Source organism: Streptomyces sp. NBC_00536, assembly GCF_036346295.1.
Taxonomy (GTDB): domain Bacteria; phylum Actinomycetota; class Actinomycetes; order Streptomycetales; family Streptomycetaceae; genus Streptomyces.
In genome coordinates this window covers 3440078-3497748 of sequence record NZ_CP107819.1, presented here as the reverse complement: position 1 = coordinate 3497748, position 57671 = coordinate 3440078, and the positions used below count along the sequence as shown (strand labels likewise).

The window sequence follows — 57671 nt, the reverse complement described above, 5'->3', positions numbered from 1 at the left end:
TGGTGCGCGGTGACATGAGCCTGGTCGGACCCCGGCCGGAACGGCCCTTCTTCGTCGCCAAGTTCGCCAGCATCCACCCCGGCTACGAGGCCCGCCACCGGATGCCCGTCGGCATCACCGGGCTGGCCCAGATCAACGGCCTGCGCGGCGACACCTCCATCGAGGACCGGGCCCGCTTCGACAACCACTACATCGACACCTGGTCGCTCTGGCAGGACCTGTGGATCCTGGCCCGCACCGCGGCCTCCTTCTTCCGCTTCCGGCTGGGAGGCAGCTGAGCATGAGCACCGCCCACGCCACACCCCCGATCCGCTTCGACCTCCCGGGCGCGCTGCGCAGGCACTGGCCGCTGCTGCCGCTCGCCGCGACCGTCCTGCTGCTGTGCGCCCCGCTGCCCGCGGGGGACGCGACCGCCTCCGGCAAGGTCACCCCGGCCGACGCGGCCTCCCTGCTGCTGGTGTTCTGCTGCGGGGTCCAGGCGCTGCGCGGGCAGACCCGCGCGCTGAGCCCGCTGGGCGCGTTCCTGCTCGGGCTGCCCGCCGCCGGGCTGGCCGTCGCCACCGTGACCGCCGCCGATCCGTACGCCGCGCTGCCCGGCTTCGTGCGCTACCTCCAGGTGTTCGTGCTGGTCCCGGCCGCGGTGGTGCTGCTGGTGCGCGGCGCGCGGGAGTTCCGGCTGGCCGGGGCGTGCTTCGTGGCCCTGGCGCTGGTCCAGGGGGCGGTGGGCGTCGTCCAGTTCGCCACCCACACCGGAGCCTCCTACCAGGGCTCGGACATCCGGGCCGTGGGCACCTTCGGCCCCGGCGACGTCATGGGCATGGCCACCGTGGTCGCCTACGGGCTGATCATCGCCACCGCCGCCGCGCTGACCCCCACGCTGTCGCACCGGGTCCGGCGCGCGGCCACCGTCTGCGCGCTCGCGCTGCTCGTCCCGCTCGGGCTGTCCTTCAGCCGGGGCGCGTGGATCGCCACCGTCGGCGCGGGGCTCGTCGTGATGCTGATGGCCGGGGTGCGGCGGGCGCTGAAGGTGCTCGTCGCGCTCGGCGCGGCCGGGGTGGTCCTGGTGGGCGGCTTCGGCTTCGGCTCCGAGATGATCGCCGAGCGGATCGGCTCCATCACGCAGGTCTCCAGCGCGCCCGACCAGTCGGTGACCGACCGCTACACGATGTGGGCCGCCGCCGAGTCGATGTGGCGCGAGCGGCCGGCCGCCGGGGTCGGCCTCAAGGGATTCCCCGCCAACCGCGACAGCCACTCCGGGCTGGGGCTGTCCTCGGGGAGCGACACGGCGGGCGCGGGCCAGGCCTTCATCCGCCAGCCGCTGCTGTCCCCGCACAACATGTACCTGCTGGTCCTCAGCGAGCAGGGGCTGATCGGGCTGACCGCGCTCGCGGGCGGCTGGGCGGCGCTGCTGGTCGCCGGGGTGCGGCGGGTCCTGGCCCCGGATCCGGCCGCTCGCCGGATCCGGGACTGCGGGCTGGTCGCGGCCGGGCTGTTCGTCTGGCAGCTGACCGACTTCCTGTACGCCGACATCGGCGGCCCCTCCACCGTCCTCACCGGAGTGATCATCGGCCTGGCCGCGTGGTGGGCGCTCCCGTCCCCGACCGGTGACGGCGCCGTGGACCGCGCGGCCGCCGCGTGAGCGATACGACGCCCGTGACGGGCGCCCGGAGGCCCGCCCCCGCCCCTGTGGCCGGGGCGGGCCCCACCCACGTTCCGCCCGCCTCCGCGACCCCGGCCCCCGGGGCCGGTGCGGATGCCGGTGCCGGCGGCCGTGCGGATGCCGGTGCCGATGCGGCGGAGCCGCCCCTTCCGGCCCCGCCCTCCGGACCGGCCCGCGGGCACATCCTCGGTACGGGCCCCAACACGGGCCTGACGGGCCCGCGCCCGGCGCCGCCCGGCCACGCCCCCGGCGCGGCACCGCCCACCGGCTTCGCCGGGACGGGCGTGCCCGCCGCACCGATGGCGCGGCGCGCGGGCGTTCGGGGCGCCGAGGGTCCCGGCTCCGGCTTTGCCGGGTCGGGCAGGTCCCTGGCGCCGAAGGCGCGGCGCGCCGGTGTTCTCGCGACCGGCGTGCGGGCGCGCGGGGTTGCCGGGGACGGGGTTCGGCGTGCGGGTGTGCGGGAGGCGGAAGCCGGGGCCACGGGCGGCGGCTTCGGCCGGGCCGAGGGCGGGTGCGCCACTGCGGCCGGGCGGCGGCGCGGGGTGCGGGGCGGGGGCTCCGGGCCCGGCGACCCCAGTCCGGCCGCTGCCGGGGAGGCCGGTGGCGGCAGCGCTCCGCTCGGCCGGTTCCTGGCCAAGGCCGCGGCCGTCACGGCCGGACTGACCGCCGCCGGGGCCGCCTTCGGGCTGTTCCGGGACCAGACCATCGCGCACCTCTTCGGCGCCGGGCACGACAGCGACGCCTTCCTGATCGCCTGGACCGTGCCCGAGATGGCCTCGACCCTGCTGATCGAGGACGCCATGGCGCTGCTGATGGTGCCCGCCTTCAGCCACGCCCTGGCCCGGCGGGCGGCCGGGCGGGCCGGGCTGACCCGTAAGCAGGCCCGCGCCCAGGACCCCGTACGGCTGCTGGTCGGGGCGACGCTGCCGCGCCTGGCCGTGCTGCTGGCCGCGGTGGCCTCCGTACTCGTCGTCGCCGCGCCGCTCGTCGTCGCCGTGCTCGCGCCGGGGCTGCCGGATCCCGCACTCGCCATCGAGTGCACCCGGCTGACCGCGCTCACGGTCCTCAGCTTCGGCATCGCGGGCTACTTCAGCGCCGCCCTGCGCGCCCACCGCTCCTTCGTGCCCCCGGCCGCGATCTACGTCGCCTACAACGTGGGGATCATCGGCGGGATGCTGGCCCTGCACGCCGTGTGGGGGGTGCGGGCCGCCGCCTTCGGCGTCGCCGTCGGCGGGCTGCTCATGATCCTCGTCCAGCTGCCCGCCTTCCTGCGGCACGTCGGCTTCGGCCCGCCCCGCGCCAGGGGCGCCAGCCGCCGCCAGCAGGGCCGCGACCGGCCGACCCTCATCGCCTTCGGCGTGATCGCCCCGGTCATCTTCTTCGCGGTGTTCCGCCAGTCCCAGGTGCTCGTCGAGCGGTTCCTGGCCGCGTCCCTGCCGCCCGGCGCCATCTCGCACCTGAACTACGCGCAGAAGGTCGCGCAGATGCCGATGGTGCTCTCCCTGATGATCTGTACGGTCACCTTCCCTGTGGTCGCGCAGGCCATGGCGGGCGGAGAGCGGGAGAAGGCCCGGCGGCGGGTCGAACAGGACCTCGCGCTCGCCTCCCTCGCCGTCCTCATGGGCACCGCGCTCGTCATCGGGTATGCGCCCCAGATCATCCAGGTCCTCTTCGAACGCGGTGCCTTCACCCACCAGGACACCGTGGCCACCGCCTCCGTCATGCGGGTCTACGGCATCGGGCTGCTCGGCCACTGCCTCGTCGGGGCGCTGAGCCGGCCCTTCTTCTCGACCGCCCGGCCCACCTGGTTCCCGGCGCTCGCGATGGGCGCCGGACTCCTCGTCAACATCGTCGCCGGGGCCTTCGCGGTCGGCTGGTGGGGGACCTACGGGATCGCCGCCGCCAACGCCGCGGGCATCACCGCCACCGCGGCCCTGCTCCTCACCGGCCTCGGCTCGCGGATCGTCCCCATCCAGCTCCGCCGGGTCGCCACCAGCATCGGCCGGCTCGCCGTGGCCGCCGCCGCGGCCTGCGCGACCGGCTGGATCGCCGGTCCGATGATCCCCGACCCCCTGCTCAGCGCAGCGCTCGGCGCGCTGCTGGTCCCGGCCATGTTCGGAGCCTCCGGCATGGCCATACGGGCGCTGGAAATCACCGCCCTGCCCGCCCTGATCACCCAGAGGTTCCGTCATGTCCGCTGACACCGACACGGCGCCCGCCGCCGCGGCGGCTCCCGCCCGCAAGGCCTCTTCCGGCTCCCCGTGGGTCCTCATGTACCACTCGGTGACCGAGTTCACCGATCCCGCCGAGGACCCGTACGGCATCACCGTCACCCCCGACACCCTGGAAGCCCAGCTGCGCTGGATGCGCTCGCGCGGTCTGCGCGGGGTCTCGGTCGGCGAACTGCTGCGGGCCCGCGCGGACGGCCGGGCCGCCGGGCTCGTCGGCCTGACCTTCGACGACGGCTACACCGACTACCTCGACCACGCGCTGCCGCTGCTCCAGCGGCAGGGGTGGACCTCGACCCTGTTCGTACTGCCCGGGCGGCTCGGCGTGGACAACGTGTGGGACCCGCTGGGCCCGCGCAAGCCCCTGCTGAGCGCGGAGGGGATCCGCGCGGTGGCCGAGGCGGGCCAGGAGATCGGCTCGCACGGCCTGCTCCACCAGCACCTGACCGCCGTCCCCGACGACGTCCTCCAGCAGGAGCTGTGCGGCAGCCGCGAACTCCTGCGGGAGCTGACCGGGACCCTGCCCGAGGGCTTCTGCTACCCGTACGGATCCATCGACCGGCGGGTCGTCGAGGCGACCCGGGCCGCCGGGTACCGGTACGCGTGCGCGATCGCCCCCGGGGCGCTCGCGGGCCCGTACGCCCTGCCCCGCACCCACATCAGCCAGGCCGACGGCGCGGCCCGGCTGCGGATCAAGCGGCTGCGCCACCGGGTCGCCGGGCTGCGGCGGGCGGTGCGCGGGTGAAGACGCTCAAGGCGCTCCACATCATCACCGGGCTCGGTGTCGGCGGGGCGGAACAACAACTGCGCCTGCTGCTGCGCCACTTGCCGGTGCAGTGTGACGTGCTGACGCTGACCAACCCCGGGCCGGTCGCGGAGGGGCTGCGGGCCGACGGGGTCCGCGTGGTCCACCTCGGGATGCGCGGCAACCGCGACCTGGGGGCGCTGCCCCGGCTGGTGAAGTTCATCCGGCGCGGCGAATACGACCTGGTGCACACCCACCTCTACCGGGCCTGCGTGTACGGGCGCCTCGCGGCCAGGATCGCGGGCGTCGGCGCGACCGTGGCCACCGAACACTCCCTCGGCGCGGGCGAGATCGAGGGCCGCCCGCTCTCAAGCGGGGTACGGGCGCTGTACCTGGCGAGCGAGAAGCTCGGCGCGGCGACGGTCGCGGTGTCGGACACGGTCGCGGCGCGGCTGGAGGGCTGGGGAGTGCCCGCGGCCCGCGTCCACGTCGTACCCAACGGGATCGAGGCGGTCCGCTTCCGCTTCGACGAATCGGTGCGCCGGACCACCCGCGCCCGCACCGGCCTGCCGGAACGGGCGTTCGTGGTCGGCGGGGTCGGCCGGCTCGTGCCCGGCAAACGCTTCGACGTCCTGGTGCGCGCGGTGGCGGCGCTGCCCGGCGCCCACCTGCTGCTCGCCGGGGACGGGCCCGAGCGGCCCGCGCTGCGGCTGCTCGCCGCCGAACTGGGCGCGCAGCACCGCATCCACCTGCTGGGCGAACGCGACCCGCTCGGTGACACCGCCGACGGCCGCACCCCCGGGATCCCGGCGCTGCTCGCCGCCATGGACGTCTTCGTCTCGCCGTCGCGCGAGGAGGCCTTCGGGCTGGCGGTGGTCGAGGCGCTGGCCGCCGGGCTGCCCGTGCTGCACGTCACCTGCCCGGCGATCGACGACCTGCCCGCCGCGCAGGCCCCGGGCGCGCGCCGGATCGGGCCCGGGCAGGAGGAGCTGACCGCGGCCCTGCGCGGCCACATGGAGGCCGGGGCCCGGCGGCTGCCGCCACCGCCGGTGGTCCGCCGCTACGACATCGTCCGCAGCGCGGAACAGCTCCTGCACGTCTACGAGCGCGCCCTCGCCCCCGCCTCCGCCTCCGCCCGCCGCCCCGCGCCCCTGCCCGCGCCCGCCACCCGGGCCGGCGACCCGGCCGACACGAACCACCGGACCCGCACACCGCGGGGCCCGGAAACCGAACTCCCCTCCACGAGGAAGTGAGCACGCACATGGCCGAGACCCCCGACCACAAGAAGTCCGACCGCACGCCGGACAAGGACCCGGCGCCCCACGGGCGGCGGGGGCGCCGCATCGGGGGGCGGCTGCGCCCGCTGCCCGTGTGGTGGCCGCTGCCCGCCTGCGCCCTGCTGGGCCTGGCCGCGGGCGGGGCGTACGGGGTGCTGAAGGCCCCCGAGTACGCCGCCACCAGCTATGTCGTCGCCGTCCCGGACGACACCACCCAGCCGGCCACCGCCCTCGGCTTCGCCCAGGCGTACGCCCGCATCGCCACCAGCAGCTCCACCCTCGCCTACGCCCAGCCCCGGGCGGGCATCGGCGCCGAGCAGCTGCGCAAGCAGGTCCGCGCGGAGACCTCCCCCGAGTCCCCGATGATCGCGATCACCGGCACCTCCCGGACCGCCACCGGCGCCGCCGACATCGCCAACGCGGTCGCCGACGCGCTGTCCCTGAGCAGCAATCAGGCCGCCAAGAACACCGGCGTGCAGCTGCTGCTGTTCAACCAGGCCGTCGCCCCGGCCGACCCCGCCTCGCCGTCCGCGCCGCTCAGCGGAGCCGTCGGCCTGTGCGCGGGCGGGCTGATCGGCGGCCTGTGGCTGCTGGCCAGGCCCGGCCGCAGGCGCCGTACGGACGGGGCTGAGGCGGCCGCGACCGGCGCCGGACACGCCGAGTCCGGCTACGTGACCTCGCTGCCCGCCCAGGGCGAGGCCGCCGCCTCCGCCTCCGCGAAGGAGAAGGAGCCGGTGCGATGAGCGCGGGCTCCACCGGGGCCCTGTCGGTGACGCTGTGCCGCGACCCCCGGCAGTTCGCCGCGCTGGAGGAGCCGTGGAACCGGCTCGTGCGCAGCTGCCCCACCGCCACCCCGTTCCAGAGCCACGCGTGGCTGCACTCCTGGTGGCTGTCCTACGGCCGGGACGGGCGGCTGCGCGTCGTCCTGGTCCGGCGCGGGGGCGAGCTGGTCGGCGCGGCCGCGCTGATGCTCGTCCACCGGCCGCTGCCACTGCTCGTCCCGCTCGGCGGGGGCATCACCGACTACTTCGACGTCCTGCTCGACGCGGAGTACGCCGAGCAGGTCGTCCCCGCGCTCGCGCACGGCCTGCACCGGGCCGCCCGCGGCGCGGTGATCGACCTGCGCGAGGTGCGGCCCGGGGCCGCCGCCGAGCGGTTGTACGGGCAGTGGCCCGGCGCCCGTACCCGGCTGGCGGACTCCACCTGCATGGAGCTGCCCGCGCTGCCCTTCGACGAACTGGTCAAGCGGATGCCGAAGGCGGGCGCCCAGCGGGTGCGCGCCAAGCTCCGCAAGACCGACGCGGCGGGCATCGAGGAGCGCGACGTCACCGAACAGGAAGTGCCGCGCGCGGTACGGACCCTGCTACGGCTGCACGAGAAGCAGTGGCGGGGCCGCGGGGTGACCCCCGAGCACCTGCGGCCCCGCTTCGCCGAGCACCTGACCCGGGCCACCCGGCGGATGGTGCGCTGCGGGGAGGGCCGGCTGACCGAGTTCCGGCTGGAGGGCAAGGTGGTGGCCGCGAACGTCACGCTGCTGTCGGCGGGGCTGAGCGGCGGCTATCTGTACGGGGCCGACCCGGGGCTGCGGGACAAGAAGGTGGACGTGGCGACGCTGCTGCTGCGCCACGAGGCGGGGCGGGCGCTCGCGGAGGGCCGGCCGGTGGTCAGCTTCCTGCGCGGGTCCGAACCGTACAAGAACCACTGGCGCCCCGAAGTCGTGGTCAACCAGCGGTTCCTGCTGGCCACGGCGCCGCTCGCGCCCCTGCTGCGACTGCACGAGTCGCAGCTGTCGGGGCGCGAGCGGGCGGTGGAGGCGCTGCGCGAGTCCCTGCCGGCCGCCAGGGACTGGCGGGCCCGGCTGAACGAACTGCGCGTCCGGTGACATCGGTGCCGTTGCCGAAGCCCTGCCTAGAACGGCCACCAGGTGCTGTCGTCGCCCAGGTCGATCTTGACGCAGACCGACTGCTTGCCGACCAGCTTGGAGAGCCACTCCCCGAAGTTGACCGGGACGCACCACTCCCGCTGCGGGGTGGCGGGGGCGGGCGGCTTCGGAGCCACCGGAGGCTTGACCGGCGTGGGCAGCGGCGCGGGCACCGGAGCCGCGGACGGCGGCTCCGGCACCGGGAGCACCACCGGGGCCTCGGGGCTGGGCGCGACCGGGCTCGGCACGACAGGGCTCGGGACGACCGGGGCCTCGGGGATCGGCGCGACCGGGCTCGGGGCCACGGGAGTGGGCACGAGCGGCGGCGGCACCGGGACGGGGCTCGCCTCCGGCAACGGCACGACGGGCGACGGAACGAGCGGCGACGGGACGACCGGCGACGGGACGACGGGCGGCAGGGCCGGGACCTCGGGCGAGGGAACGGCCGGGGACGGGACCTGTGGAGTCGGGACCTCGGGCGTGGGGACCTGTGGGGTCGGGACCGGAGGAGTCGGAACGTGCGGGGTGGGGACGGCGGGCGTCGGGAGGTCCGGGGTCGGCACCACCGGGGTGGGGATCACGGGCGTCGGGACGACCGGCGTCGGGACCACGGGCGTCGGGACCACGGGCGTCGGCAGCGGGTCCGGCTTCGCGGCCAGCGCGTCCCGGAACGCCCGGGAGGAGCGCGGGTTCTGCTTGCACTGCCACACGCCGTGCGGGCAGTAGTCCGTGATGGTGTGGTAGATCGGCCGGTGCTGCTCGATCCACTGCAGCATGCGCCGCACGTACTCCGGATTGTCCCCGTGCCGGAACAGTCCCCACTCCGGGTACGAGATCTCCTTGCCGTGTGCTTTCGCGAAGTCGACGTGCTGCTGGAGCCCGTACGGCTGGCTCACCTGGTCGTCGAAGGTGCGGCCGGGGCCCTGGTCGTAGGAGTCCATCCCGATGATGTCGACGACGTCGTCACCGGGGTAGCAGGCGGTCCAGCCGATGGCGTCCGCGCCCCGGTTCGGCGCGAAGTCGAACTTGAACTGCTGGCCGGGCACCGAGCGCATCGCGGTCACGATGCGCTTCCAGTACGCCTTCCAGTGCTCCGGGTCGGGCCCGCAGCGGTGGGTGTAGGTGGTGCCGTTCATCTCCCAGCCGAGCACGACGACCGTGTCCGGCACACCGAGGGACACGAGGCGTTCGGCGAGCTTCCTGAAGTGCGCGTCGTTCTCGCCGGCCGCGCCCGCGCGGATCAGCCGGGCCACCTGGCGGTCGGGGACCCGGCCCTCGTTGCGTTCCTGCATGGGCACGTTGAGGACGAACATCCGGTCCTTGGCGCCCCGGCGCCAGGTGGCCCAGTCCTCCAGGAAGTCGGTGCCCTCGATGTTCGACCACCGGTCGCCGGGCAGGTAGGTGTGCCCGACCCGGATCTCCTTGCCGCCAAGCCAGCGCGACAGGTACGGGATCCGCGCCACGCCCCGCGGGCCGTAGTCGAGATAGGCACCCATCGCGATGTCGGAGCCGGCGGCCTTGTCCTCCTCGGGCGCCGCGAGCGCGGCGCCGGTGGCGAGCAGTCCGGCCGTGACCGTACCGATGCAGGTGCTCACCAATCTGCGGTGTGGTCTGGACATGGCGTCTCCCGAGCTTCCCCGAATCGGTGTGCTTACCAAAGACGTTAGGCATCACATCTGACGAATGGCCTGTCCGGTGGCCGCAGCGTAGGCCATTCGCAGCTGCGCACCCTCTCCGCTTGGTCCGACTAGGTGAAAGACACCGTTTCCATGCACGCGTTCGCCAACCATGTGCCCGCTGTTCTGCTCAGACTCGATCGGAATCCGTTCCACCACGGAACCCTCGGCGCCGTCAGATCCCTTGGGCGCAAGGGCGTGGAGGTCCATGCCGTCGTCGAGACCGGGGGAGGTCCCATGGGTCGGTCGCGCTACCTGCGCGCGGTGCACCCCGGCCCGTCCGGCGGGGTCGACCCCGAACGCCCCGAGGAGCTGCTGGAATGCCTGGCCGGTGTCGCGGAGCGGATCGGCCGCCCCGCGGTGCTCGTCGCCATGGACGACCTGAGCGCCATCGCGGTGTCGCGGATCGCGCCGGTGCTCCAGGACCGGTTCCGGATCCCCCATCAGCCCGACGGCCTGCCCGCCCGGGTGGCCGACAAGGCGGAGCTGTCGCGGCTCTGCGCGCGCTGGGAGATCCCGCACCCGGAGACGGTGATTCCCGAGAGCCCCGCCGAAGCGGCCGAGGCCGCCTGGCGACTCGGGCTGCCGGTGGTCGCCAAGTGGAGCCGCCCGTGGCTGCTGCCCGCGGGCGCCGGGCTGCGCAGCACCACGCTCGTGCACACCGCCGCCGAGGCGCGGCGGCTGTACGAGCGGTCCGCGCAGGCCGGGAGCCCGCTGCTGCTCCAGCGGTTCCTGCCCGCGGGGCCCGACACCGACTGGTTCTTCCACGGCTGCTTCACCCGGGGCGGGCACCCGCTGCTCGTCGGTTCGGGGCGCAAGGAGCTGTCGTGGCCGGTGCGTACGGGGCTGACGGCGATGGGGCGTTGGCTGCCCGACCCGGCGGTGGAGGAGGCGGGGCTGCGGCTCGCGGAGCGGCTCGGCTACCAGGGGATCCTGGACCTGGACTTCCGCCGGGACGAGCGGGGCTGCTTCCGGCTGGTGGACTTCAACCCCCGGCCCGGCGCGCAGTTCCGGCTGTTCACCGACGGGGCCGGGCTGGACGTCGTACAGGCGCTCTACCTGGATCTGACGGGGCAACGGGTGCCGGAGCCGGTGGGCGGGCCCGGACGGGTGTTCGTCGCGGAGAACTACGCGCTGCTGGCGGCGCTGCGCGGTCCGCTGCCGGGGCCGCTGGCGCGGCGGGGCCCGGGTGTGGTGCCCGGCGGCGCGGTGCGGTCGGCCGCGGCGGGCGCCCCCGGCCCGGCGGCGGGCGCCGCGCCCGTGGGCGGGCCGGGCCCCGAGGCCGTTACGGGCGGCCCGATCCCGGCGCAGGAAGCGGCCGGTGCGTGTGCCGCGGGCGGGCCGGGCCCGGTGCGGGAAGCGGTGACCGGGGCGGCCGGGGGCGGGACCGGGGCGCGGGTCGCGGGGCCGCGTGCCGACGGCCCGCGCGCCGACGTGCCGCGCGCCGACGTGCCGCGTGTCGCCGGGCGGCGGGTGCCGTCCGGCGGGGCCGGGGCGCCCGGGCCGGTGCGGGCCGTGCCGCCCGCCGAGCGCGGGCGGGTGGAGCTGGCCTGGTTCGCCGCGGACGACGTACTGCCCTTCCTCGCGATGGTCGCGGCCTTCCTGGGGCGCGGTGCGGGCAAGGGGGCGCGCGGGGCGTGGAACACGCTGAGCGGTGTCCCCGCGCGCGGGCGGCGCACGGCGCGTGCCGTGGCCCGCGCGCCCCGGCAGCGCGGCGGGCCCGAACTCCCGTCCCCGCCCGGCGCGCCGGGCCCGCCCGCACCCCCGGGCGCCGCCGAACCGGCGGAGCCGGACGGGCTGGTGACGCGGTGACCGGGTGACCCGGTCACCAGGTGAACCAGGTGAACCAGGTCCGGGCCCGGCCAGGCCCGGACCCCGCTGTATCCGGCCCCCGCCCCTGCGGGGGCCGGTCGCCCGTGAGACCGGTGTGAGCCGGTATGAGACTGGATGGAGGAACAGCCGTGACGCGCATGGAGGATCTCGTGGTGGTCGGCGCGGGCCCGTACGGGCTGTCGGTCGCCGCCCACGCGGCGGCGGCCGGGCTCGGCGTGAGGGTGCTCGGCCGCCCGATGGCCTCCTGGCGGGACCACATGCCCGACGGCATGTACCTCAAGTCGGAGCCCTGGTCGTCGAACCTGTCCGCGCCGGACGGGCGCCACACCCTGGCCGACTACTGCGCAACCCGCGGAATCCCCGCGGAGCACGGCACTCCGCTGCCGATCGGGACGTTCTCCGCGTACGGGCTCTGGTTCGCCCGGCAGGCCGCGCCCCCCGTGGAGGAGGTCACGGTCACCGATGTCACCCCGCAGGGCAGCGGGTTCCGGATCACCACGGCGGAGGGCGAGCCGCTGCTGGCCCGGACGGTCGCCCTCGCGGTCGGGGTGATGCCCTTCGTGAACCATCCGCCCGCGCTGCGCGAGCTGCCTCCGACCCACTACTCGCACAGCAGCGGCCACCGCGACCTGACCCGGTTCGCGGGCCAGGAGGTCGCGGTGCTCGGCGCGGGCCAGGCCGCGCTGGAGACCGCCGCCCTGCTCGCCGAGGCCGGGGCCCGGCCCTGCCTGGTGGCCCGGCGGTCCCGGCTGCGCTGGAACACCCTCCCGCAGCCGCTGGAGCGCCCGCTGACCCGCGCGCTGCGCGACCCGCACAGCGGGCTCGGCACGGGCTGGCGCAGCTGGGCCTGGTCGGAGCTGCCCTGGGCGGTGCGCAGGCTGCCCGCCGCGACCCGGGAGCGGATCGCGGCCACCGAACTGGGCCCGGCCGGGGCCTGGTGGCTGCGGGACCGCTTCGAACGGCAGGTCCCGGCGCTGATGGGGCACGCCCTGCACCGGGCGGTGCCCGCCGGTGACCGGACCCGGCTGGGGCTGACCAGCCCCGCCGGTGAGTCGGTGGTCCTGGACGTCGCCCATGTGATCGCGGCGACCGGCTTCAGCCCGGGGCTGGGGCGGCTGGGGCTGCTGGACGCGGGGCTGCGTACGGCGGTGGACACGGTCGGGGAGGCGGGCACGCCCGAGCTGAGCCCGTACTTCGAGTCCTCGTGGCCGGGACTGTTCTTCGCGGGGCTGCTCACGGCTCCCTCTTTCGGCCCTTCCATGCGATTCGTGCACGGTGCGGGCTTCACGGCGGGGAGACTGGTGAGAGGAGTCCGCAGGCGCCTGCGCGCCCAGGGCCCGCTGCCGGGCTCCACCGGTGCCGGCAGCGCCCTGCGGGGCCCGGGCGCCGGGCGGCAGAAGACCTATCCGGTGTGAACCTGTCCGGAGTGAACCTGTCCGGAGTGAGAGGGGTCCGCGATGAGCCCGGAAAGAGCACAGGGCCGGGGCTGGGTACGCATTCCCGCGAGCCGCGCGGAGCAGTCGGCCGCGCCCCGCCGCGCCGGGGCGCCGCAGCCGCCGTACGGAGATCAGCCGACCATCTACCTTTCTCTCGTCAAGCGCTGGCGGGAGGCCGGACGCACCCTTCCGGGGCATCCTGACGAGGAGTGGGAGAGGCTGATCTCCCAGCCGTGCTGGCCCGGCCGATAGGTGGTGTGACGCGTGGCAGCGGCGGAGCACGACGCACCGGAACCGGGCGTGATCAGCGCCTCGGACCGGCTCGCCCTGAACGGCATGGGCAGCTTCGAGTGGGACCTGGGCGCCGGGACCCTGAACCTCGACCCGGCCGCGATGGGGGTCTTCGACCTGGAGCCGGCGGAGTTCGACCACACCCCGGAGGGCCTGGGGCTGCGGATCCCCGCGGATGACAGGGCCCGGCTGGGGGACGCGGTCCTGGCGGCTCTGGACGGCGGCGGGGAGACGTACGGCTCGTACTTCACGGTGCAGCGGCGCGACGGCCGTGACCAGTGGACCCACACCCAGGGCCGGATCCTGCGCGATCCCGACGGGCGCCCCCTGCGGATCGCGGGGATCGTCCGGGACGCGACCGCCGAGCTGGCCCACGCCACGCTGCTGCGCAAGCTGGAGTCGGCTCGCGCCCAGCAGACCACGATCGTCCAGCGGACCACGGAGGCGCTGTCGCGGGCGGTGACCGTCGACGACGTCACGGCGACCCTGACCGGCGCGGGCGCGCTGGAGCGGCTCGGCGCGGACGGCCTGGCGCTGGGGCTGGTCGAGAACGGCGCCATGAAGATCATCGCGCTGAGCGGGGAGTCGCTGGAGATCCTCAGCGAGCGCAAGTTCACCCGGTTGGACGGCTCGCTGCCGCTCTCGCAGACGGTCCTCACCCGCAAGGCGCGCTTCGTCACGGACCTGGGCGAGCTGGCGGCCGAGTTCCCGCTGTTCGCGCCCTACCTCGGGCGGATCAAGTTCAACGCGGCCGCCTACCTGCCGCTGATCGCGCAGGCCAAGGCGATCGGCGGGCTGGTGCTCTTCTACCGGCGGCGCAGCGACTTCAGCCCCGAGGAGCAGAACCTGTCCCTGGGCCTGGCGGGCATCGTCGCCCAGTCGCTCCAGCGGGCGCTCCTGTTCGACCAGGAGCGCGAGTTCGCGACCGGGCTGCAGGCCGCCATGCTGCCGCGGCGGATCCCGGAGATCACGGGCGGCGAGATCGCGGTGCGCTACCACTCCGCGTGGAGCGGCCGGGAGGTCGGCGGGGACTGGTACGACGTGATCGCGCTGCCCCGGGACCGGGTCGGGATCGTGGTCGGCGACGTCCAGGGCCACGACACGCACGCGGCGGCGATCATGGGCCAGCTGCGGATCGCACTGAGGGCCTACGCGGGGGAGGGCCACCCGCCCTCCACGGTCCTCGCGCGGGCCTCGCGCTTCCTGGCCGAGCTGGACACCGAACGCTTCGCGACCTGCACGTACGCCCAGGTCGACCTGGAGACGGGCGGCGTACGGGCGGTGCGCGCCGGACACCTGGGCCCGCTGATCCGGCACACCGACGGGCGGACCGGCTGGCCCAACCTGCGCGGCGGCCTCCCGCTGGGCCTGGCCTCGGTCTTCGAGCAGGAGGACTTCCCCGAGACCCGGCTCGACCTGGTCCCGGGCGAGACCCTGGTGCTGTGCACGGACGGCCTGGTGGAGGAGCCCGGTACGACGATCACCACCGGAATGGAGGCGCTCGCGCACGCGGTGCGCACCGGCCCCCAGGAGTCGGGGGCGCTCGCCGACCACCTGCTGGACCGGCTGTGGGAGCGCTGGGGCTCGGGCGACGACGTGGCGCTGCTGGTGCTGCGCAGGGCCCCGGACCCGGGCACGCACCGGGCGCCGCGGATCCACCAGTACGTCCACCAGGCGGATCCCGAGGGGCTCTCCGAGGCCCGCTACGCGCTGCGCCAGGCGCTGCGCGACTGGGGGGTGCCGGACCTCGCCGACGACGTGGAGCTCGCGGCCGGGGAGCTGCTGGTCAACGCCCTGCTGCACACCGACGGCGGCGCGGTGCTGACGATGGAGGTGCTGCCGGAGCCGGTCCGCCGGATCCGGCTGTGGGTCAAGGACCGGTCCAGCGTGTGGCCGCGCAGGCGCACTCCGGGGGAGGCGGCGACGACGGGGCGCGGGCTGCTGCTGGTGGACGCGCTGGCCACGCACTGGGGCGTGGAGTCCAGGGGCGACGGCAAGGCGGTGTGGTGCGAGTTCGACGCCCCCGGTGACCTGAGGTGACCGTCGCGTCACGCCGAGTTGTGGAGGGGGGTGGCCGGGGTGATGATCCGGTCATGGAAAGGATCCGGCCGTGGGGGCTCGTACTGCTGACGGCGCTGGTGATCGCGGTGATCGCGGCCGGTGCGCCGAAGGTCGCCGACTGGACGGCGGGCCGCGCGCACGCGGCGCCGGAGTGCCGGTCGGTGGCCTTCATGTCGATGACCGGTGCGGCGCCGGACTGCCGGTAGTGGCGGCTACCGGGCGGGCCGGGCGGCGGGAGCGGGCCGCGGGGCGGGGTCCGTCAGTGGCCTTCGATCGTGAGGTGCCGCCCGTCCTGGGCGAGGGTCGACTGCGAGATCGCGGACGGCACCAGGGCCGCGCCGTGGATCCGGGCGACGGTCAGCCGGGCGTCCGCGTCGGCGTCCCCGGGGTGGAAGCCCGGGTCGACACCGATCGATCCGGTGGCGGACCACGCGTGGACCGCGCCGTCGCAGTCGGCGCCGGCGGTCATGCCGAGCTTGTTGCCGTCCTGGCGTACCTGGGTCTGGATCTGTACTCCCTCGGGTGAACCGGGCTGGCAGCGGTATTCCCCGGAAAGGGTGACGCGGCCGTCCTGGGAGATCGAGGCGCTCTTTTCGACGGTAATCATATTGCCGCCGGATTCGGCGCTCGCAGGTACGGCGCAGGCGGCGGTTGCGGCCAGTGCGGACAGTGCCGCGACCGCGATGCGGGATACGGGCAGGCCCATCGTTCCTCCAGGTGGATGCGGGCTGGATGCGGGCGGTGGATTCCGCCGGAACGCATTGTGCAGGTCACCCGGCGGTATTTCGCCCCGTATCTCGCTGCGTCGAATCGTGTCGGTGTGTGCAATTGCCCGCTCGGGCGCGTGAGACTGACCGAAATACATCCCCGAAGGGATCCCGCATGCGCCAGCCCGCCCCTGTTTTCGCCCTCGCCCTCCTCCCGCTCCTGCTGTTCGGTTCCACCGCCTGCCAGAGCGCCCACGAGGGGGCCGCCCTCGCACCCGCCGCCGCTCCGGCCGTCCCGGTCGACGACGGCGTCCCCGGCGCCGCCGACGAGGACGCCCCGGCGGCGGGGGCGGTCGCGGGGGCCGCGGTCAAGGACGCCCGGGTGGGTGACCCCCTCCGGGTGCGCGGCCGCCAGGTCGGCCGTCACCTGCAGGCCGTCCTCGGCTCGTACGTCGATCCGGCGATCAGCGTGGACCCGGCCTTCGCGCCGGCCGGGGGCAAGCGCTGGGTGGGCGCCGGGATGTCGTTCGTCAACGTGGGCGGTGCGACGTACGGGGCGCTCGGGCGCATGTGGGCGTACGACAGCGCGGGGCAGCGCTATCCGGCGGTCAAGACGGGTGAGCTGACCACCGGCAAACCGCTCGTCTTCGATTCCCTCTCCGTCGGTGACCGGGCGGAGGGATGGGTGGTGTTCGAAATCCCGGAAAACGCGCGGATCGTGCGCCTGCAATACCAGGATGCGAACACGCAGGCGAATCCCGGAGAAGGATTCTGGACGGTCTGACCCACCCGGGTGACGGGCCGGAAAAGGGCGGGGTGAAAGAGCACTAAGGTGCGGCCCATGACTTCGACTCACACCGAACTCGACCGGTCCCACCTCGGCACCCTTTCGGTGCTCGCGTGGATCGGCGATCCCGAGGACGGGCACAACATTCCGTACCTCATCGCCTACACCCTGGGCGACTGCCCGCACGGCCACGAGGCCGCCGCGGAGTCCGCGCGCGGGCTGCTGGAGCACCTGGGGCTGCGGGTCGGCGACGAGGTGCTGGACGGCACCACCCACCCGCACAAGTTCCCGGTGAAGATCCTCGTCGAGGGCGACCAGGTCGCGCTCACGGTGGAGGGCGAGGACATCGGCCTCAACGCCCGCTGCACCGCGCCGCCGGAGTGGGTGGCCGCGGCCGCCGACAGCGACCAGGTCTACTTCCTGTTCGCCACCCGCCCCTGGCCCCAGGCGGCCCCCGGCCAGCCCGTCGACGCCGACACCCTGAAGGGCTTCGTCGGTGACGAAGAGGTCCTGACCAGCAGCGTGCACGCGGTGCTGCGGGTCCAGCGGCTCAAGAAGTAACCACCGGGCACGGGGCGCCGACCGCCGGCCGCCGGGCTCCCAGCCTGCCCGGTGGCCGGCCCGCGCGCGGACGTACGTACGGAGCGGCGCGGGCGTACGGGGCGACGCGCGCCCTCAGACGCGCGCCCTCAGGTATCGAACGCGAACCGCAGGGCCCGGACCCGGTTGTCGAAGTTCGACCCGGCCAGCTCCGGCAGCCCCACCGCGCGCAGCCCGACCGGCCGGGTCAGCAGCTCGCGGAACAGCGCCTTCATCTCCACCCGGGCCAGGTGCGCGCCCAGGCAGAAGTGCGGACCGCCGCCCCCGAAGCCCAGGTGCGGATTGGGTGAGCGGGTGATGTCGAAGGCGTCCGGATCGGGGAAGACGGCCTCGTCGCGGTTGGCGGACGCGTAGTACAGGACCACCTTGTCGCCGGGCGTGAACAGGTGCCCGCCCAGGGTGTGTTCGGCGACCACCGTCCGGCGGAACTGGATGATCGGCGTCGAGTGCCGGATCATCTCGTCCACCGCGCCGTCGGCGTACTTCTCGAAGTCCCCGAGCAGCAGCTCCCGCTGCTCCGGGTGATCGGTGAGCAGGGCCAGCCCGTGGGTGATCGCGTTCCGGGTCGTCTCCACCCCCGCCACCATCAACAGTGAGAAGAACGCGCCCAGTTGCCGCACCCCCAGCGCCTGGCCGTCCACATTCGCGCAGACCAGCGCCGAAATCAGGTCGTCGGTGGGGTTCTTGCGCCGCTCCTCGGCGATCCCCGCGACCATCCGCTGCATCCGGGCCAGCGCCCGCAGCCCCCGCCCCGGCATCCGCAGCCGCGCGGCCAGGCCGCGCTCCACACCGATGTTCTCCGAGGCGTGGTTGACCCGGTCGGCGATCTCCGCCCGGTACGCGTCCGGGATCCCCATCATGTTGCAGATGACGTCCAGCGGCAGCCGCGAGGAGACCGCCGAGACGAACTCCCCGGGCCGCTGGGCCAGTACGTCGTCCACGATCCGCGCCGCCACCGCGTGGATGTCGGCCTCCGCGGCCGCGAGCAGCCGCGGGGTGAACGCCCGCTGCACGATCTTTCGCAGCTGCGCGTGGTCCGCGCCGTCCAAATTGACCATCGAATCCCCGAACAGCGCCCGCACCCAGCGGGCCGGCTCCGGCGTGGTCACCCCCGGCGCGCTCGCGAACACCTTCGGGAGCCTGCTCGCTTCCTGCACGTCCGCGTGCCGTACGAGCGCCCAGTGCGCGCGCTCGGGGCCGCGCCAGGAAGCCGGGCGCTCGGTGAACCGGCGCGGGCCGTCCAGCGCCCGCAGCCGGGCGAAGGCCGCGAGACGCGCCTCGGGTGGAAGCTGCCAGAACGCCGGATCGGCGAGATCGGTGTCCGTGGAATGCCGCTGTGCCGGGACCGTCATGGCCCCCACCTTCTTCCGGATGATCAGGGTGTCCGGAACCTCACGCCGGTGTCCGGAACCTCACGCTTCAGAACGCGCACGGTGCGCCAAGGTCACGCCCACCGCGACGGTGGCCGCCGCCACCAGCCCCGCCCACAGCACCGCGTGCTCCCCGGTCCAGGCACAGCCCAGCACCGCCAGCGCCGAAACCGGCAGCACCAGCTGCTGCGCGGTGCCCCGCTTGAAGTGCCGCGAATGCAGCAGCCACACCACCGCCAGGAACACCGCGGCGGGCACGCACACGGCCAGGTTCGCGGCCAGTTGAGAGATGTGCGCCTTGCCGACGGCCTGCTCCACCGCCACCTCGATGCCCGCGCCGATCGCGGCCGCCGACCCCAGGATCGCGTAGTGCCCGTACCCCCACGGGATCGCCGAGCGGTTCTCCTTCACCCGCTCGTGCGCGGGCACCGCGAAGTAGATCCACCAGGCGGCGAACACGATCAGCAGCCCGCCCGCCGCGATCGGCAGCAGCTCGCCCAGCGCCTCGTGCTCGTCCAGCGCCGACTGCACCGCCACCGTGCTCGCCGAGATCGTCTCGCCGAGCACGATCAGCGTGAACAGCCCGTACCGCTCCACGATGTGGTGGGAGTGCCACGGCGTCTGGTACGAGCGCTCGGCGACCACCGGCACCGACAGCTCGGCCACCACCATCACCAGGAACAGCCAGTGCCGCATCCCCTCCGGCACCAGCAGCAGCGCCACCCACCCGGCCTGGCACACCATCAGCCCCGCCGCGTAGGTCAGGGTGGCGCGCCGGGCCGGACCGCGCTCCCCGGCGGAGGCCCGCAGCCACTGAGCGGTCAGCGCCACCCGCATCACCAGGTAGCCGATGACCGCGATGGTCCAGTCGTTGGAATCGAAGGCGCGCGGCACCCCGGCCGCGTAGATCAGCACACCGGAGATCTGCACCAGCGTCGCGATCCGGTACGGCACGTCGTCCGTGTCGTAGGCGGACGCGAACCACGAAAAGTTGACCCAGGCCCAGAACACGCCGAAGAAGACGAACAGGTACCCGCTGATCCCGGCGGCCACGTGCCCCTCCGCCAGCGCGTGCACCAGCCGGGCCCCCGCCTGCGCCACCGCGACGACGAAGCACAGGTCGAAGAACAGTTCCAGGGGGGTCGCGGCCCGGTGGCCCTCGTCGGGGCTGCGCGCGGTCATCGGTACGAATGCCATACCGGCCAGCAGAACAGCGCGCGGGCGCCTAACAGGCGAGGCGCGCGGCCCGCAGCACCCGGGTACCCCGGGCGGACTCGTACCGGTCGACCACCAGCCGGGCGAGGCGCGGATGGTCGGCCAGCGGCTCCGACACCGCCCACGCCCCGGCGCCCGCGAGGGCGCGGGTGAACCGGCCCGGGGCCAGCAGGTGCGCGCCGACCGCCACCCGCCGGTACCCGGCGCCGCGCAGCGCGGCCAGCGCCTCGGCGACGGTGGGCCCCGCCGAGGTCAGGCAGGCGGGCAGCACCGGGACCGGGTCGGGGCCGCGGTCGTCCTCCAGCAGCGCGGCCAGCTGGGCCGCGCAGGTCCGCGTACCGTCGTTGCCGCCCGGGCGCGACGAACCCGCCCCGGCCACCACCACCGCGTCGGCCCGGGTGTAGGGGCCGCGGCGGCGCTCCGCCTCGCGCAGCCGCCCGTACAGGGCATGGGCCACGTCCCGCTCGCCGCTCAGCCCCTCGGTGAGGACGCAGCCGGTGCCGTCCAGGGCGGCCGGGAGGTCGACGCGGCGGTGGTAGCCGTCACCGAGCAGCAGCGGGACGACCACCGCGCGCGGGTGCGCCCGTACCGCCTCGGCGAGCGAGGGGCGCTGCACGTCGAGGTGACCCACGACCGCGCGGACCCCGCTCAGCGCCTCGACGGTCGCGGTCAGCCGGGAGACGGTCGCGGCGGCGGCCGGGACGGCACTGCCGTGGACGGCGAGTACGAGCATGACGGCGACCTCCATGGCGTGCGGGGGCATGGTGGCGTCGGGCGTGCTCCCCGCGTCCACGCTAGGCGTGCGCGGCGCCCGCCACAGGCACCCCAAAGGCCTTCGCCGCAGGTCACAGGTCCTGTGCGGAACAGGTCCGGGTACCCGCCTGACCGGGCCCTTCACCGCCGTCCGGGGCCGCGCAGCGGACCTACCGTCAAAGGGTCGGAAAAGGGTCGGAAGTGGTGGCGGCCGGCGCGGAACCCGCGCGCGGCCCCGGGAACGGACGGAGTGGGACCATGGCGCAGACGCTGGTCGTCATCGGCCACGGCATGGTGGGACACCGCCTGCTGGAGGCGCTCGCCGAGCGCGACGCGCTGGCCGGACCCGGCCGCCCGGGCGCGGGCGGCTGGCACGTCGTCGTCCTCGCCGAGGAACGGCGGCCCGCCTACGACCGCGTGCACCTCTCCGCCGCCTTCACCGGATCGACCGGCGAGGAACTGGCCCTCGCCGAACCCGGCTTCCTCGAACGGCACGGCGTCGACCTGCGCCTCGGCGACCCCGCCGCACACATCGACACCGCCGCCCGCACGGTGACCAGCGCCTCCGGCGCCGTCATCGGCTACGACGCCCTCGTCCTCGCCACCGGCTCCCACCCCTTCGTGCCCCCGATCGACGGCGCCGACGCCGAGGGCTGCTTCACCTACCGCACCCTCGACGACGTCGAAGCGCTCACCGCCTACGCGTCGGCGCCCGGTGTCAGTACCGGCGTGGTCATCGGCGGCGGACTGCTCGGCCTGGAGGCGGCGGGCGCGCTGCGCACCCTCGGACTGACCACGCACGTCGTGGAGTTCGCGCCCCGGCTGATGCCCCTCCAGGTCGACGACGGCGGCGCGGCCGCGCTGCGCGCCACCATCGAGTCGATGGGCGTCGCCGTGCACACGGGCGTCGGCGCGGGCGGGGTGCAGATCCACCCCGACGGGCGGGCCCAGGCGCTGCGGCTCACCAACGGCGAGGAGATCGGCGCGGACGTCGTCGTCTTCTCCGCCGGAGTGCGCCCGCGCGACCGGCTCGCGCGGGAGAGCGGGCTCGCCGTCGGCGACCGCGGCGGCGTGGTCGTCGACGCGCACTGCCGCACCAGCGACCCCTGCGTCTACGCGGTCGGCGAATGCGCGCAGACCGTCGACGGCAAGGTCTACGGGCTGGTCGCGCCCGGCTACCAGATGGCCGAGACGGTCGCCGAGGCGCTCGCCGGAGCCGGGGAGCTGACCTTCACCGGGGCCGACACCTCCACCAAGCTCAAGCTGATGGGCGCCGACGTGGCCTCCTTCGGCGACCCGTTCGCCCCCGAAGGGCAGGGCGGCGCGGTCTCGGTGGTCTTCTCCGACGCCCGCGAAGGCGTGTACAAGAAGCTGCTGCTCGGCCCCGACGGCGCGCTGCTCGGCGGGATCCTGGTCGGCGACGCGCAGGCGTACGGCTCGCTCAAGCCGCACGCCGGACGGATGCTGCCCGGCCCGGCCGAAGCCTTCATCCTGCCGTCCTCGGAGGGCATGGAACCGCCCGGCGCGGACGCCCTGCCCGACGACGCGGTGGTGTGCAGCTGTCACAACGTCACCAAGGGCCAGGTCCGCACGGCCGTCACCGAGCAGTCGCTGACCGACCTCGGCGGGATCAAGAAGTGCACCAAGGCGGGCACCGGCTGCGGCGGCTGCCTCGGCACCCTCCAGGCCGTCCTGGACGCGGAGATGGCGGCGGCGGGCATCGAGAAGGCGCGCGGACTGTGCGAGCACTTCACGCTGACCCGCGCCGAGATCTACGAGAAGGTGGCCACCGAGCGGATCCGCAGCTTCAGCGAACTGCTGGAGGCGTACGGCGAGGGCGGCGAAGGCTGCGCGGTCTGCAAGCCGGTCGTGGCCAACGTGCTCGGCACCCTCGCCCCGGACCTCGGCCTCGGACACATCCTGGAGGGCGAACAGGCGACGCTCCAGGACTCCAACGACCTCTTCCTCGCCAACCTCCAGAAGGACGGCACCTACTCGGTCGTCCCGCGGGTCGCCGGCGGCGAGGTCACTGCCGACCAGATCATCGCGCTCGGCGAGGTGGCCCGCGACTACGGGCTCTACACGAAGATCACCGGGGCCCAGCGGATCGGCCTCTTCGGGGCCCGCGCCGAGCAGCTGCCGGACATCTGGCGCCGCCTCGGCGGGGCCGGATTCGAATCGGGCCAGGCGTACGGGAAGTCCCTGCGCGCGGTCAAGTCCTGCGTGGGCGCCCGCTTCTGCCGCTTCGGGCAGGGCGATTCGATCCAGCTCGCCATCGACCTGGAGCTGCGCTACCGCGGCCTGCGGACGCCGCACAAGTTCAAGGGCGGGGTGTCGGGCTGCGTGCGCGAATGCGCGGAGGCCCGCGGCAAGGACATCGGGATCATCGCCACCAGCAAGGGATGGAACCTGTACGTCGGCGGCAACGGCGGCGCCGTCCCGCGCCACGCCGGCCTGCTGGCCGCGGACCTGGCGACCGGTGAACTCTTCGCCCTGATCGACCGGTTCCTCATGTACTACGTCCGCACCGGCGAGCGCCTGGAGCGCACGGCGGCCTGGGTCGAGCGGCTCGGCGGCAGCGGGGCGGGCCTGGAGCACCTCAAGGCGGTGCTGATCGAGGACGAGCTGGGGATCTGCGCGGAGCTGGAGGCGCAGATGGAGCGGCACGTGTCCGCCTACCAGGACGAGTGGCAGGCGGTGCTGGAGGACCCGGCGGCCCTGGAACGCTTCGGCGCGGCGGGCGCGGGTGCCGTGGGGTCCGGCGGCGTGGACTTCGGTGGGGCCGGGGCCGGGGCCCTGGAGCCGGGCCGCGGGCGCGCGGTGGTGCTGCCCGACGGCAGCCGGGCGGCCGTCTTCAAGGACCGCGCGGGCACGGTGTACGCGGTCGGCGACCGCGACCCCTTCTCCGGCGCCGACGTGATCGCCAACGGCATCATGGGCACCCGGGACGGCGTCCCGGTGGTGACCTCGCCGATGCACAAGCAGGTCTTCGACCTGCGGACCGGGATCTGCCTCGACGACCCGGAGGTGGCCCTGCCGGTCCTGCGGACGCGGCCGTAGCCCCTCACCGGCCGCAAGGCACCGCGGGAGCACGACCAACGCACTGTGGGCGATGGGACCTTGTCCTGTCGCCCACACGACGTTCTCCCCTGACGCGGGGCAGGGTCGCGGGCGGACCCTGGATACGTCAGGACCCTCAGTACCAGTTCTCAACGTTCAGGACACGCCATGAGTTCCGCCACCCAGGATGCGCCCTCGGCGACCGGCCGCGCGCTCGCGCCCGACCCGGCGCAGTACCGGCCCGGCCGCACCATCACCGAATGGACCCCGGAGGATCCCTCCTTCTGGCGGTCCACGGGCAAGAAGGTCGCCACCCGCAACCTGTGGATCGCGGTTCCGGCGCTGCTGGTCGCCTTCGTCGTCTGGCAGGTGTGGAGCATCACGGCCACCAACCTCAAGGACGTCGGCTTCGGCTTCAGCCAGTCGCAGCTGTTCTGGCTGACGGCGGTCCCGGGCATCACGGGCGGTACCGCCCGCATCTTCTACACCTTCCTCGGCCCGATGATCGGCCAGCGCCGCTTCACGGCGCTCTCCACCATCGTCCTCATCGTGCCGCTGATCTGGCTGGGCTTCGCGGTCCAGGACCCGGCGACCTCCTACACCACGATGGTCGCGATCGCCGCCCTCTGCGGCATCGGCGGCGCCAACTTCTCCTCCTCGCTGGCCAACATCGGCTTCTTCTACCCGAAGCAGGAGAAGGGCAACGCGACCGGCATCAACGGCGGCCTGGGCAACCTGGGCGTGTCCGTGGTGCAGCTGCTGACCCCGATCCTCATCACCTCCTCGGTACTGGCGATCGGCGCCGGCCAGAAGAAGGCCGACGGGACGGAGATCTACCTCCAGAACGCCGCCTTCGTGTGGGTGCCCGTCCTGGTGGTCCTGGCCGTGGTGGCCTGGTTCGGCCAGAACGACCTGAAGGTCGCCTCCACCCCCTTCAGCCAGCAGAAGGTCATCTTCAAGCGCAAGCACAACTGGGTGATGACCTGGCTCTACGTCGGCACCTTCGGCTCCTTCATCGGCTTCGCGGCGGCCCTGCCGCTGCTGATCAAGACCACGTTCCCGGCGTACTCGGTCGCCACCTACGCCTGGATGGGCCCGGCCCTGGGCGCCCTGGCCCGGTGGGCGGGCGGCTGGATCGCCGACAAGCTGGGCGGTGCGCGGGTCACGATCCTGTCCTTCGTGGGCATGGCGGCCTCGATCATCGGCGTGATCACCTTCCTCCCGGCGGGTTCCGACTCCGGTTCCTTCTACGGCTTCTTCTTCTGCTTCCTGTCGGCGTTCTTCTTCTCCGGCATCGGCAACGGCTCGACCTTCCGCCAGATCCCGGTCATCTTCCGCGGCCAGCACCTGAAGGGCCTCACCGAGGGCACCCCGCAGTACGCGGCCGCGCTCAAGCAGGCCGAGATCGAGTCGGGCGCGGTCACCGGTTTCACCGCCGCGATCGCCGCCTACGGCTTCTTCTTCATCCCGGCGATGTTCGCGAACTTCGCCGTCACCAGCGCGATGTGGGGCTTCGTGGCCTTCTACGCCAGCTGTGTGGTCGTCGCCTGGTACTTCTACGCCCGCAAGGGCGCGGAGGCGCCCAGCTAGCCGGCGGCTCCCGGTTGCCCGGGGTTCCTGGGGCTCCGCCCCAGACCCCGCGCCTCAAGCGCCGGCGGGGCTGGGTTGCCCCGGGCGCTGGTTCCGAGAATCTTGTGAAAGCTTTCACAAGCGCACGACGGACCTTTGGCCTGCTCAAAATGCCAGGTCAGCCGGGATGCGGGACCCTGGGAGCCGGGGATGAGGGGACTTTCGGGCCCCAGCTCAGGACCATCGCGGCGCCAAATGATCGATCAAAAGGCGTGCAATGGATACAAGTAATGAGGCGACTCGGAAGGTGCGGGCGAAATGACTGCCACCCCTGCGGAAACCACGAAGAACGGCGAAGCCTGGAACGGCTTCAAGGGCGGCCTGTGGCGCGACGCCATCGACGTCCGCGACTTCATCCAGCAGAACTACACGCCGTACGAGGGTGACGATTCCTTCCTCGCCGGCCCGACCGAGCGCACCACCGCCGTGTGGAAGGCGATCACGGACAAGTTCCCGGAGGAGCGCGAGAAGGGCGTCTACGACGTCGCCCACGACATCCCCTCGACGATCACCGCGCACGCCCCCGGCTACATCGACCGCGACAAGGACCTGATCGTCGGCCTCCAGACGGACGCCCCGCTCAAGCGCGCGATCATGCCGTACGGCGGCTGGCGCATGGTCGCCGGCGCCCTGGAGACCTACGGCTACCCGGTGTCCGAGGACCTGGAGAAGGTCTTCACCGAATACCGCAAGACCCACAACGCCGGTGTCTTCGACGCCTACACCCCCGAGATCCGCGCCGCCCGCAAGGCGGGCATCGTCACCGGACTGCCCGACGCCTACGGCCGCGGCCGCATCATCGGCGACTACCGCCGCGTGGCCCTCTACGGCGTCGACCGCCTCATCGTGGTGAAGAAGGAGGAGAAGGAGGAGCTCAATGCCCTCCCCGCGGGCAACCGCTCGCTGGAGGAAACGATCCGCCTCCGCGAGGAACTCTCCGAGCAGATCCGCGCGCTCGCCGAACTGAAGGCGATGGCCGCCTCCTACGGTCACGACATCTCCGGCCCGGCGACCACCGGCCGCGAGGCGATCCAGTGGCTGTACTTCGCCTACCTCGCCGCCGTGAAGGAGCAGAACGGCGCGGCCATGTCGCTCGGCCGCACCTCCACCTTCATCGACGTCTTCCTGCAGCGCGACATCGAGGCCGGCCTCCTGACGGAGGAGCAGGCGCAGGAACTGGTCGACGACTTCATCATCAAGCTCCGCATCGTGCGCTTCCTGCGCACCCCGGACTACGACGAGCTGTTCTCCGGAGACCCCACCTGGGTCACCGAGTCGATCGCGGGCATGGGTGAGGACGGCCGTCCGCTGGTCACCAAGTCCTCCTTCCGCTACCTCCAGACCCTGTACAACCTCGGTCCGGCGCCCGAGCCGAACATGACGGTCTTCTGGTCGCCGCGGCTGCCGCAGGGCTTCAAGGAGTTCTGCGCCCGCGTCTCGATCGACACCTCGTCGGTCCAGTACGAGTCGGACGAGCTGATGCGTCCGCGCTTCGGCGACGACACCGCCATCGCGTGCTGCGTCTCGGCGATGCCCGTCGGCAAGCAGATGCAGTTCTTCGGCGCCCGGGTGAACCTCGCCAAGACGCTGCTCTACGCGATCAACGGTGGCCGGGACGAGAAGTCCGGCGCCCAGGTCGGCCCCTCGACCGGCGCGCTCACCTCCGACGTGCTCGACTACGACCAGGTCATGGCCAAGTTCGACGAGCAGATGGAATGGCTCGCCGACACCTACGTCCACGCCCTGAACGTCATCCACTACATGCACGACAAGTACGCCTATGAGCGCATCGAGATGGCGCTCCACGACCGCGACGTGCGCCGCACGATGGCCTGCGGCATCGCCGGGCTCTCGGTCGCCGCCGACTCGCTGGCCGCCATCAAGTACGCCAAGGTCACGCCGGTGCGCGACGAGACGGGTCTGGCCACCGATTACACCATCGAGGGCGAGTACCCGGCCTTCGGCAACAACGACGACCGGGTCGACGACATCGCGGTGTGGCTGGTCGAGGAGTTCATGAAGAAGGTGCGGGGGCACGCGACCTACCGCGACGCCGAGCACACCCAGTCGGTGCTGACCATCACCTCGAACGTCGTCTACGGCAAGAAGACCGGCAACACGCCGGACGGACGCCGCGCGGGCGAGCCGTTCTCCCCGGGTGCCAACCCGATGAACGGCCGTGACACCCACGGCTACGTCACCTCCGCGCTGTCGGTCGCGAAGCTGCCGTACGAGGATGCCGAGGACGGCATCTCGCTGACCAACACGGTCACCCCCGACGGCCTGGGCCGCACCCCCGAGGAGCGGATCAAGAACCTGGCGGGCGTGCTCGACGGCTACATGGCCAGCGACGGCTTCCACATGAACGTGAACGTGCTCAACCGCGACACGCTCATGGACGCCATGGAGCACCCGGAGAACTACCCGCAGCTGACCATCCGCGTCAGCGGGTACGCGGTGAACTTCGTCCGGCTGACCCGCGCCCAGCAGCTGGACGTGCTGAACCGCACGTTCCACGGCTCCCTTTAGGGTCCGCCCGTCCGGCCGGGTCTCCCACGGGATCCGGCCGGACGCCCGGCGACCGCCCCACACCAGATCAGCCCCTCGAATCTGGAGCACCTGCCATGACCGTCCTGCTCGGTACGAACATCCCCGTCGGCGCCGCCAACGCCGTGCCCGTCAGTGCGGGGCAGACGCCCGCCGCCGCCGCGACCCAGCGGCCGAGCGAGGGTTCCGTCCACTCCTGGGACCTGTCGACGGGCGTGGACGGTCCCGGCACCCGGTTCGTCACCTTCCTCGCGGGCTGCCCGCTGGCCTGCCTCTACTGCCACAACCCCGACACCATGCGGATGCGCAGCGGCAAGCGGACCTCGGCCGACGACGTGATCGCCGAGGCGCGCAAGTACACCCGCTTCATCACCGCCTCCGGCGGCGGCGCCACCATCTCCGGCGGCGAGCCGCTGCTCCAGCCGGTCTTCGCGGGCGAGCTGCTGCACCGGATGAAGCACGACCTCGGGCTGCACACCGCCCTGGACACCTCCGGGTTCCTGGGTGCCCGCGCCACCGACGCGCTGCTGCGCGACGTGGACCTGGTGCTGCTGGACATCAAGTCCTGGGACCGGGAGACCTACACGAAGGTGACCGGCCGCCCGCTGGAGCCCACCCTCGACTTCGCCCGCCGCCTCGCCGACCTCGGCAACGAGGTGCTCCTGCGGTTCGTGCTGGTGCCGGGGCTGACCGACGCGCGGGAGAACATCGAGGGCGTCGCGGCCTTCGCCGCGGGCCTCGGCAACGTCTCGCGGGTCGACGTGCTGCCCTTCCACAAGCTCGGCGAGAGCAAGTGGGAGGCGCTGGACATGAACTTCTCGCTGCACGACACGCCGTCGCCCACCGCCGGGCAGGTCGCGCGCGCCAAGGAGATCTTCGCGGCACGGGGGCTGCTGGCGGTCTGATCCGCCCTCCCCCCCCAGGGCAGGGCGATGACAGTTTCCTCGAATGACCCATTCCTCGAATGGCCCAACACAAGAGCGGCGATAGCGGGCTGAATCGGTACATACGGCCTAGCGTGGTCCTGTGCCCGAGCCCTCAGAAGTACTCGCCGCAGCGCCACCACCCGATGAGGCGCCCCCGCCGCAGCCGCGGCCGGGGGCGCGGCCCGTGGCCGGGCGGTCCGTGACCGCGCGGGCCACCCTGACGGGCGCGGTGGTCTCCCTGCTCCTGATCGCCGCGATCGTGCTCGGCAGCAGACTGTTGCGCGACTTCGACTCCGCGCTGCTCCCGTACGCCGTGGCCACCGTCTTCCTGGCCTTCGGCGTGGCCTACCGCTACACGGTCTGGGTCTCGGCCCCCGGCGCGCGCCGCCTCTTCAAGAAGGGCTTCGGCAGCCTCTTCTCGGCCGCGAACTTCCGCAAGGCCCCCACCGCCCTGCCGAAGATGACCGCCACCTACCTAGGCTTCCAGAAGTTCCTCGGTGCCCGCTCGCACGCCCGCTGGGCCGCCCACCAGATGATCTTCTGGGGCTGCATCCTCGCCGCGCTGATCACCTTCCCGCTGACCTGGGGCTGGTTCACCTTCACCTCCGGCACCGGATCCGGCCCCGGCTACGAGATGCGGATCTGGGGCTTCAAGGTGCTCGGCTTCGACGCGCTGAACGTCCTGGGCTGGCTGATGTTCCACGGCCTGGACATCGCCGCCGTCCTCGTCATCCCCGGCGCCTCGTACTTCCTGTGGCGGCGGATGAAGGACCGCGGCGCCATCACCGGGCAGCGCTTCGCCTACGACCTGCTCCCGCTGATCATGCTGATCGTCATCTCGGTGACCGGGCTGCTGCTCACCTTCTCCTCGATCTTCCTGCACGGCGGCGGCTACGAGTTCCTGGCCATCCTGCACATGGTCTCGGTGGTCTTCACCCTCATCTACATCCCGTTCGGGAAGTTCTTCCACATCGTGCAGCGGCCCGCGGCCGTCGGGATGCAGCTCTTCAAGTACACCGCCCGCCAGGACGAAGAGATCTTCGCCTGCAAGCGGTGCGGAGAGCCCGTGGACACCGCCCCGTACGTCGAGAACCTGCGCGGCACGATGAAGGACCTGAAGCTCGACTTCGACGCCTGGGCCGAATACTGCCCCCGCTGCAAGCGGGTGCTGCGCGGCGGTGCCTACCTCAACCACGTCAAGAAGGGCTTCAAATGAGCACGCAGCGCATCCCGCTCGACCCTTCGCTCGCCCCGCCCGGAACCCGCAACTTCCGGGACGCGGGCGGGATCCCCGCCGACCAGTGGCACGCCGACCAGAACGGCGAGACCCTCGTCCCCACCCACTGCTGCTTCTGCGGCGTGCAGTGCGGGATGTACCTGCGCGTCGACAAGGGCGGCAAGGTCTTCGGCGTCGAGCCGCGCAACCACGACATCAACCGGATGCGCCTGTGCCCCAAGGGCATCAACGCCTACCAGCAGGTCAACCACCCCGACCGGCTGACCTCCCCGCTCATGCGCCGCTCCCGGGACGAACCCTTCAAGGAGGTGTCCTGGGACGAGGCGCTGGACCACACCGTCGCCGAGGTCCGGCGCATCCAGGGCGCCCACGGCAACGACGCCTTCGGCCTGCTCGGCGGCGCCAGCCTGTACTCCGAGAAGACCTACCTGGTCGGCAAGTTCGCCCGGGTCGCGCTGAAGACCCGGCACGTCGACTACAACGGCCGGCTGTGCATGGTCAGCGCGGCCGGGGCCAACAAGCTCGCCTTCGGCATCGACCGGGCGGGCAACCCCTTCTCCGACATCCTCCTCACCGACTGCCTGCTGATCGCCGGGTCGAACGTGGGGGAGTGCTTCCCCGTGATGACCCAGTACGTGTGGGGAGCCCGCGACCGGGGGGCCTCCCTCATCGTGGTCGACCCGCGCGAGACGGCGGTCGCGCGCACCGCGGACGTGCACGTCGCCCTCAAGCCCGGCACCGACTCGGCCTTCTTCAACGCCGTCCTGGGCGTGGTGATCGAGGAGGGCCTGACCGACGAGGCCTTCCTCGCCGACCACACCACCGGCTGGGCGGAGGTCAAGGCGACCGTCGCCCAGTACCCGCCCGCGCGCGCCGCCGAGATCTGCGGGATCCCCGCCTCCCAGATCGTCCAGGTGGCCCGGATGTTCGCGGGCGCCGGGAACGCGATGGCCATGCACGCGCGCGGCGTGGAGCACCACTCCCAGGGCGTCGAGAACTGCCTGTCGATCATCAACCTCTGCACGGCCACCGGGAACCTCGGCAAACCGGGCGCCGGATACGGCACCATCACGGGCCAGGGCAACGGTCAGGGCGGCCGCGAACACGGCCAGAAGTCCGACCTCCTCCCCGGCGGCCGCTCGATCATGAACGAGGAGCACCGCCGCCAGATCTGCGCGATCTGGGGCATCGAGGAATCCGAACTCCCGCTCGCCGGCACCTCCATGATGGAGATGGTCTGGCAGATGCAGCGGCGCGAGATCCGCGGGCTGATCGGCATCTGCAACAACCCCTTCGTCTCCCTCCCCAACTACGGGACGGTCAAGGAGGGCTACGACACCCTCGAATTCCACGCACAGTTCGACTTCTTCCTCTCCGAGACCGCCGCCAACGCGCACGTGGTCTTCCCGGTCACCGTCTGGGCCGAGGACGAGGGCGTCATGGCCAACACCGAGGCCCGCGTCGTCAAGCACAACAAGGCGCAGGAACCGCCCGCCGGGGTCCGCACCGACACCTGGGTGATGTGCGAACTGGCCCGCCGCCTCGGCGTCGGCGACAAGTTCGACTTCCCCGGCTCCCGCGAGGTGTTCGAGGAACTGCGCACCGCCTCCGCGGGCACGGTCAACGACTACTACGGGATCACCTACGAGCGGCTGGAGGAGACCGGCGGGATCGCCTGGCCCTGCCCCTCCACCGACCACCCGGGCACCCCCCGGCTGTTCGAGGGCGGCACGACCTTCCATCCCGACGGGAAGGTCCACATGCAGGTCGTGGAATGGCATCCGCCAATGGACGCCTACACCGAGGAGTACCCCCTCTCCCTCACCACCGGCCGCACCGTCGCGCACTTCCTCTCCGGCAACCAGACCCGCCGCCTGGGTGCCCTGGTCGAGCAGACCCCGCGCCCGTGGGTGGAGGTCCACCCCTCGCACGGCTTCCGCAACGGCGATCCGGTCCGGGTGATCACCCGCCGGGGCAGCGAGGTCTTCCCGGCCCTGGTCACCGAGGCGATCCGCCCGGACACCGTCTTCATCCCCTACCACTGGCCCGTCCCGACGGCCGCGAACGCCCTGACCATCGACGCCCTCGACCCCCGCTCCAAGATCCCCGAGTACAAGGTCTGCGCCGCCCGGATCGAGTCCGCCGAGCGGGTCGACGAGGTGCCCGCCCCGCCCACGGCCCCCGGTCACGAGGCCTACCCGGAGACCCAGGTGTCCCGTACCGACCCCCTGCCCCCCACGGCCCCCCAGGGCCGCGGCACGGCGGAGAGGAACTGATCGCGCCATGATGGGCAGAACGATCTTCATCGACCCGGGGCGCTGCATCGGCTGCCAGGCCTGTGTCTCCGCCTGCCGCGAGTGCGATTCGCACCGCGGCAAATCGATGATCCACCTGGACTACACCGACCCCGGCATGTCCGTCGCCTCCCTTCCCACGGTGTGCATGCACTGTGAGGACCCGGTCGCGCCCTGCGCCGAGGTCTGTCCCGCCGACGCGATCCTGGTGACCGCCGACGGCGTGGTGCAGCAGGCCGACACCACCCGCTGCATCGGCTGCAGCAACTGCGTCAACGCCTGCCCCTTCGGCGTCCCGAAGATCGACCTCCAGGCGAAGCTGCAGATGAAGTGCAACCTCTGCTACGACCGCACCGCCTACGGCCTTGCCCCCATGTGCGCCACGGTCTGCCCGACCGGTGCCCTGTTCTACGGCACCTTGGAGGAACTCCAGGCCGAGCGTCCCGGCGTCCAGGTCGCCGACTCCTTCGTCTTCGGCGACGTGGTCGTCCAGACCGGCGTGGCGATGGTCGTCCCCGCCGACAAGGTGCAGTGGCCCGTCCCGGGCGGGCTCCCCGTGGTCGAGATCAACGGAGTGGATGTCCGATGAGCGTCACCGAACAGCCCGCTCCGGCCCCCGGTGGCGAACCGGGCCCCGGCCCCGGCTCCGCTTCCGATACGGGGGTGGACGCCGCCGCCGAGCAGCTCCGTGACCGGATCAGCGCCGACTCCCTGACGACCCGGCGCGACTACCTGCGGATCGTCGCCACCGTCTCCGGCGGACTGGCCATCGGCGGGGTGGGCGTGGCCGCGGGCATCCTGCACCGGCACGGCGACGCCGAGAAGCTGCCCACGGCCAAGAAGGTCGCCGACCTGCTCCCGCCGGGGGAGTCCGTCGCCTTCCGGTTCCCCGGCGACGAGGACCGGGCGGTCGCCGTACGCCTCAAGGACGGCAGCCTCGTCGGCTACTCCGCCGTCTGCACCCACCTGGCCTGCGCGGTGCTGTGGCGCGGGGACCGCGGCGCCGACGGGGAGCTGTACTGCCCCTGCCACGAAGGCGTCTTCGACGCCCGCACCGGTGAGGTCACCGCGGGCCCGCCGCCCCGCCCGCTCCCCAAGGTCTTCCTGACCGAGGAGGTCGACGGAAGCGTCTGGGCCGTGGCCACCGCCCGGTCCGGGGAGCCGGCCAAGGAAGCCCTGTGCCGGCAGTTCGGCGACGCCCGACCCGAGATGGCCGCCCGCCTGGGCTGCCCGGGCGCGGCCCGCGCCACCGAGAGCAGGCGGACATGAGCGAGCCCCAGCTGCCTCCCCGGCCCGCGTACCGGCCGGGCAGCGCCCAGCCCCGGCTGAACCGGCCGGTCCGGGAGCGCTACCCCCAGATCCGCGCCACCAGCGGCTACGGCGACCCCCGGATCCGGCACACGGGCCCCGGCCCGGGAGCCGGTACCGAGCAGGAACCGGAGCGCTCCTCGAAGCTCAACGCCCGTCTCGCACTGGCCCTCACCGTGGTGATCGGCCAGCTCTGGGCGCTGACCGTGACCGTCAACGAATGGATGAAGGGAAACACCCACACGGCCTGGTGGGGGGCGGGATTCCTGTTCCTGTCCTTCCTGGTCGTGCTGGGTCTGTGGATCCTCGACCCGAAGGACCGATGACCATGTCCATACCCACCCCCGTCTCGCAGGCGCCCCGTTCGCACCGGGCCGAGACCTACAAGCCCGGTTCCACGATCGGGGACTGGCGTCCCGAGGACGACGGTTTCTGGCAGTCCACCGGCCGCAAGGTGGCCCAGCGCAACCTGTGGATCTCGGTCCCCGCGCTGATGCTCGGCTTCGTGGTCTGGCAGGTCTGGTCGGTCACCGTCGTCAAGCTGAACGACGTCGGCTTCGGCTTCTCCAAGTCGCAGCTGTTCTGGCTGACCGCGATCCCCGGCATCACCGGCGGCACCTTCCGGATCCTGTACACCTTCATCGGGCCGATCTTCGGCGAACGGAAGTTCACCGCGCTCAGCACGCTGGTGCTCGTGGGCCCGATGCTCTGGCTGGGCTTCGCGCTCCAGGACACCGGCACGCCGTACTGGGAGCTGGCCCTGATCGCGGCCGTCTGCGGCATCGGCGGCGCCAACTTCGCGTCCTCGATGGCCAACATCGGCTTCTTCTTCCCCAAACGGGAGAAGGGCAGCGCCAACGGCCTCAACGGCGGCCTGGGCAATCTCGGCGTCAGCGTGGTCCAGCTGGTCGCGCCGCTGGTGGTCACCGCGGCCGTCCTCGGCGCGCCCGCGGGCGGCCCGCAGCACGACGCCAAGAAGAACACCGACATCTGGCTCCAGAACGGCGCGTTCCTCTGGGTGCCGCTGCTGGTCATCATGGCGCTGCTCGCGTGGTTCCTGATGAACGACCTCAAGGTGGCCGCCGCCCCGTTCAGCCAGCAGAAGATCATCTTCAAGCGCAAGCACAACTGGCTGATGACCTGGCTCTACGTCGGCACCTTCGGATCCTTCATCGGATTCGCCGCGGGCCTGCCGCTGCTCATCAAGAACAACTTCGAGACCCAGGGCTACCAGGCCACCACCTATGCCTGGATCGGCCCCTTCGTCGGCGCGATCATGCGGTGGGCCGGCGGCTGGCTCTCCGACAAGATGGGCGGCGCCAGGGTCACCATGCTCTCCTTCGTCGGCATGGCGGCCGCGCTGGTCGTGGTGATCTTCGCGCTGCCGTCCGGCGGCGACCAGGGGAGCTTCTGGACCTTCTTCATCGGCTTCCTGGTGGCCTTCTTCTTCTCCGGCCTGGGCAACGGCTCGACCTTCCGGCAGATCCCGGTGATCTTCCGGGACCAGCACGCGAAGCAGGCCGCGGGGCAGGGCCCCGAGGCGCAGGCCGCCGCCCTCAAGCAGTCCGAGATGGAGGCGGGTGCCGTCACCGGCTTCTCCTCCGCGATCGCCGCCTACGGCTTCTTCTTCATCCCGGCGATGTTCGCGAACCTCCAGGTGACGACCGCCCTGTGGATCTTCATCGGGTTCTATGCGACCTGCCTGGCCGTCTGCTGGTGGTTCTACGCCCGCAAGGGCGCCGAGGCTCCCAGCTGACCCGCCGCGGGGGCGGCCGTACCCTTGAGGCATGAGCACCGCCCCCGCCTCCGGCCCGCAGTCGTCCCAGCCCGCCGGGACCCGGCCCAGGCCGAAGCTGGACTTCGACGACCCGCTGGACCGGCAGTCCTCGGACGACACGGACCGGGGCTGGGGCGAACGGCCGCCCGCCGCGGACAGCGCGGCCGATCTGGCCCGCTTCCTCGACGAGAAGCCGCCGCACCACATCTGAGTCAGGCCGAGGCGCCCCCCGGGCCGCCCGGGCCCGCGTTGCGCTGGGCGACGAGGGCGTCGCGGATCTCCTTGAGGACCACCAGCTCGGTGATCTCCATGGTCTCCTGGACGCCTTCCTTCGCCTTGCGCCGCTGCTCCTGCTTGGCGAGGTACTTCGCCATCGGCAGCACCATCAGGAAGTAGACGACGGCGGCGGTGATCACGAAGCTCAGCGTCGCGTTCAGCACCGAGCCCCACATGATCGGGATGCCGGACACGACCTCGCCCGTGGCGTTCGTCTCGCAGGGGCTCTTCAGGCAGGACGAGTACTTGTCCAGGTCCTTGGTGCCGATCGCGCCGACCAGTGGGCTGATGATCCCCTTGACCACCGAGTTCACGATGTTCGTGAACGCCGCGCCGATGACCACGGCCACCGCGAGGTCGACCACGTTGCCGCGCATCAGGAAGGCCTTGAAGCCTGCCAGGAGGCCGGTCTTCTTCTCGCTCACCACTGCATCTCATTTCGCTCGTACTGCACTCGGAGTCAACGGTTCCGAAAGCTACGGCAGTCCGGGCCCGGCGTGTCCAATCGGCGCACACCTTCAGGTGACTTGACCGCGCGTGCGTGCGAGTCGGCGTGCGAGTCAGCACAACGTCACCGCCAGGCGTGTCACGGTGCCCGCCCCCACGAGAGCCCGTGCGGTGTCCCGGGGCACGGACAGGACCACCAGGGCCCCGCCGTCCCCAACCCCCTTGTCGGGAGCCGGTACTTCGGCGACCCGGGCCGTCTCCGCCAGCACCCGCGGCGGACCGTCCCGCTCCGCCGCCACCACGTCCACCCGGTCCCCGACCCGCAGCAGCCGCACCGTCGCCGCGTCCGCGATCCGCACGGGCGCCGACACCAGCGGGGCGGGCCGGGGCTGCCCGGCAGCCACCCTCACCGGGGGCGGCGGGGGCGGCGCGCCCCGCGAAGCCTGTGCCTCGGTCCCGGCGGCAGCGGCCAGCGCGGCCGCCGCCACCGCCAGCCCCACGCCCACCACCCGCCGCCTGCGCCGCACCGCCCTGCGCAGCCGGTCCCCGCTCCGGCCCACCCGGAGCGGGGCGAAATCCGGAACGGTGTGCGCGCGCCCGCAGGCGACAGCGGCCCGGGCGGCGGAGCCGGGGGAGGAGCCGGAAGCGGATGGGCTACCGGAAGCGGCATCGGCAGACCGGCTGGAGGAGAGACCGGGAGGTCGGCCGGCAGACCGGCTGGAAACCCGACCGGGAAACCGGCCGGGAGGCCGGCCGGAAGAAGAACGAGCAGAGGAGGAAGAAGAGGAACCGGACATGCCCACCACACCCTTCGTCAGGTGAACCCCGGGCGCCTTGCCCGGACTTCCCTCACGATCCCCCGCCCTCCCGGATCCCGCTCCGGCCTGTGGACGGTCCCCAGGTTGTGGACAACCCCGTCACCCACACGAGCGATCGAGCCGACCAGGGCCGCCATTTCGCCGTCGACCGAGTCGACCGATGAGTTTTTGCGTACCCCACGGTCTTACCTGTGCCCATGCGCCACAGTGGCCCCGTGGCCGCCCGCCCAGCGAAGGAGCCCGCCATGACCCGCACCGACGACCACACCCCCCGGCCCCACACCCTCCAGGTGCCCGGCGTACGCCTGCACTACGAGGTGCGCGGCGCCGGACCGCTGCTCCTGCTCCTGGGGGCGCCGATGGACGCCGCGGCCTTCGGTGCGGTCGCCGACGTACTCGCCGTCGACCACACCGTCGTCACCCTCGACCCGCGCGGCATCTCAGGCAGCGTCCTCGACGACCCGCTCCAGGACTCCACCCCGGACCTGCGCGCCGATGACGTCGCCGTCGTCCTGGACGCGCTGGGTGCCGACAGCGCCGACGTGTTCGGCAGCAGCGGCGGCGCCATCACCGGCCTCGCGCTCATCGCCCGCCACCCGGGGCGGGTGCGGACCCTCGTCGCGCACGAGCCCCCACTGGTGGAGCTGCTCCCCGATGCCGCCGAGCTGCGTGCCGAGGCCGAGGAGGTCATCGGCGTCTTCCACCGCGAGGGCGCGGGGGCGGCCTTCGGCAGGTTCCTCGCCATGGCGGGTATCGACGAACCCGTGGCCCCGGGCGGCGTACAGCCCTCGCGGGACCCCGCGGCCGCGCCCGTCGGGCCGTCCGCCCAGGACCTGGCCAACAGCGCCCGGTTCTTCGACCACGAGCTGCGCGGCACCATCGCCTACCGGCCCGACGTCGCCGCCCTGGCCGCGGATTCCAGCCGCCTCGTCGTCGGCGTCGGCGCGGACTCCCGGGGGCAGCTGGCGCACCGGACGGCGCTCGCCCTGGCCACCCGCCTGGGCTCCGCCGCGACCGAATTCCCGGGCGATCACGGCGGATTCCTCGCGTACCCGAAGGAATTCGCGGTCCGCCTCACCGAGACCCTGCGGGCCGGCTGACACCAGGGAGCCCCGGTGCCGAGCCGCCGCCACGCCGCGTTACGGCAGTTCGATCCCCAGGTCCCAGCCGTCGTGCGCGTGCGTGCACAGGCAGTCGCGCGATTCCGTCGCCGGAAGGGCGGCGACCGCGTCGAAGAGGACCTCGCGCAGGCGGCCGACGTTCTCGCCGAAGACGCGCAGGACCTCGGTGTGGGAGACCCCCTCGCCCGTCTCCGCGCCCGCGTCCAGGTCCGTGACCAGGGCGATCGAGGAGTAGCAGAGGCCCAGCTCGCGGGCGAGGACGGCCTCGGGGTGGCCCGTCATGCCGACCACGGACCAGCCCGCCGCCGCGTGCCAGCGGGATTCGGCGCGGGTCGAGAAGCGGGGGCCCTCGATGACGACCATGGTGCCGCCGTCCACCGGTTCCCAGTCCCGGCCGCGCGCCGCGGCCAGGGCGGCCGCGCGGCCCACCGGGCAGTAGGGGTCGGCGAAGGTGGTGTGGACGACGTTCGGGACCGTGCCGTCCGGGAGGGGCTCGCCGTCGAAGTAGGTCTGGGCGCGGGACTTCGTACGGTCGACCAGCTGGTCGGGGACGAGCAGGGTGCCCGGTCCGTACTCGGGGCGCAGGCCGCCCACCGCGCAGGGGCCGAACACCTGGCGGACGCCCACCGAGCGCAGGGCCCAGAGGTTGGCGCGGTAGTTGATCTTGTTCGGCGGGACCTTGTGGCCACGGCCGTGGCGGGGCAGGAACGCGACCTGGCGCCCGGCCAGCTCACCGAGGAAGAGGGAGTCGCTGGGCTTGCCGTACGGGGTGTCCACCTCGATCTCGGAGACGTCCTCCAGGAAGGAGTAGAAGCCCGAGCCGCCAATGACACCGATCTCTGCGTTCGCCATGGCCCCCACCCTAACCGGGGCCTCCCGGCGCCGGCCGAGCGGTCACGATCATGCCAAAGGCCCCGCCGCCGGTGTGACCGGTGCGGGGCCTTTCGCGAAGCAAGAAACGGGCAGAACGGGCAGAGCGGACGGAACGCGGAGCGTCAGGCGGCCGAGGTGCTGCCGCTGCTGCTCGACGAACCGCTCGACGACGAGGACGCCGAAGAGGACGAGGACGAGGAGGACGACGCCGAGGACGACGACGAAGCCGCCGGGGCGGACGCGGTCGTCGTGGACGCGGGCTTGGACGCCGGCGAGCTGCTCGACGAGGAGCCGCGGCTGTCGTTCCGGTAGAAACCGGAGCCCTTGAAGACGATGCCGACCGCGGAGAACACCTTCTTCAGGCGTCCGTCACAGCTCGGGCACACGGTCAGCGCGTCATCGGTGAACTTCTGCACGGCCTCAAGGCCCTCACCGCACTCGGTGCACTGGTACTGGTAGGTCGGCACGAATTTCCTCCTGGCACTCTCACTCAATGAGTGCTAACGACGTTCCATGGTGACGTATTCCGGCGGATCAGTCCACCGTCACCGGTACGCGGTGACCCACGACACGCTCATTCGCCCGCACGGTAGCCGCCGGAGCGGCCCCCTTCGACGGGCGCCCGGCCGGGGTCGACGGCTCCTGCGACGAGTGCGCGGGCTCCTGCGACGAGCTGATGACCCGGCTCGGAGCCTTCGGCGCCAGCTTGGAGCGCAGCGCCAGCAGGGTGAGCAGCGCCAGCGCGGTGGCGGCCGCCGGGACCAGGAAGCCGTACGAGGCCCCGTGGGCGTCGGTCAGCCGGCCCGCGACGGTGACCGCGGCGGCCTGCCCGAAGGCGACCGCACCGGTCAGCGCGGTGAAGGCCTCGGTCCGCGAGGCGGCCGGGACCAGCTGCTCGATCATCGTGTAGCCGGTGATCAGGGCCGGGGCGATGCACAGGCCGACGACCAGGCCGAGCGCGCCGAGCAGGAACACGGAGTTCACGGTCCACAGCACCGACGCGGCGGCGGTGAGGCCGACGTAGCCGAGGATCAGGCGGCGGCGCGGGCCGATCTTCCAGGCGATGGTGCCGCAGGCGATGCCCGCGATCATGTTGCCGCCCGCGAAGATGCCGTAGAGCAGGCCGTTCGCGCCCGGGTTGCCGATCTCCTCGGAGAACGCGGCGAGCGAGATCAGCATGCCGCCGAAGACGGCGCCGATGCCGACGAAGGCGACGATCAGGACGCGCAGACCGGGGAAGGACAGCGCCGAGGCGTGCTTCTCGCCGCCCGCGAGGCGGGGTACCGGCTTCGGCTGGGTGCCGCGCTGCGCGGCGAACAGCAGGCCGCCGATGAGGGTCAGGCCCGCCTCGGTGAGCAGACCGGCCGAGGGGTGGACCGTGGTGCACAGGAAGGTCGCGAGCACCGGGCCGACGACGAAGGTCAGCTCGTCGGTGACGGACTCCCACGCGGCGGCCGTCGACAGCAGCGGCGAGCCTTCGAGCTTGGCGGCCCAGCGGGCCCGGACCATCGGTCCGACCTGCGGCACCGAGGCACCGGCGGGGACGGCGGCCAGCGCGAGCGCCCACAGCGGAGCGCCCGCGAGGGCGAGCAGGGTCAGCCCGACGACGGACGCGGCGTGCACGATGACGATGGGGACCAGGACGGCGCTCTGGCCGCGGCGGTCGGCGAGCTTGCCGGTCTGCGAGGCGAACAGGGCCATCGAGATGCCGGTGACGGTGGCGACGATGCCCGCGTCACCGAAGGAGCCGGTGGTGTGCTGGACGAGCAGGACGATGCCGATGGTCAGCATCGCGAAGGGCTGCCGGGCGGCGAAGCCGGGGATCAGGAAGCTGAGGGCACCGGGGGTGCGCAGGAGCCGGCCGTAGCCGGGGCGGGACGTGTCGGTCGTGACCGCGGATGTCACGGCCTTGCCTTTCCGCTGCCTGGTAGAACTCCCCGACTGCGGACGGTGCACCGCCTTGTGAGCGAGTCGCACCCGTACATGTGGGAGCCCCGAGAGCTGTCCTCTTGCGCCGAACCGAGTGATACCTGGGCGCCCACTGCGGGAGGGTGCCACGGCCGCCGAGCGGTCGCGCCAGCTCTGCGTCAGACAGAGTTGGTTCGATATGGTGTGCCTTCATGCTACAGGGTTTCGGCCCACCAGGCCCTGTGATTGTGGCGACATCGCATGACTTCACCTGCGATTAACGGGAACTTCGTCTTCCGGTACCCATGAAAACAGGGCAGAACGAGCCACCAGGCATCGAACCTGTCTTATTTCTACCCCTCGCGGGGTCCCCGGTGCGTGACGGCCGTCGCCCCGCCCGTCCCCAGCCAGCCCGCCAGCTTGCCGCCCCGGGCCACCGCCCGCAGCCGGGCCTCCGTGGCGTCCCGTACCGGATCGGTCGTCACCACCAGCAGCTCGTCCCCGCGCCGCAGCACGGTCGCCGGAAGCGGTACGAAGCTCTTCGCGTCCCGCACCACCAGCGTCACGGCGGCCCCGGCCGGCAGCCGCAGCTCGCTGACCTCGACCCCGCTCATCCGCGAGCCCTCGGGGATCCCGAAGGACAGGAGGTGGCCGCGCAGCCGCTCCAGCGGCGCCGATTCGATCCCGAGGTCGGCCGCCCCCGGTGCCTGGTCGCCGAGCTTGAGCTTGCGCGCCAGCCACGGCAGCGTCGGCCCCTGGACCAGGGTGTAGACGACGACCAGCACGAAGACGATGTTGAAGACCCGGTCGCTGCCCTCGATCCCGGTCACCATCGGGATGGTCGCCAGGATGATGGGGACGGCGCCGCGCAGGCCCGCCCAGGACATCAGGGCCTGCTCCTGCCAGGGCACCCGGAAGGGCAGCAGGCTGAGGAAGACCTCCAGGGGCCGCGCCACCATGGTCAGCACCAGTCCGATGATCACGGCGGGCCAGAAGTCGTGGACCAGGTCGTGCGGGGTGACCAGCAGGCCGAGCAGGACGAACATGCCGATCTGGGCGATCCAGCCGAGCCCGTCCGCGAAGCCGCGGGTGGCGGGCCAGTGGGGGAGCTTCGCGTTCCCGAGCACCATCGCCGCCAGGTAGACGGCGAGGAAGCCGGAGCCGTGGGCCATCGCGCCCGCCGCGTAGGCGGTCACGGCGATCGCCATGACCGCGATCGGGTAGAGGCCGGAGGCGGGCAGTGCCACGTGCCGCAGGCCGTACGCGCCCACGAACCCCACGGTCAGGCCGATCGCGACGCCGATGGCGAGTTCCAGGGCTATTTTCCCGACCAGGACGTACCAGTCGTCCACCGGACCGGCCGCGGCGAAGGCCACGACGAGGATCACCACGGGAGCGTCGTTGAAGCCGGACTCGGCTTCCAGTACGCCGGTCACCCGCGCGGGCAGCGGCACCTTGCGCAGGACGGAGAAGACGGCGGCGGCGTCCGTCGAGGAGACGACCGCTCCGATCAGCAGCGCCTGGCGCCACTCCAGCCCCACCAGATAGTGCGCCCCGGCGGCCGTGACGCCCACGCTGACCGCGACTCCGACGAGCGAGAGCACGATCGCGGCGGGCAGGGCCGGTTTGATCTCTTTCCACTTCGTGCCCAGACCACCCTCGGCGAGGATCACCACGAGGGCCGCGTAGCCGATGACCTGGGTCAGTTCGGCGTTGTCGAAGACGACGTTGCCTATGCCGTCCTGGCCTATCGCTATGCCTATGCCGAGGTAAATGAGCAGACTGGGGAGCCCGCTGCGCGAGGAGATGCGCACCGCCGCGACGGCGATGAGCAGCACGAGCGAGCAGACCAGCAGAAGCTCATTGAGCTGGTGGACATTCAGCGGGCGATCCTTCCCTCGGAGCGCCTGCCGGATCGTTCCTCCGGCGGCAAGTACTTCGTTACCTTACCTAATATTTGACGATTCCTTGACGGTCTCCTCACATTGTGAAACGGCTCCCGCCAAACGGCGATAGCCCTCCTGGCAGTCGGTGATCGTCCCCGCCGCCAGCTGCCGGGACCCCTCGCGGATCACTCCCGGGCGCCCTGCGCCTATGGTTGCTCCAGCACTCCAGGACCACCCTGCCCCGCGAAGGACAGCGATGCCCGCCAACGAATCCGCCCCTTCCGTCAAGAAGAAGGGACGACGCGCCCGTCTGATCGTGCTCATGCTGGTGCTGGCGCTCGTCGCGGGCCTTGGCTACGGGGCGTACTGGAGCGCGGACACCCTGCGCGCTTCCTATCCGCAGACGACCGGCACCCTCAAGCTCGCCGGACTCACCGCCCCCGTAGAGGTGAAGCGCGATGCCAAGGGCATCCCACAGCTCTACGCCGACACCGACCAGGACCTCTTCCGGGCGCAGGGCTTCGTGCACGCGCAGGACCGGTTCTGGGAGATGGACGTACGCCGTCACATGACCTCCGGCCGCCTCTCCGAGATGTTCGGGGCCGGCCAGGTCGAGACCGACGCCTTCCTGCGCACGCTGGGCTGGCGCCAGGTCGCGCAGACCGAGTACGACACCAAGCTCTCACCCGAGACGAAGAAGTACCTCCAGGCCTACGCCGACGGGGTCAACGAGTACCTCAAGGGCAAGTCCGGCAAGGACCTGTCCGTCGAGCACGCGGCCCTCAAGCTCAGCGACGACTACAAGCCCGAGCAGTGGACCCCGGTCGACTCCGTGGCCTGGCTCAAGGCGATGGCCTGGGACCTGCGCGGCAACATGCAGGAAGAGATCGACCGCTCGCTGATGACCGGCAAGCTCACGCAGGCGCAGATCGACGAGCTGTACCCGCCGTACCCCTTCGACCGGAACAAGCCGGTCATCGAGGGAGGCAAGGTCGAGGGCGGCAAGTACGTCGCCCAGGGCGCCCCCGGCTCCACGTCCGGCAAGGGCACCGACTCGGCGAGCGGCACCGGCACCTCGGGTACGGGCACCACGGGCACCAACGGGACCTCCGGCTCGAACACCCCCTCCGGAACCGGTGCCTCCGCCAACAACACCAGCGCCGTGGACAACACCACCGTCCAGGGCGCCAGCGCGGGCCTGCGCACCCAGCTCACCTCGCTGGCCTCGACCCTGGACCAGATCCCCGCCCTGCTCGGCCCCAACGGCAGCGGCATCGGATCGAACTCCTGGGTCGTCGCGGGCAAGTACACGACCACCGGAAAGCCGCTGCTCGCGAACGACCCGCACCTGGCCCCGCAGCTGCCCTCGGTCTGGTACCAGATGGGCCTGCACTGCCGGACCGCCTCGGCGTCCTGCCAGTACGACGTGGCCGGGTTCTCCTTCTCCGGCATGCCGGGTGTGGTCATCGGCCACAACGCCGACATCGCCTGGGGCATGACCAACCTCGGCGCCGACGTGACCGACCTCTACCTGGAGCAGGTCAAGCCCGAGGGCTACGTCTACGACGGCAAGGTGCTCCCCTTCACCACCCGTGAAGAGGTCATCAAGGTCGCGGGCGGCGCCTCGAAGAAGATCACCGTGCGGACCACGAACAACGGTCCGCTGGTCTCCGACCGCAGCGACGAGCTGGGCACGGTCGGCGCCCGCGCCCCCGTCGGCGGCACGGCCCCCGACCGCGGCGAGGGCTACGCCGTCGCCCTGCGCTGGACCGCCCTGGACCCGGGCAAGTCGATGGACGCCGTGTTCAAGATCAACCGGGCGAAGGACTGGACGAGCTTCCGGGCCGCCGCCGCCGACTTCGAGGTCCCCTCGCAGAACCTGATCTACGCCGACAACAAGGGCGCCACCGGCAACATCGGCTACCAGGCCCCGGGCAGGATCCCGCTGCGCACCACCGGCGACGGCCGGATGCCCGCCCCCGGCTGGGACTCGAAGTACGGCTGGAAGGGCTTCATCCCGCAGGCCGAGCTGCCCTCCGAGTACAACCCGCAGCGCGGCTACGTCGTCACCGCGAACCAGGCGGTCGTGGAGACCGGCGCGGGCAAGTACCCGTACACGCTGACCACCGACTGGGGCTACGGCGCCCGCAGCCAGCGGATCAACGACCTCATCGAGGCGAAGATCAAGGACAGCGGCAAGATCTCCACCGATGACATGCGCACCATGCAGATGGACAACAGCAGCGAGATCGCCGCGCTGCTGGCGCCCATGCTGACCAAGATCCGCGTCTCGGACCCGGACGTGCGCTCCGCCCAGAAGCTGCTGGAGGGCTGGAACTACACGCAGGAGCCCGACTCGGCGGCGGCCGCCTACTTCAACGCGGTCTGGCGCAACATCCTGAAGCTGTCCTTCGGCGACAAGATGCCGAAGGAGCTGCGGGTCAAGGACAGCTGCATGAACGTCAAGGGCAACGGCACCGGCCCGGCCGACGACCTGGCGCAGGTGGTCCGCGAATGCGGCCAGCGCGGCTCGGACTCGGCGCAGCCCGACGGCGGTGACCGCTGGTTCGAGGTGGTCCGCAAGCTGGTCAAGGACGAGAAGTCGGCCTGGTGGCAGTCGCCCGCCCTGTACTCGGACAAGGCGACCACCACCCGCGACGAGCTGTTCGCGCGGGCCATGAAGGACGCCCGCTGGGAGCTGACCGCCAAGCTCGGCAAGGACCAGTCCAGCTGGAGCTGGGGCCGGCTGCACCAGCTGACCCTGAAGAACCAGACGATCGGCACCGAGGGCCCCGGCTTCATGAAGTGGCTGCTCAACCGGGGTCCCTGGAACCTGGGCGGCGGCGAGGCCACGGTCAACGCCACCGGCTGGAACGCCTCCAGCGGCTACGACGTCACCTGGGTCCCCTCGATGCGCATGGTCGTGAACCTCAACGACCTCGACAAGTCCCGGTGGATCAACCTGACCGGCGCGTCGGGCCACGCCTACCACGACCACTACACCGACCAGACGGACATGTGGGCCAAGGGCGAGCTGCTGGACTGGCCGTTCGGCAAGGACGCGGTCGCCAAGGCGACGACCGAGACGCTGACGCTGAAGCCCTAGCGTTCCGGGCTCAGGGCTCAGGGCTCAGGGCCTGAAGCGGCGCACCCCCGACGGGGTGACCACGGCGTGCACGGGGTGGTCGTGCGGTTCCTCCGGGACCCGCGCGACCACCTCTTCGTCGTAGAGGAGCACCACCAGCGCCGGATGGGCGTCCGCCCGCTCCAGCCGGGCGAGGACCCGGTCGTACGAGCCCCCGCCCCGCCCGAGCCGCATCCCGCGCCCGTCCACCGCGAGCCCGGGCAGCAGCACCGCGCCCGCGCCGGTGACCGCGTCGGGACCCAGCCGCGGACCGGCCGGCTCCAGCAGGGTCATCTTCCCGGCGTGCGCCGCCTCGGCCAGGCCGCCGGGGCCCTCGTAGCGGGCCCAGTCGAGGTCGTTGTCGGGGAGCAGGACGGGCAGCAGGACGCGGACGCCGCGCTCGCGCAGGACGTCGAGCAGGTCCCGGGTGCCGGGTTCGGCGCCGATGGAGACGTAGGCGGCGACGGTGTCCGCGTCGGCCAGCTCGGGCAGGCCGAGGGCCTGGCGGGCGAGCGCGCGGGCCGACGTACGCAGGACCGGCTCGGGCAGGGCCCGGCGACTGGCGAGAAGTGAGCGGCGCAACTCCGCTTTATTGGAACGGTTCTGTACCACAGCTGACTCGAAGACCCTTCTATTTCATGACAAAGACGGAAGAATTCACCCGGGCGCTCGCAGGGCGGTCAGAGCCACCGACTATCGTTCTGCCCATGACTCAGTTGCACCCCGTGATCAAGAAGGCCGTCATCCCGGCCGCGGGCCTCGGCACTCGCTTCCTCCCGGCGACGAAGGCCACCCCGAAGGAAATGCTCCCGGTTGTGGACAAGCCGGCCATCCAGTACGTGGTCGAAGAGGCCGTCGCGGCCGGACTCGACGACGTCCTCATGATCACTGGGCGTAACAAGCGGCCCCTTGAGGACCACTTCGACCGTAACTACGAGCTGGAGTCGGCCCTCATCGCCAAGGGCGACGACGACCGGCTCAAGAAGGTCCAGGAGTCCAGCGACCTGGCCACCATGCACTACGTCCGCCAGGGCGACCCGCGCGGCCTCGGCCACGCCGTGCTCTGCGCCGCCCCGCACGTGGGCGACGAACCCTTCGCGGTCCTCCTCGGCGACGACCTGATCGACCCGCGCGACCCGCTCCTCCAGCAGATGGTCGACCTGCAGCAGCGCACCGGCGGCACCGTCATCGCGCTGATGGAGGTGGACCCCAAGTCCATCCACCTCTACGGCTGCGCCGCCGTGGAGGAGACCGGCGACGACGGCATCGTCAAGATCACCGGTCTCGTCGAGAAGCCGGACGCGGACGAGGCGCCCAGCAACTACGCGATCATCGGGCGGTACGTCCTCAGCCCCGCGATCTTCGACATACTGCGGGAGACCGAGCCGGGCCGCGGTGGGGAGATCCAGCTCACCGACGCCCTGCAGAAGCTGGCCGCCGACGAGTCCATCGGCGGCCCGGTGCACGGCGTGGTCTTCCGGGGCCGCCGCTACGACACCGGGGACCGCGGGGACTACCTGCGGGCCATCGTCCGCCTCGCGTGCGAGCGCGAGGACCTGGGCCCGGAGTTCCGCACCTGGCTTCACAGTTACGTCACGGAGGAGATGTAGCACCTTGACCAGTTCAGCACCGCACGACACCGGCCAGCAGCGTCTGTGGTCGGTCGACGAGCACCTCGCTGACGTCCTCGCCGCCATCCGCCCGCTGGAGCCGATCGAGCTCCAGCTGCTGGACGCCCAGGGCTGTGTCCTGGTCGAGGACGTCACCGTGCCCGTCGCCCTCCCGCCCTTCGACAACAGCTCCATGGACGGCTACGCCGTCCGGGTCGCCGATGTCCAGGGTGCGGGCGAGGAGTTCCCCGCGGTGCTGACGGTCATCGGGGACGTCGCGGCGGGCAGCGGATCGCTGCCCACCGTCGGCCCCGGCGAGGCCGCCCGGATCATGACCGGCGCCCCGCTGCCCCCGGGCGCGGAGGCCGTCGTACCGGTCGAATGGACCGACGGCGGTACGGGCGGCGGCGCGGCCTCGGGGATGACCCCGGCCAGCGAGGCCCCCGAGGGCGCGCGCGGCGAGGTCCGGGTGCACCGGGCCGCCGAGGCGCGCGCCCACGTCCGCGCGCGCGGCAGCGACGTACAGGCGGGCGACCTCGCGCTGCGCGCCGGGACCGTCCTCGGCCCGCCGCAGATCGCCCTGCTCGCCGCCATCGGGCGCGGCACCGTCCGGGTGCGCCCCCGCGCCCGGGTCGTCGTCATGTCCACCGGCAGCGAGCTGGTCCAGCCCGGCGAACCGCTGACCGAGGGCCGGATCTACGACTCCAACAGCTTCGCGCTGGCCGCCGCGGCCCGCGACGCCGGAGCCATCGCCTACCGGGTCGGCGCGGTCGCCGACGACGCCGACACCCTGCGCTCGACGATCGAGGACCAGCTCATCCGGGCCGACCTGATCGTCACCACGGGCGGCGTCAGCGTCGGCGCCTACGACGTGGTGAAGGAAGCCCTGACCAGCGTGTCCACCGGCGACGGCGAGGGCGACGGTGACGACGTCGACGCCGCCGGGGTCGACTTCCGCAAGCTGGCCATGCAGCCCGGCAAGCCGCAGGGCTTCGGCACGGTCGGCCCCGACCGGACCCCGCTGCTCGCGCTGCCCGGCAACCCCGTGTCCTCGTACGTCTCCTTCGAACTCTTCGTCCGCCCGGCGATCCGCGCCCTGATGGGCCTGCCCGGTGCGGACCTGAACCGCCCGGTTCTCCGGGCGGTCCTGGAGGCCGACAAGGCGCTGCGCTCGCCGGCCGGGCGCCGCCAGTTCCTGCGCGGCAAGTACGACGCCGAGAGCGGGACGGTGAGCCCGGTCGGCGGATCCGGCTCCCACCTGATCGCGGCCCTCGCGCACGCGGACTCCCTGATGGTGGTGCCCGAGGAGGTCACCTCGGTGGAGCCCGGCACCGAGCTCGAAGTGGTCCTGCTCGGCTGAACCCCGCCCGGTGCGGGTAGCGTGTTGCACCACACAGGCCCTTGCGGGGCCCGGACGGGAGCGGCACGCACTTATGAGCACGCAGAGCAGGCTGACGCACATCGACGAGGCCGGCGCGGCCCGGATGGTCGACGTGTCCGAGAAGGACGTCACGACGCGGACGGCGCGCGCCAGCGGCCGGGTGCTCGTCTCGCCCCGGGTGATCGAACTGCTGCGGGGCGAGGGCGTGCCGAAGGGCGACGCCCTCGCCACCGCGCGGATCGCCGGGATCATGGGCGCGAAGCGGACCCCGGACCTGATCCCGCTGTGCCACCCGCTCGCCGTCTCGGGCGTCAAGGTCGACCTGTCGGTGACGGACGACGCCGTGGAGATCCTGGCCACCGTCAAGACCACCGACCGCACGGGCGTCGAGATGGAGGCGCTGACCGCCGTCGCGGTCGCCGGGCTCACCGTGATCGACATGGTCAAGGCCGTCGACAAGGGCGCGGTCATCACCGACGTCCGGGTGGAGGAGAAGACCGGCGGCAAGTCCGGCGACTGGAACCGCGCGTGAACGCCCCCCGCGGCGGCGAGGTCCACAGCCACAGCCACACGCCGGAGGGACATGCCCCGGCCGCCACCGAGCCCGCCGCCGGGACCTCCGCGCCGCTGCGCGGCCTCGTCGTGACGGCCTCCAACCGCGCCTCGCGGGGCGTGTACGCCGACAAGGGCGGCCCGCTGCTCGCGGACGCCCTCGCCGGTCTCGGCTTCACGGTGGACGGCCCGCGCGTGGTCCCCGACGGCGACCCCGTCGAACAGGCCCTGCGCGAAGGCGTGGCCGCCGGGTACGACGTCATCCTCACCACCGGCGGGACCGGGATCTCGCCCACCGACCGGACCCCGGACGCCACCGCGCGGGTCCTGGACTACGAGATCCCCGGCATCCCGCAGGCGATCCGCGCCGAAGGCCTCGCGAAGGTGCCGACCGCGGCCCTGTCCCGGGGACTGGCGGGCGTCGCCGGGCACACCCTGATCGTCAACCTGCCGGGTTCGACCGGCGGCGTACGGGACGGCCTGGCCGTCCTGGACCGCATCCTGCTCCACGCCGTCGACCAGATCCGGGGCGGCGACCATCCCAGACCCGGGAGCCCGAGCTGAACGGACCCACCTGGCCGGTGGTGCTGGCGGACGGCGATGTCACGCTCCGGCCGATAAAAGTCCGTGACCAGCGTGCCTGGCGCGAGGTGAACCGGCGCAACCGCGACTGGCTGCGGCCGTGGGAGGCGACCATTCCGCCCGCCGCGCCCTGGGGCCCGGTCGTGCAGCGGCCGACGTACCGCCAGATGGTCCGCCACCTGCGGGCCGAGGCGAACGCGGGCCGGATGCTGCCCTTCGTCATCGAGTACCAGGGCCGGCTCGTCGGACAGCTGACGGTCGCCGGGATCACCTGGGGCTCCATGTGCGCGGGCCACGTCGGCTACTGGGTGGACCGCGACGTGGCCGGGCGGGGCGTGATGCCGACGGCGGTCGCGCTGGCGGTGGACCACTGCTTCCGCCAGGTCGGTCTGCACCGCATCGAGGTGTGCATCCGGCCGGAGAACGGGCCGAGCCGGCGCGTCGTGGAGAAGCTGGGCTTCCGCGAGGAGGGCATGCGGCCGCGCTATCTGCACATCGACGGCGCGTGGCGGGACCACCTCGTGTACGCGCTGACGGCGGAGGAAGTGCGCGAAGGGCTGCTGAGCCGCTGGCAACGGGAACGGCACGGGCACGCTCCGCCGCAGAAATAGCATGGGCCGCCCGGCATTCGAATATGGGTTCGAATGTCGGGTCGGGTTGAGCCGGGTATCCATAACCTGATCCGAAGAATCACAAAAAAAGTCCGTGATATCAGCCGGATCGTGCGACACACCGGCTCAATTGGCCGATGCCTCCGGCCGTCCCCCTCTACGGTGTGGGGTGTGAGCAGCAGCGGCCTCATCTACGCAGTCATTGTCGGGGCCTGGGCCGCCTACTTGGTGCCCATGTGGCTCCGGAGGCAGGACGAGCTGAACGAAGCCCGTCCGACGGAACGCTTCTCCACCGCCATCCGGCTGCTTTCCGGCCGGGCGGGAATGGAGCGCCGTTACGCCAAGGGACTGCGTGAGCGCGGTGACGAGGAGGCGGAACCCCAGCCCCACGCGGACCCGGACGCCGCGACGGAGAAAGTGAATTCCGTCGACGCCGACGCCCGGGTCAATGCCGTGCCCAGAACCAGGGCGGAACCGCGGGGCGCGAGCGCCGAACGGGCGGACCGCGCGGAGCGCGCCCGGCGCGAACAGCGCCTCCAGGTCCTCGCCCGGCGCCGTCGCACCACCGCGATGCTCTTCCTCGTCTTCACCCTCGGCGCGGTCGTCGCGGCCGTCGGCGGCCTGCGCTACCTCTGGGCACCCGCCGTCCCCGCCGTCCTGCTGAGCGCGTACATCGTGCACCTGCGGGTGCAGGAGCGGCGCAGGTTCGTGTTCACCATGGACCGGCTCCGCGCCGAGAACGCCGCCCGGCGGCTGCGCGAGAACCGGCCCCGGCGCCGCGAGCCCGAGGCCGCCACGGGATCCGAACCGGACCCCGCGCCACCGGTCTCCCCGCAGGAGGCCGGCCGGCGCGCCCTGGTCGAACAGACCGACCACGCGGAGTGGGTGGACCAGCAGCGCGAGCGTGAGCGGGGTCCGGCGCGCGGCGACAGCTGGGAGCCGGTCCCGGTCCCGCTGCCGACGTACGTGACGGCGCCCGTGGCCCCCCGGGCCACCGGCCCGGCGGCCCCGGACGCCTGGAGCTCGGCGCGCTCCAGCGCGGCGGAACCGACGGAACCCCGGCTGCGCGCCCAGCAGCCGAACCAGCACGCGGGCCACCACCCGGCCGCCCACCCGGCCGTCCCGGACCCGCGCGCGGACCAGAAGCCGTCGCCCCCGCCGCCCCGCCGCAGCCGCGACCGCGGCCGCACCCCGCTCTTCGACCAGTACGAGGGCGACGACCGCCCGCGCGCCGCGAACGAGTGACGGACGGGCGACGGACGAGTGACGTGACCTGCGGGACAACGGATTTCCGTGCACCCCGGATGGGATGCTAATGTTTCACACGTCGCAAGGGCCTGTGGCGCAGTCTGGTAGCGCACCTCGTTCGCATCGAGGGGGTCTGGGGTTCAAATCCCCACAGGTCCACAGACGACAGTTCGCGGGTTGCTCCCGAGAACGTCACGAGATCCCGTCCGGTCGCAAGACCGGGCGGGATCTTGGCGTTTCCGGGTGTTTGTTCGCCGATCCGTCTGCCCGGCCGCCCGCTGTCGAGACGATTGCCGAAGCGGCGGGGCCCTGTTAGCTTCCGGTGATTTGATCACTTGGGGTGGGGGAGCGCTGAGGTGACGGACTTCGGGATGCGGTGGGTGGCAGGGCTGGTGGTGCTCGCGGCGGTCACGGGGTGCGGCAGCTCGGCGAAGCCTCAGCCGCCGGTGGCGACCGCGCGGCCGCAGGCCCAGGCGCAGGCGAAGCCGCAGTCGGCGGCCGAGTTGCGCGCGCACCTGCTGCCCGCCGTCATGCCGGACGGCTGGCACTCCGTGGCGGATCCCCAGGGCCATGACGCGAAGGGGGCCTCGGGCGCGTCGGCAACACCGGCGGCCTGCACGGAGCTTCTCGACGGTCAGACCGTGGTGGACGCGGCCACCAAGGGGTCGTCCGCGTTGGCGACAGCCATGTTCAGCGGCGGACACACCGCGGGGGGCGGCGTCAACGGCGGCTTGGAGACGCTCTACTCGTTCGCGGGCGACGGCGCGCACCGGGCGATGCAGGACATGCGCACCCTGGTGGCCCGGTGCCGGAAGGTGGAACTGCCGCACGCCTCCTGGGAACCCGCCGATACGGCCGGCTTCGTCGTCGCCGAAGGCCCCCGGCTCGGCGACGAGAGCCTCGTCGTGCAGGGGACGGTCACGGAGGCTGCCACGGGGTACGTGGAGCGCGCCGACGCGACCGTTGTGCGGGTGGGGAGTTCGCTCGTCGTCATCAGCACCGTCTTCTCGCTGACCCAGCAGGAGGTCGATGCCGTCATGGCGTTCACGCCCGCTGCCGTGGCGCAGGTCGAATCGAACCACCCCGAGCCGGTCGACGCGGCCTCCTGACGCCCGCCCGCGGAGCGGTCGGTCAGCCGCACTGCCAGGTGAAGGCGGCGCGGTCGAAGCGGCGGGCGGCCAGGTCTTCGGGGCGGATCAGCCAGTACAGGGCCCCGCAGTCGCCCCACATCATGTCGGCGGCCTCCTCGCTGTCGAACTGGGCCAGCAGCACCCAGCGGCCGACCTCGTCGCGTATGCGCGGGTCGTCCCATGCCGGGGCACCGTCCAGGGCGGCGTGGGCGATCTCCAGCTCCACGGGGTTTTGGACGGCGTGCGCGTGGCCGCCGAGCTGGTGGCCCACCTCGCCGTCGAAGTCCCAGACGGCGTCGAGGAACTCCTGGTCGCAGACCGGGTGGTCGTAGCGCCGGCCGAAGGCGGCCTGCGGGGCGAAGACCTGCTGGACCCGGGGGTGCCAGGGTTCGGTGGAGGTCATCGTCGGGCGGGCCGTCAGGTGCACGACGGGGTACGGGGTCAGGCCCGCCGGGGCGGCGCGCTCCCCGGTGTCCGCGTCGGCGGGGACGTACAGGACGCGGGCCCCGGCCTGGCTGTCGGGGTCCTCGGCCAGGACCAGGGCGTCGCCGTCGTCCAACTGGCCGTCGAAGTAGAAGAAGAGCAGCGTGCCGTCGGTGGGCAGCGCGATGTCGAGGCCGTCCGCGGGCAGCGCCGCGCAGTCGACGGAGGCGACGAACGAGAGCGGCCCGTGCCCCTCCCAGACGGGCCACTCCACCCCGTCCGGCAGCCGCGGCAGCCCGCCGAGCCGCGCGGCGGCCCCGCCCGTGCCCACCCCGACTTCGAGCCGCACCCCGGGCCGCAGCAGGCCGATCCACCGCTCGGCCGCCTCGGCGGGAAGGTGCTGCCGGGCGAGGTCACGGAGGGCGTCGGTCGTTCCATGCGTCATGGTCCGATCATGCCGGAGGCCACTGACAGTCCCGCCGGTCAGAATGGGGGAATGGCGATCAGTGCGGGCAGTGGCAGTGACAGCGGCAGTGGTAGCGGCGGTGGGGATGCGGCAACGGCGGCGGCCTGGGCGGCGGTTGGGGGCGCCGACGGGGTCACGGAGCGGGTGGGCTACCGCGGGGCCGGGGTGCTGGGGGGCGGGCGGCTGCCGGTGCGGGAGCTGGCGCGGGCCACCGTGGGGGTGTGTTCGCTGGCCGCCGCGGAGCTGGCCGCCGTACGGGCCGGGGGCTGCGTGGCGGACGTAGGGCCGGTCGTCGTGGACGAAGGGGCGGTGTCCACCGCGTTCGTGAGCGAGCGGCACCTGCTGGTCGAGGGGCGGGCCCCGGTCGTCTTCGCGCCGCTGTCCGGGTTCTGGCGGACGGCGGACGGGTGGGTGCGGACGCACGCGAACTATCCGCACCACCGGGAGGCGCTGGTGCGCGGGCTCGGGCTGGCCGCGGACACGCCCGAGGCGCTGCGGGAGGCCCTCGCCGGGCGGGGCGCGGTCGAGGTGGAGGAAGCGGTGTACGCGGCGGGCGGGCTGGCCGTCGCGGTGGCGCGCGCGTACGGGGATCCGTTGCCGCTGGTGGAGAAGTGGGACGGGGCCGCGCGCGGGCGGCGGCTCGGGCCGGGGGCGCTGCCCGCCTCGGGGGTACGGGTGCTCGACCTGACCCGGGTCATCGCCGGTCCCGTGGCCACGCGGACGCTGGGCCTGCTCGGGGCGGACGTCCTGCGGATCGACTCGCCACGGCTCGCGGAGGGCGACGATGCCTACGCCGACACCGGCTTCGGGAAGCGGTCCGCGCTGCTGGACCTCGGGGCGGCGGCCGACCGGGAGGCCTTCGAACGGCTGCTGGCGGAGGCCGACGTGGTGGTCACCGGGTACCGGCCGGGCGCGCTGGAGCGGTACGGGCTCTCGGCCGAGGAACTGCTGGAGCGGCGGCCGGGGCTGGTGGTGGCCCAGCTGTGCGCGTGGGGATGGAGCGGGAACGGTCCCTGGGCCGGGCGGCGCGGGTTCGACTCGCTCGTGCAGGCCGGGTACGGGATCGCGGCGCGCGAGGCGGGGCCGGACGGGACGCCGGGGGTGCTGCCCGCGCAGGCACTGGACCACGGGACGGGGTACCTGATGGCGGCCGGGGTGCTGCGGGCGCTGGCGGACGGGGGCGGGCGGGCGCTGCGGTACTCGCTGGCGGGGACGGGGTCGTGGCTCGTCCGGGGGGTCGCGGCGGGGGCGGCTCCCTTGGCGGGGGGCCGGGGCGCTGTCGCGTACGACGCGGGGGTGTGGCTGCGGGAGGTGGCGTCGGGGTACGGGGTGCTGCGCCATGCCGTTTCGCCTGTCGGCGGGGGGCCGGGGGGTGGGTGGCTGCGGGGGCCGTCGCGGTTCGGGACCGATGCCGCTGAGTGGGCGGGGTGAGGTTCCGCTGGGCGCGGGGCCGCTGGGCTCCGCCCGGCACCTGCGCCTCAATCGCCGGCGGGGCTGACTGTGCCCCTGGCGGGGCTCCCGGGGCTCCGCCCCGGACCCCGCGCCTCAAACGCCGGCGGGGCTGGAGTCGGTGAGGGGTTTGGTCATGCAGCGGCTGGAGTCGTGGTCGCGGTAGAGGCCGAATTTCGTCGGGGCCAGGGTGTAGCCCTCGGAGAAGTAGAGGGCGATGGCCTCCGGCTGCTGGTCGCCCGTTTCCAGGACCATGCGGACGCGGCCCGCGCGGCGGGCGTCCGCTTCCAGTTCGGCCAGGATGCGCCGGGCCAGGCCGAGGCCTCGGGCCTCGGGTATGACGTACATGCGCTTCAGCTCGGCGTCGCCGTCCGCGTAGCCCTCGTCGTTCGCGTCCTGGGCGCGCCAGCCGCCGCTCGCGACGGGGGCGCCCTGGGCGTCGTAGGCGAGCAGGTAGTGACCGTTCGGCGGGGCGAACATGGCCGGGTCGAGCGGCGTGGCGTCGCCGTCGCCGTCGTACCGCGCCTGGTATTCGAGCTGGACCTGGTCGTTGAGTTTGACCGCGTCCGGGTGGTCGTACGGCACGGCGCGGAGCTGGATCCCGTGAGGCATTCGAACATCGTACGGCCGCCGCCCGCGGCGGTACGCTGGTGGCCGTTTTGTGTGTCGTGGGGGCGCGATGTTTGGAGCCAAGTCTTGATCACTGTGACGTCCGTGAATGTGAACGGGATCCGCGCCGCCGCCAAGAAGGGGTTCGGGGCGTGGCTCGCCGGGTCCGGCGCCGATGTGGTCTGCCTCCAGGAGGTCAGGGCCGAGGAGGGGCAGATTCCGGACGAGGTCCGGGAGCCCGAGGGGTGGCACACCGTCTTCGCGCCGGCCGCCGCCAAGGGGCGGGCCGGGGTCGCGCTGTACACGCGGCGTGCGCCCGAGCGCGTACAGGTCGGTTTCGGGAGCGAGGAGTTCGACGCGGCCGGGCGGTACCTGGAGATCGACCTTCCCGGGGTGACCGTCGCCAGCCTCTACCTGCCCTCGGGCGAGGCCGGTACCGAGAAGCAGGACGAGAAGTACCGCTTCATGGCGGAGTTCCACGCCTACCTCGTCGCGCTCAAGGCGCGCGCCGCCGCCGACGGGCGCGAGGTGCTGGTCTGCGGGGACTGGAACATCTGCCACCGCGAGGCCGATCTGAAGAACTGGAAGACCAACCGGAAGAACGCCGGTTTCTTGCCCGAGGAGCGGGAGTGGCTCGGGCAGGTCTATGACCAGGCCGGATATGTGGACGTGGTGCGGGCGCTGCAGCCCGAGGGCGAGGGGCCGTACTCCTGGTGGTCCTACCGCGGGCGGGCCTTCGACAACGACGCGGGCTGGCGGATCGACCTGCACGTGGCCACGCCGGGGCTGGCGGAGCGGGCGGTGAAGGCGTTCGTCGAGCGCGCCGAGACCCACCCCGAGCGCTGGTCCGACCACGCCCCGGTCACCGTGGTCTACGGAGCCTGAGGGCGGTCCCGTGCGGCCAGGAGGCGGTCCATGGCCATCGTCAGTTCCGCCTCCACCACGCTCTTGGCGAGCGGGCGCAGCCGCGGTACGGCCCCCTCGGGCAGGTGGGCCTCCATCAGCTCGGTGAACAGGGCGGCCAGGGCGTCCGCGTGGGCGCGCACCCGGCGGCCGGTCTCCAGGACGGCGGCCAGCGGGATCCCCTCGCGGACCAGCGCGGAGGAGACGTCGAGGAGGTTGCGGCTGACGTGGACGATCTCGTCCCCGTCGGTGGCGAGGTAGCCGAGGTCGAGCGAGGCCGCCAGGTTCTCCGGGGTGACCTCGCCCTCGAAGTAGTCGGCCAGGGCCTGCGGGGTGAGCCGGACCGGGGTCTCCTGGGACCAGCCGATGCCGAGCAGCTCGCTGAGCTGGCCGACGTCGCGGCCGCTCTCGAAGGCGGCGGTCAGCTCGGCGATCCCGCCCAGGGTGTGGCCGCGCTCCAGCAGGGCGGCGATGGTGCGCAGCCGGGCCAGGTGGTGGTCGTCGTACCAGGCGATGCGGCCCTCGCGGCGCGGTGGCGGGAGCAGTTTGCGCTCGCGGTAGAAGCGCAGGGTGCGCACGGTGATGCCGGCCGCCTCGGCCAGCTCCTCCGTGCGGTACTCGCGCCCCGGCCCGGCCGGGCCGTCCGGGTCCGCCGGGTCCGCCGGGTCCGGCTCTCGTGCCTCTTTGTCCACCACAGCCGCACCCTAAGGCGTACCGCGGGTAACTTTCCCGTCGCGACCCCTACCCATGAGTACGGAGCTGCTCTACGCTCCAAACCGTGCCAGTGATTGCTGGCGCGATTGCGGAGTGCAGGCTGTGAGTGAAGCGGAAGCGGAAGCGGAGGCGGCGGGCATGGGCGACGGACACGCGGGTGAGCGTGAGCGTGAGCACGTACGGGTGGCGGTGGTCGGGTCCG

51 protein-coding genes and 1 tRNA gene (2 of these 52 running past the window's edge) are annotated in these 57671 nt (G+C 72.8%); 37 read left to right on the top strand and 15 right to left on the bottom strand.

From position 1 onward, the window contains the following. The 7 genes in view from OHS33_RS15155 to OHS33_RS15125 are tightly spaced (at most 8 nt apart) and all read left to right on the top strand, a layout consistent with a single transcriptional unit that may run on beyond the window. Positions 1-278: the 3' portion of an exopolysaccharide biosynthesis polyprenyl glycosylphosphotransferase gene (locus OHS33_RS15155; protein ID WP_443065305.1), read on the top strand. Its footprint begins 1231 nt before the window's first position; the window shows 278 of its 1509 coding nt (coding positions 1232-1509); the start codon falls outside the window, past its left edge; it ends in the stop codon at positions 276-278. Positions 279-280: 2 nt separating this feature from the next. Then, the gene (locus OHS33_RS15150; protein WP_330330924.1) at positions 281-1639 is read left to right on the top strand and encodes an O-antigen ligase family protein; all 1359 of its coding nucleotides are present in this window, start codon (positions 281-283) and stop codon (positions 1637-1639) included. Then, positions 1636-3861, top strand: a complete 2226-nt coding sequence (locus tag OHS33_RS15145) for a lipid II flippase MurJ (RefSeq protein WP_330330923.1) — start codon at positions 1636-1638, stop codon at positions 3859-3861. The genes OHS33_RS15150 and OHS33_RS15145 overlap by 4 nt, the downstream gene beginning before the upstream one ends. Beyond that, positions 3851-4633, top strand: coding sequence for a polysaccharide deacetylase family protein (locus tag OHS33_RS15140; protein ID WP_330330922.1), 783 nt, complete (start codon positions 3851-3853; stop codon positions 4631-4633). Before OHS33_RS15145 ends, OHS33_RS15140 begins: the two co-directional genes overlap by 11 nt. Next, on the top strand, positions 4630-5886 hold the full coding sequence (locus tag OHS33_RS15135) for a glycosyltransferase (RefSeq protein WP_330330921.1): 1257 nt from the start codon (positions 4630-4632) through the stop codon (positions 5884-5886). The genes OHS33_RS15140 and OHS33_RS15135 overlap by 4 nt, the downstream gene beginning before the upstream one ends. Before the next feature lie 8 nt (positions 5887-5894). Beyond that, positions 5895-6653, top strand: coding sequence for a lipopolysaccharide biosynthesis protein (locus tag OHS33_RS15130; protein ID WP_330330920.1), 759 nt, complete (start codon positions 5895-5897; stop codon positions 6651-6653). Then, positions 6650-7792 carry a GNAT family N-acetyltransferase gene (locus tag OHS33_RS15125; RefSeq protein WP_330330919.1) on the top strand — a complete coding sequence of 381 codons (1143 nt, stop codon included), beginning with the start codon at positions 6650-6652 and terminating at the stop codon, positions 7790-7792. Before OHS33_RS15130 ends, OHS33_RS15125 begins: the two co-directional genes overlap by 4 nt. Positions 7793-7818: 26 nt before the next feature. On the opposite strand, the gene OHS33_RS39830 is transcribed toward OHS33_RS15125, so the two are convergent. Beyond that, on the bottom strand, positions 7819-9450 hold the full coding sequence (locus OHS33_RS39830) for a glycoside hydrolase family 26 protein (RefSeq protein WP_443065304.1): 1632 nt from the start codon (positions 9448-9450) through the stop codon (positions 7819-7821). A 294-nt stretch (positions 9451-9744) separates the two neighbouring features. Here OHS33_RS39830 and OHS33_RS15115 point away from each other — a divergent pair, with 294 nt between their 5' ends. The 4 genes from OHS33_RS15115 to OHS33_RS15100 all read left to right on the top strand — a co-directional run bounded on the left by OHS33_RS15115 (position 9745) and on the right by OHS33_RS15100 (position 15334). After that, on the top strand, positions 9745-11319 hold the full coding sequence (locus OHS33_RS15115; RefSeq protein ID WP_330330918.1) for a carboxylate--amine ligase: 1575 nt from the start codon (positions 9745-9747) through the stop codon (positions 11317-11319). Between the two features lie 158 nt (positions 11320-11477). After that, positions 11478-12755, top strand: a complete 1278-nt coding sequence (locus tag OHS33_RS15110; RefSeq protein ID WP_330335064.1) for an NAD(P)-binding domain-containing protein — start codon at positions 11478-11480, stop codon at positions 12753-12755. A 285-nt stretch (positions 12756-13040) separates the two neighbouring features. Beyond that, a complete protein-coding gene (locus OHS33_RS15105; RefSeq protein WP_330330917.1) occupies positions 13041-15107 on the top strand; it encodes a SpoIIE family protein phosphatase in 2067 nt (688 codons plus the stop codon). Between the two features lie 53 nt (positions 15108-15160). Continuing rightward, a complete protein-coding gene (locus OHS33_RS15100) occupies positions 15161-15334 on the top strand; it encodes a hypothetical protein (RefSeq protein ID WP_330330916.1) in 174 nt (57 codons plus the stop codon). Between the two features lie 53 nt (positions 15335-15387). On the opposite strand, the gene OHS33_RS15095 is transcribed toward OHS33_RS15100, so the two are convergent. Beyond that, positions 15388-15834: a DUF6299 family protein gene (locus tag OHS33_RS15095; RefSeq protein ID WP_330330915.1), complete on the bottom strand. Its 447-nt coding sequence runs from the start codon at positions 15832-15834 to the stop codon at positions 15388-15390. A 176-nt stretch (positions 15835-16010) separates the two neighbouring features. On the opposite strand from OHS33_RS15095, the gene OHS33_RS15090 reads away from it, so the two are divergent. Then, entirely contained in the window at positions 16011-16619 is a 609-nt protein-coding gene (locus OHS33_RS15090; protein ID WP_330330914.1) for a hypothetical protein, read from the top strand. A 57-nt stretch (positions 16620-16676) separates the two neighbouring features. Then, positions 16677-17183, top strand: coding sequence for a DUF5949 family protein (locus OHS33_RS15085; RefSeq protein ID WP_330330913.1), 507 nt, complete (start codon positions 16677-16679; stop codon positions 17181-17183). A 128-nt stretch (positions 17184-17311) separates the two neighbouring features. Here OHS33_RS15085 and OHS33_RS15080 read toward each other — a convergent pair whose 3' ends face one another. The 3 genes from OHS33_RS15080 to OHS33_RS15070 are packed head-to-tail and all read right to left on the bottom strand — an operon-like array spanning position 17312 to position 20600. Then, positions 17312-18574, bottom strand: coding sequence for a cytochrome P450 (locus OHS33_RS15080; protein WP_330330912.1), 1263 nt, complete (start codon positions 18572-18574; stop codon positions 17312-17314). A gap of 60 nt (positions 18575-18634) precedes the next feature. Then, positions 18635-19789, bottom strand: coding sequence for a low temperature requirement protein A (locus OHS33_RS15075; protein ID WP_330330911.1), 1155 nt, complete (start codon positions 19787-19789; stop codon positions 18635-18637). A 28-nt stretch (positions 19790-19817) separates the two neighbouring features. Beyond that, on the bottom strand, positions 19818-20600 hold the full coding sequence (locus OHS33_RS15070; RefSeq protein WP_330330910.1) for a sirohydrochlorin chelatase: 783 nt from the start codon (positions 20598-20600) through the stop codon (positions 19818-19820). Between the two features lie 218 nt (positions 20601-20818). Here OHS33_RS15070 and nirB point away from each other — a divergent pair, with 218 nt between their 5' ends. The 11 genes from nirB to OHS33_RS15015 all read left to right on the top strand — a co-directional run bounded on the left by nirB (position 20819) and on the right by OHS33_RS15015 (position 35549). Further along, positions 20819-23620, top strand: a complete 2802-nt coding sequence (gene nirB, locus OHS33_RS15065; RefSeq protein WP_330330909.1) for a nitrite reductase large subunit NirB — start codon at positions 20819-20821, stop codon at positions 23618-23620. Positions 23621-23788: 168 nt separating this feature from the next. Beyond that, positions 23789-25210: a NarK family nitrate/nitrite MFS transporter gene (locus OHS33_RS15060; protein ID WP_330330908.1), complete on the top strand. Its 1422-nt coding sequence runs from the start codon at positions 23789-23791 to the stop codon at positions 25208-25210. Positions 25211-25507: 297 nt separating this feature from the next. Then, positions 25508-27778: a formate C-acetyltransferase gene (pflB, locus tag OHS33_RS15055; RefSeq protein WP_330330907.1), complete on the top strand. Its 2271-nt coding sequence runs from the start codon at positions 25508-25510 to the stop codon at positions 27776-27778. Positions 27779-27873: 95 nt separating this feature from the next. Then, the gene (gene pflA / locus OHS33_RS15050; RefSeq protein WP_330330906.1) at positions 27874-28701 is read left to right on the top strand and encodes a pyruvate formate-lyase-activating protein; all 828 of its coding nucleotides are present in this window, start codon (positions 27874-27876) and stop codon (positions 28699-28701) included. A gap of 121 nt (positions 28702-28822) precedes the next feature. Next, entirely contained in the window at positions 28823-29938 is a 1116-nt protein-coding gene (locus OHS33_RS15045; RefSeq protein WP_330330905.1) for an MFS transporter, read from the top strand. Beyond that, positions 29935-32235, top strand: a complete 2301-nt coding sequence (locus OHS33_RS15040) for a molybdopterin oxidoreductase family protein (protein ID WP_330330904.1) — start codon at positions 29935-29937, stop codon at positions 32233-32235. Before OHS33_RS15045 ends, OHS33_RS15040 begins: the two co-directional genes overlap by 4 nt. A 7-nt stretch (positions 32236-32242) precedes the next feature. Then, on the top strand, positions 32243-32842 hold the full coding sequence (locus tag OHS33_RS15035) for a 4Fe-4S dicluster domain-containing protein (RefSeq protein WP_330330903.1): 600 nt from the start codon (positions 32243-32245) through the stop codon (positions 32840-32842). After that, a complete protein-coding gene (locus OHS33_RS15030; protein WP_330330902.1) occupies positions 32839-33522 on the top strand; it encodes a QcrA and Rieske domain-containing protein in 684 nt (227 codons plus the stop codon). The genes OHS33_RS15035 and OHS33_RS15030 overlap by 4 nt, the downstream gene beginning before the upstream one ends. Next, positions 33519-33887 (top strand): DUF6755 family protein, encoded by a 369-nt coding sequence (locus OHS33_RS15025; RefSeq protein WP_330330901.1) that lies wholly within the window; start codon positions 33519-33521, stop codon positions 33885-33887. Before OHS33_RS15030 ends, OHS33_RS15025 begins: the two co-directional genes overlap by 4 nt. A gap of 2 nt (positions 33888-33889) precedes the next feature. Continuing rightward, a complete protein-coding gene (locus OHS33_RS15020; RefSeq protein ID WP_330330900.1) occupies positions 33890-35317 on the top strand; it encodes a NarK family nitrate/nitrite MFS transporter in 1428 nt (475 codons plus the stop codon). Positions 35318-35348: 31 nt separating this feature from the next. Next, on the top strand, positions 35349-35549 hold the full coding sequence (locus OHS33_RS15015) for a hypothetical protein (protein WP_330330899.1): 201 nt from the start codon (positions 35349-35351) through the stop codon (positions 35547-35549). Between the two features lies 1 nt (position 35550). On the opposite strand, the gene mscL is transcribed toward OHS33_RS15015, so the two are convergent. Beyond that, a complete protein-coding gene (mscL, locus tag OHS33_RS15010) occupies positions 35551-36039 on the bottom strand; it encodes a large conductance mechanosensitive channel protein MscL (RefSeq protein WP_330330898.1) in 489 nt (162 codons plus the stop codon). 135 nt (positions 36040-36174) lie between these two features. Further along, on the bottom strand, positions 36175-36561 hold the full coding sequence (locus OHS33_RS15005) for a hypothetical protein (protein WP_330330897.1): 387 nt from the start codon (positions 36559-36561) through the stop codon (positions 36175-36177). 563 nt (positions 36562-37124) lie between these two features. Here OHS33_RS15005 and OHS33_RS15000 point away from each other — a divergent pair. Beyond that, positions 37125-37979, top strand: coding sequence for an alpha/beta fold hydrolase (locus OHS33_RS15000; RefSeq protein WP_330330896.1), 855 nt, complete (start codon positions 37125-37127; stop codon positions 37977-37979). A 39-nt stretch (positions 37980-38018) separates the two neighbouring features. On the opposite strand, the gene OHS33_RS14995 is transcribed toward OHS33_RS15000, so the two are convergent. The 4 genes from OHS33_RS14995 to OHS33_RS14980 form a co-directional block, all read right to left on the bottom strand. Then, positions 38019-38852, bottom strand: a complete 834-nt coding sequence (locus OHS33_RS14995) for an S-methyl-5'-thioadenosine phosphorylase (protein ID WP_330330895.1) — start codon at positions 38850-38852, stop codon at positions 38019-38021. 143 nt (positions 38853-38995) lie between these two features. Next, positions 38996-39340: an FmdB family zinc ribbon protein gene (locus tag OHS33_RS14990; RefSeq protein WP_330330894.1), complete on the bottom strand. Its 345-nt coding sequence runs from the start codon at positions 39338-39340 to the stop codon at positions 38996-38998. A 67-nt stretch (positions 39341-39407) separates the two neighbouring features. Further along, positions 39408-40778 carry an MFS transporter gene (locus tag OHS33_RS14985; protein WP_330330893.1) on the bottom strand — a complete coding sequence of 457 codons (1371 nt, stop codon included), beginning with the start codon at positions 40776-40778 and terminating at the stop codon, positions 39408-39410. 356 nt (positions 40779-41134) lie between these two features. Beyond that, entirely contained in the window at positions 41135-42664 is a 1530-nt protein-coding gene (locus OHS33_RS14980) for a potassium/proton antiporter (RefSeq protein WP_330335063.1), read from the bottom strand. 259 nt (positions 42665-42923) lie between these two features. Between OHS33_RS14980 and OHS33_RS14975 the strand changes: the two genes are divergently transcribed. Then, the gene (locus tag OHS33_RS14975) at positions 42924-45773 is read left to right on the top strand and encodes a penicillin acylase family protein (protein ID WP_330330892.1); all 2850 of its coding nucleotides are present in this window, start codon (positions 42924-42926) and stop codon (positions 45771-45773) included. 24 nt (positions 45774-45797) lie between these two features. Here OHS33_RS14975 and OHS33_RS14970 read toward each other — a convergent pair whose 3' ends face one another. Next, the gene (locus tag OHS33_RS14970; RefSeq protein WP_330330891.1) at positions 45798-46373 is read right to left on the bottom strand and encodes a 5-formyltetrahydrofolate cyclo-ligase; all 576 of its coding nucleotides are present in this window, start codon (positions 46371-46373) and stop codon (positions 45798-45800) included. Between the two features lie 125 nt (positions 46374-46498). Between OHS33_RS14970 and galU the strand changes: the two genes are divergently transcribed. The 8 genes from galU to OHS33_RS14930 all read left to right on the top strand — a co-directional run bounded on the left by galU (position 46499) and on the right by OHS33_RS14930 (position 52884). Further along, entirely contained in the window at positions 46499-47401 is a 903-nt protein-coding gene (galU, locus tag OHS33_RS14965) for a UTP--glucose-1-phosphate uridylyltransferase GalU (protein ID WP_330330890.1), read from the top strand. Positions 47402-47405: 4 nt separating this feature from the next. Further along, positions 47406-48761 (top strand): molybdotransferase-like divisome protein Glp, encoded by a 1356-nt coding sequence (gene glp, locus OHS33_RS14960; RefSeq protein ID WP_330330889.1) that lies wholly within the window; start codon positions 47406-47408, stop codon positions 48759-48761. A gap of 73 nt (positions 48762-48834) precedes the next feature. After that, positions 48835-49314 (top strand): cyclic pyranopterin monophosphate synthase MoaC, encoded by a 480-nt coding sequence (moaC, locus tag OHS33_RS14955; RefSeq protein ID WP_330330888.1) that lies wholly within the window; start codon positions 48835-48837, stop codon positions 49312-49314. 95 nt (positions 49315-49409) lie between these two features. After that, positions 49410-49898, top strand: coding sequence for a MogA/MoaB family molybdenum cofactor biosynthesis protein (locus OHS33_RS14950; RefSeq protein ID WP_330335062.1), 489 nt, complete (start codon positions 49410-49412; stop codon positions 49896-49898). Between the two features lie 17 nt (positions 49899-49915). Beyond that, complete coding sequence (locus tag OHS33_RS14945) at positions 49916-50527, top strand: GNAT family N-acetyltransferase (RefSeq protein ID WP_330330887.1); 612 nt, start codon at positions 49916-49918, stop codon at positions 50525-50527. Between the two features lie 171 nt (positions 50528-50698). After that, positions 50699-51772, top strand: a complete 1074-nt coding sequence (gene sepX / locus OHS33_RS14940; protein WP_330330886.1) for a divisome protein SepX/GlpR — start codon at positions 50699-50701, stop codon at positions 51770-51772. Positions 51773-51860: 88 nt separating this feature from the next. Next, positions 51861-51934: transfer RNA gene (locus tag OHS33_RS14935), tRNA-Ala, on the top strand. Between the two features lie 197 nt (positions 51935-52131). After that, the gene (locus OHS33_RS14930) at positions 52132-52884 is read left to right on the top strand and encodes a hypothetical protein (RefSeq protein WP_330330885.1); all 753 of its coding nucleotides are present in this window, start codon (positions 52132-52134) and stop codon (positions 52882-52884) included. Positions 52885-52906: 22 nt separating this feature from the next. Here the strand turns inward: OHS33_RS14930 and OHS33_RS14925 are convergent, their stop codons facing one another. Continuing rightward, on the bottom strand, positions 52907-53773 hold the full coding sequence (locus OHS33_RS14925; RefSeq protein WP_330330884.1) for a YwqG family protein: 867 nt from the start codon (positions 53771-53773) through the stop codon (positions 52907-52909). Between the two features lie 51 nt (positions 53774-53824). Here OHS33_RS14925 and OHS33_RS14920 point away from each other — a divergent pair, with 51 nt between their 5' ends. After that, on the top strand, positions 53825-55225 hold the full coding sequence (locus OHS33_RS14920) for a CoA transferase (RefSeq protein WP_330330883.1): 1401 nt from the start codon (positions 53825-53827) through the stop codon (positions 55223-55225). Between the two features lie 114 nt (positions 55226-55339). On the opposite strand, the gene OHS33_RS14915 is transcribed toward OHS33_RS14920, so the two are convergent. Continuing rightward, positions 55340-55855 (bottom strand): GNAT family N-acetyltransferase, encoded by a 516-nt coding sequence (locus OHS33_RS14915; RefSeq protein ID WP_330330882.1) that lies wholly within the window; start codon positions 55853-55855, stop codon positions 55340-55342. 84 nt (positions 55856-55939) lie between these two features. On the opposite strand from OHS33_RS14915, the gene OHS33_RS14910 reads away from it, so the two are divergent. Further along, positions 55940-56737 (top strand): exodeoxyribonuclease III, encoded by a 798-nt coding sequence (locus tag OHS33_RS14910; RefSeq protein ID WP_330330881.1) that lies wholly within the window; start codon positions 55940-55942, stop codon positions 56735-56737. On the opposite strand, the gene OHS33_RS14905 is transcribed toward OHS33_RS14910, so the two are convergent. Further along, the gene (locus OHS33_RS14905) at positions 56725-57357 is read right to left on the bottom strand and encodes a MerR family transcriptional regulator (protein ID WP_443065447.1); all 633 of its coding nucleotides are present in this window, start codon (positions 57355-57357) and stop codon (positions 56725-56727) included. The genes OHS33_RS14910 and OHS33_RS14905 overlap by 13 nt on opposite strands. A 250-nt stretch (positions 57358-57607) precedes the next feature. Here OHS33_RS14905 and OHS33_RS14900 point away from each other — a divergent pair, with 250 nt between their 5' ends. Beyond that, on the top strand, positions 57608-57671 hold the 5' portion of the coding sequence (locus OHS33_RS14900) for a flavin-containing monooxygenase (protein WP_330335061.1). It continues 1541 nt past the right edge of the window; 64 of the gene's 1605 nt are visible here — the first part of the coding sequence; its start codon is at positions 57608-57610; the stop codon falls past the right edge of the window.

Coding starts and splice junctions, on each gene's coding strand:
- pflA (WP_330330906.1), top strand. CDS start 27,874: ATGACCGTCCTGCTCGGTACGAACATCCCCGTCGGCGCCGCCAACGCC.
- OHS33_RS15110 (WP_330335064.1), top strand. CDS start 11,478: ATGGAGGATCTCGTGGTGGTCGGCGCGGGCCCGTACGGGCTGTCGGTC.
- moaC (WP_330330888.1), top strand. CDS start 48,835: ATGAGCACGCAGAGCAGGCTGACGCACATCGACGAGGCCGGCGCGGCC.
- OHS33_RS39830 (WP_443065304.1), bottom strand. CDS start 9,450: ATGTCCAGACCACACCGCAGATTGGTGAGCACCTGCATCGGTACGGTC.
- OHS33_RS15125 (WP_330330919.1), top strand. CDS start 6,650: ATGAGCGCGGGCTCCACCGGGGCCCTGTCGGTGACGCTGTGCCGCGAC.
- OHS33_RS15115 (WP_330330918.1), top strand. CDS start 9,745: ATGGGTCGGTCGCGCTACCTGCGCGCGGTGCACCCCGGCCCGTCCGGC.
- OHS33_RS14915 (WP_330330882.1), bottom strand. CDS start 55,855: ATGCCTCACGGGATCCAGCTCCGCGCCGTGCCGTACGACCACCCGGAC.
- OHS33_RS15140 (WP_330330922.1), top strand. CDS start 3,851: ATGTCCGCTGACACCGACACGGCGCCCGCCGCCGCGGCGGCTCCCGCC.
- OHS33_RS15025 (WP_330330901.1), top strand. CDS start 33,519: ATGAGCGAGCCCCAGCTGCCTCCCCGGCCCGCGTACCGGCCGGGCAGC.
- OHS33_RS15015 (WP_330330899.1), top strand. CDS start 35,349: ATGAGCACCGCCCCCGCCTCCGGCCCGCAGTCGTCCCAGCCCGCCGGG.
- OHS33_RS15020 (WP_330330900.1), top strand. CDS start 33,890: ATGTCCATACCCACCCCCGTCTCGCAGGCGCCCCGTTCGCACCGGGCC.
- nirB (WP_330330909.1), top strand. CDS start 20,819: ATGGCGCAGACGCTGGTCGTCATCGGCCACGGCATGGTGGGACACCGC.
- OHS33_RS15060 (WP_330330908.1), top strand. CDS start 23,789: ATGAGTTCCGCCACCCAGGATGCGCCCTCGGCGACCGGCCGCGCGCTC.
- OHS33_RS15100 (WP_330330916.1), top strand. CDS start 15,161: ATGGAAAGGATCCGGCCGTGGGGGCTCGTACTGCTGACGGCGCTGGTG.
- OHS33_RS15095 (WP_330330915.1), bottom strand. CDS start 15,834: ATGGGCCTGCCCGTATCCCGCATCGCGGTCGCGGCACTGTCCGCACTG.
- OHS33_RS14925 (WP_330330884.1), bottom strand. CDS start 53,773: ATGACGCATGGAACGACCGACGCCCTCCGTGACCTCGCCCGGCAGCAC.
- OHS33_RS15150 (WP_330330924.1), top strand. CDS start 281: ATGAGCACCGCCCACGCCACACCCCCGATCCGCTTCGACCTCCCGGGC.
- OHS33_RS15075 (WP_330330911.1), bottom strand. CDS start 19,789: ATGGCATTCGTACCGATGACCGCGCGCAGCCCCGACGAGGGCCACCGG.
- pflB (WP_330330907.1), top strand. CDS start 25,508: ATGACTGCCACCCCTGCGGAAACCACGAAGAACGGCGAAGCCTGGAAC.
- OHS33_RS15030 (WP_330330902.1), top strand. CDS start 32,839: ATGAGCGTCACCGAACAGCCCGCTCCGGCCCCCGGTGGCGAACCGGGC.
- OHS33_RS14975 (WP_330330892.1), top strand. CDS start 42,924: ATGCCCGCCAACGAATCCGCCCCTTCCGTCAAGAAGAAGGGACGACGC.
- OHS33_RS14920 (WP_330330883.1), top strand. CDS start 53,825: ATGGCGATCAGTGCGGGCAGTGGCAGTGACAGCGGCAGTGGTAGCGGC.
- OHS33_RS15080 (WP_330330912.1), bottom strand. CDS start 18,574: ATGACGGTCCCGGCACAGCGGCATTCCACGGACACCGATCTCGCCGAT.
- OHS33_RS15090 (WP_330330914.1), top strand. CDS start 16,011: ATGCGCCAGCCCGCCCCTGTTTTCGCCCTCGCCCTCCTCCCGCTCCTG.
- OHS33_RS15130 (WP_330330920.1), top strand. CDS start 5,895: ATGGCCGAGACCCCCGACCACAAGAAGTCCGACCGCACGCCGGACAAG.
- OHS33_RS15040 (WP_330330904.1), top strand. CDS start 29,935: ATGAGCACGCAGCGCATCCCGCTCGACCCTTCGCTCGCCCCGCCCGGA.
- OHS33_RS14995 (WP_330330895.1), bottom strand. CDS start 38,852: ATGGCGAACGCAGAGATCGGTGTCATTGGCGGCTCGGGCTTCTACTCC.
- OHS33_RS15085 (WP_330330913.1), top strand. CDS start 16,677: ATGACTTCGACTCACACCGAACTCGACCGGTCCCACCTCGGCACCCTT.
- OHS33_RS15000 (WP_330330896.1), top strand. CDS start 37,125: ATGACCCGCACCGACGACCACACCCCCCGGCCCCACACCCTCCAGGTG.
- OHS33_RS15035 (WP_330330903.1), top strand. CDS start 32,243: ATGATGGGCAGAACGATCTTCATCGACCCGGGGCGCTGCATCGGCTGC.
- galU (WP_330330890.1), top strand. CDS start 46,499: ATGACTCAGTTGCACCCCGTGATCAAGAAGGCCGTCATCCCGGCCGCG.